The sequence below is a fragment of the Streptomyces sp. NPDC048288 genome (assembly GCF_043201555.1).
In the GTDB taxonomy this organism is placed as follows: Bacteria; Actinomycetota; Actinomycetes; order Streptomycetales; family Streptomycetaceae; genus Streptomyces.
The window spans coordinates 172959-228218 of the sequence record NZ_JBICZD010000010.1 but is presented as its reverse complement, the minus strand read 5'-3'; the positions used below and the strand labels follow the sequence as shown (position 1 = coordinate 228218).

54 protein-coding genes (1 of these 54 cut by a window edge) are annotated in these 55260 nt (G+C 71.6%); 20 read left to right on the top strand and 34 right to left on the bottom strand.

Annotated elements, in window-relative coordinates:
* Window positions 1-167: the 5' portion of a carbohydrate kinase family protein gene (locus tag ACGFZS_RS33275; RefSeq protein WP_393798199.1), read on the bottom strand. The gene continues 763 nt to the left of window position 1, outside the view; only the first 167 of its 930 coding nucleotides appear in the window; its start codon is at window positions 165-167; its stop codon lies off the left edge, out of view.
* The gene (locus ACGFZS_RS33270) at window positions 164-841 is read right to left on the bottom strand and encodes a class II aldolase/adducin family protein (protein ID WP_393798198.1); all 678 of its coding nucleotides are present in this window, start codon (window positions 839-841) and stop codon (window positions 164-166) included. Before ACGFZS_RS33270 ends, ACGFZS_RS33275 begins: the two co-directional genes overlap by 4 nt.
* Before the next feature lie 57 nt (window positions 842-898).
* On the opposite strand from ACGFZS_RS33270, the gene ACGFZS_RS33265 reads away from it, so the two are divergent.
* A complete protein-coding gene (locus tag ACGFZS_RS33265) occupies window positions 899-1552 on the top strand; it encodes a TetR family transcriptional regulator (RefSeq protein ID WP_393798197.1) in 654 nt (217 codons plus the stop codon).
* 294 nt (window positions 1553-1846) lie between these two features.
* On the opposite strand, the gene ACGFZS_RS33260 is transcribed toward ACGFZS_RS33265, so the two are convergent.
* Window positions 1847-2386 carry a hypothetical protein gene (locus tag ACGFZS_RS33260; protein WP_393798196.1) on the bottom strand — a complete coding sequence of 180 codons (540 nt, stop codon included), beginning with the start codon at window positions 2384-2386 and terminating at the stop codon, window positions 1847-1849.
* 274 nt (window positions 2387-2660) lie between these two features.
* Here ACGFZS_RS33260 and ACGFZS_RS33255 point away from each other — a divergent pair, with 274 nt between their 5' ends.
* A complete protein-coding gene (locus ACGFZS_RS33255; protein WP_393798195.1) occupies window positions 2661-9476 on the top strand; it encodes a glycoside hydrolase domain-containing protein in 6816 nt (2271 codons plus the stop codon).
* 54 nt (window positions 9477-9530) lie between these two features.
* Here ACGFZS_RS33255 and ACGFZS_RS33250 read toward each other — a convergent pair whose 3' ends face one another.
* From ACGFZS_RS33250 to ACGFZS_RS33235, 4 genes are all read right to left on the bottom strand, one after another.
* On the bottom strand, window positions 9531-10730 hold the full coding sequence (locus ACGFZS_RS33250) for a hypothetical protein (protein ID WP_393798194.1): 1200 nt from the start codon (window positions 10728-10730) through the stop codon (window positions 9531-9533).
* 133 nt (window positions 10731-10863) lie between these two features.
* Entirely contained in the window at window positions 10864-11118 is a 255-nt protein-coding gene (locus ACGFZS_RS33245) for a Smr/MutS family protein (protein WP_359221968.1), read from the bottom strand.
* Between the two features lie 98 nt (window positions 11119-11216).
* The gene (locus ACGFZS_RS33240) at window positions 11217-11999 is read right to left on the bottom strand and encodes a peptidoglycan-binding protein (RefSeq protein ID WP_393798193.1); all 783 of its coding nucleotides are present in this window, start codon (window positions 11997-11999) and stop codon (window positions 11217-11219) included.
* A gap of 70 nt (window positions 12000-12069) precedes the next feature.
* On the bottom strand, window positions 12070-13059 hold the full coding sequence (locus tag ACGFZS_RS33235) for an AraC family transcriptional regulator (RefSeq protein ID WP_393798360.1): 990 nt from the start codon (window positions 13057-13059) through the stop codon (window positions 12070-12072).
* Window positions 13060-13260: 201 nt separating this feature from the next.
* Here ACGFZS_RS33235 and ACGFZS_RS33230 point away from each other — a divergent pair, with 201 nt between their 5' ends.
* Window positions 13261-14238, top strand: a complete 978-nt coding sequence (locus ACGFZS_RS33230) for an NAD(P)-dependent oxidoreductase (protein WP_393798192.1) — start codon at window positions 13261-13263, stop codon at window positions 14236-14238.
* Window positions 14239-14278: 40 nt separating this feature from the next.
* Here ACGFZS_RS33230 and ACGFZS_RS33225 read toward each other — a convergent pair whose 3' ends face one another.
* The 6 genes from ACGFZS_RS33225 to ACGFZS_RS33200 form a co-directional block, all read right to left on the bottom strand.
* The gene (locus ACGFZS_RS33225; protein ID WP_393798191.1) at window positions 14279-15766 is read right to left on the bottom strand and encodes an SDR family oxidoreductase; all 1488 of its coding nucleotides are present in this window, start codon (window positions 15764-15766) and stop codon (window positions 14279-14281) included.
* Between the two features lie 343 nt (window positions 15767-16109).
* Complete coding sequence (locus ACGFZS_RS33220; protein WP_393798190.1) at window positions 16110-16973, bottom strand: alpha/beta hydrolase fold domain-containing protein; 864 nt, start codon at window positions 16971-16973, stop codon at window positions 16110-16112.
* Window positions 16974-17049: 76 nt separating this feature from the next.
* Complete coding sequence (locus ACGFZS_RS33215) at window positions 17050-17403, bottom strand: DoxX family protein (protein WP_393798189.1); 354 nt, start codon at window positions 17401-17403, stop codon at window positions 17050-17052.
* Window positions 17394-18350, bottom strand: a complete 957-nt coding sequence (locus tag ACGFZS_RS33210) for a fumarylacetoacetate hydrolase family protein (RefSeq protein ID WP_393798188.1) — start codon at window positions 18348-18350, stop codon at window positions 17394-17396. The genes ACGFZS_RS33215 and ACGFZS_RS33210 overlap by 10 nt, the downstream gene beginning before the upstream one ends.
* A 59-nt stretch (window positions 18351-18409) precedes the next feature.
* Complete coding sequence (locus ACGFZS_RS33205; RefSeq protein WP_393798187.1) at window positions 18410-19096, bottom strand: VOC family protein; 687 nt, start codon at window positions 19094-19096, stop codon at window positions 18410-18412.
* 19 nt (window positions 19097-19115) lie between these two features.
* Window positions 19116-19958 (bottom strand): alpha/beta hydrolase, encoded by an 843-nt coding sequence (locus tag ACGFZS_RS33200; protein WP_393798186.1) that lies wholly within the window; start codon window positions 19956-19958, stop codon window positions 19116-19118.
* Window positions 19959-20053: 95 nt separating this feature from the next.
* Here ACGFZS_RS33200 and ACGFZS_RS33195 point away from each other — a divergent pair, with 95 nt between their 5' ends.
* Both ACGFZS_RS33195 and ACGFZS_RS33190 read left to right on the top strand, forming a co-directional pair.
* A complete protein-coding gene (locus ACGFZS_RS33195; RefSeq protein ID WP_393798185.1) occupies window positions 20054-20722 on the top strand; it encodes a TetR/AcrR family transcriptional regulator in 669 nt (222 codons plus the stop codon).
* Window positions 20719-21351 (top strand): polysaccharide deacetylase family protein, encoded by a 633-nt coding sequence (locus ACGFZS_RS33190; protein ID WP_393798184.1) that lies wholly within the window; start codon window positions 20719-20721, stop codon window positions 21349-21351. The genes ACGFZS_RS33195 and ACGFZS_RS33190 overlap by 4 nt, the downstream gene beginning before the upstream one ends.
* Before the next feature lie 322 nt (window positions 21352-21673).
* Here ACGFZS_RS33190 and ACGFZS_RS33185 read toward each other — a convergent pair whose 3' ends face one another.
* Window positions 21674-22000: a hypothetical protein gene (locus ACGFZS_RS33185; RefSeq protein ID WP_393798183.1), complete on the bottom strand. Its 327-nt coding sequence runs from the start codon at window positions 21998-22000 to the stop codon at window positions 21674-21676.
* Between the two features lie 376 nt (window positions 22001-22376).
* Between ACGFZS_RS33185 and ACGFZS_RS33180 the strand changes: the two genes are divergently transcribed.
* The gene (locus ACGFZS_RS33180; protein ID WP_365689279.1) at window positions 22377-22631 is read left to right on the top strand and encodes a hexameric tyrosine-coordinated heme protein; all 255 of its coding nucleotides are present in this window, start codon (window positions 22377-22379) and stop codon (window positions 22629-22631) included.
* 50 nt (window positions 22632-22681) lie between these two features.
* Here ACGFZS_RS33180 and ACGFZS_RS33175 read toward each other — a convergent pair whose 3' ends face one another.
* The 4 genes from ACGFZS_RS33175 to ACGFZS_RS33160 form a co-directional block, all read right to left on the bottom strand.
* Window positions 22682-22933, bottom strand: a complete 252-nt coding sequence (locus ACGFZS_RS33175) for a hypothetical protein (protein WP_393798182.1) — start codon at window positions 22931-22933, stop codon at window positions 22682-22684.
* On the bottom strand, window positions 22930-23355 hold the full coding sequence (locus ACGFZS_RS33170; RefSeq protein WP_393798181.1) for a DUF1622 domain-containing protein: 426 nt from the start codon (window positions 23353-23355) through the stop codon (window positions 22930-22932). The genes ACGFZS_RS33175 and ACGFZS_RS33170 overlap by 4 nt, the downstream gene beginning before the upstream one ends.
* 90 nt (window positions 23356-23445) lie before the next feature.
* Window positions 23446-23850, bottom strand: a complete 405-nt coding sequence (locus tag ACGFZS_RS33165) for a tautomerase family protein (RefSeq protein WP_393798180.1) — start codon at window positions 23848-23850, stop codon at window positions 23446-23448.
* A gap of 29 nt (window positions 23851-23879) precedes the next feature.
* Complete coding sequence (locus ACGFZS_RS33160) at window positions 23880-24032, bottom strand: hypothetical protein (RefSeq protein ID WP_393798179.1); 153 nt, start codon at window positions 24030-24032, stop codon at window positions 23880-23882.
* A gap of 866 nt (window positions 24033-24898) precedes the next feature.
* Between ACGFZS_RS33160 and ACGFZS_RS33155 the strand changes: the two genes are divergently transcribed.
* Entirely contained in the window at window positions 24899-26068 is a 1170-nt protein-coding gene (locus tag ACGFZS_RS33155; RefSeq protein WP_393798178.1) for an MFS transporter, read from the top strand.
* Window positions 26069-26096: 28 nt separating this feature from the next.
* On the opposite strand, the gene ACGFZS_RS33150 is transcribed toward ACGFZS_RS33155, so the two are convergent.
* The gene (locus ACGFZS_RS33150) at window positions 26097-27842 is read right to left on the bottom strand and encodes an alpha/beta hydrolase (protein ID WP_393798177.1); all 1746 of its coding nucleotides are present in this window, start codon (window positions 27840-27842) and stop codon (window positions 26097-26099) included.
* Between the two features lie 148 nt (window positions 27843-27990).
* Here ACGFZS_RS33150 and ACGFZS_RS33145 point away from each other — a divergent pair, with 148 nt between their 5' ends.
* The 4 genes from ACGFZS_RS33145 to ACGFZS_RS33130 are packed head-to-tail and all read left to right on the top strand — an operon-like array spanning window position 27991 to window position 32183.
* Entirely contained in the window at window positions 27991-29421 is a 1431-nt protein-coding gene (locus ACGFZS_RS33145) for a basic amino acid/polyamine antiporter (RefSeq protein ID WP_393798176.1), read from the top strand.
* Window positions 29422-29439: 18 nt separating this feature from the next.
* On the top strand, window positions 29440-30702 hold the full coding sequence (locus ACGFZS_RS33140) for an arginine deiminase (RefSeq protein ID WP_393798175.1): 1263 nt from the start codon (window positions 29440-29442) through the stop codon (window positions 30700-30702).
* A gap of 16 nt (window positions 30703-30718) precedes the next feature.
* Window positions 30719-31423, top strand: coding sequence for a CPBP family intramembrane glutamic endopeptidase (locus ACGFZS_RS33135; RefSeq protein WP_393798174.1), 705 nt, complete (start codon window positions 30719-30721; stop codon window positions 31421-31423).
* A 25-nt stretch (window positions 31424-31448) separates the two neighbouring features.
* Window positions 31449-32183, top strand: a complete 735-nt coding sequence (locus ACGFZS_RS33130) for a maleylpyruvate isomerase family mycothiol-dependent enzyme (RefSeq protein WP_393798173.1) — start codon at window positions 31449-31451, stop codon at window positions 32181-32183.
* Between the two features lie 74 nt (window positions 32184-32257).
* On the opposite strand, the gene ACGFZS_RS33125 is transcribed toward ACGFZS_RS33130, so the two are convergent.
* A complete protein-coding gene (locus ACGFZS_RS33125; protein ID WP_355721596.1) occupies window positions 32258-32659 on the bottom strand; it encodes a MarR family transcriptional regulator in 402 nt (133 codons plus the stop codon).
* Between the two features lie 86 nt (window positions 32660-32745).
* Between ACGFZS_RS33125 and ACGFZS_RS33120 the strand changes: the two genes are divergently transcribed.
* Both ACGFZS_RS33120 and ACGFZS_RS33115 read left to right on the top strand, forming a co-directional pair.
* Entirely contained in the window at window positions 32746-34221 is a 1476-nt protein-coding gene (locus ACGFZS_RS33120) for an MFS transporter (RefSeq protein ID WP_393798172.1), read from the top strand.
* A gap of 73 nt (window positions 34222-34294) precedes the next feature.
* Complete coding sequence (locus tag ACGFZS_RS33115; protein WP_393798171.1) at window positions 34295-34597, top strand: DUF6332 family protein; 303 nt, start codon at window positions 34295-34297, stop codon at window positions 34595-34597.
* Here the strand turns inward: ACGFZS_RS33115 and ACGFZS_RS33110 are convergent.
* From ACGFZS_RS33110 to ACGFZS_RS33100, 3 genes are all read right to left on the bottom strand, one after another.
* Window positions 34558-35223: a response regulator gene (locus tag ACGFZS_RS33110; protein WP_393798170.1), complete on the bottom strand. Its 666-nt coding sequence runs from the start codon at window positions 35221-35223 to the stop codon at window positions 34558-34560. The genes ACGFZS_RS33115 and ACGFZS_RS33110 overlap by 40 nt on opposite strands.
* Entirely contained in the window at window positions 35220-36515 is a 1296-nt protein-coding gene (locus ACGFZS_RS33105) for a sensor histidine kinase (protein ID WP_393798169.1), read from the bottom strand. Before ACGFZS_RS33105 ends, ACGFZS_RS33110 begins: the two co-directional genes overlap by 4 nt.
* 82 nt (window positions 36516-36597) lie before the next feature.
* Window positions 36598-37266 carry a TetR/AcrR family transcriptional regulator gene (locus ACGFZS_RS33100; RefSeq protein ID WP_393798168.1) on the bottom strand — a complete coding sequence of 223 codons (669 nt, stop codon included), beginning with the start codon at window positions 37264-37266 and terminating at the stop codon, window positions 36598-36600.
* Window positions 37267-37457: 191 nt separating this feature from the next.
* Here ACGFZS_RS33100 and ACGFZS_RS33095 point away from each other — a divergent pair, with 191 nt between their 5' ends.
* Window positions 37458-38543 (top strand): medium chain dehydrogenase/reductase family protein, encoded by a 1086-nt coding sequence (locus ACGFZS_RS33095; protein ID WP_393798167.1) that lies wholly within the window; start codon window positions 37458-37460, stop codon window positions 38541-38543.
* 11 nt (window positions 38544-38554) lie between these two features.
* Here the strand turns inward: ACGFZS_RS33095 and ACGFZS_RS33090 are convergent, their stop codons facing one another.
* The gene (locus ACGFZS_RS33090) at window positions 38555-39784 is read right to left on the bottom strand and encodes a GDSL-type esterase/lipase family protein (protein WP_393798166.1); all 1230 of its coding nucleotides are present in this window, start codon (window positions 39782-39784) and stop codon (window positions 38555-38557) included.
* Between the two features lie 64 nt (window positions 39785-39848).
* Window positions 39849-40421: a TetR/AcrR family transcriptional regulator gene (locus tag ACGFZS_RS33085; protein WP_393798165.1), complete on the bottom strand. Its 573-nt coding sequence runs from the start codon at window positions 40419-40421 to the stop codon at window positions 39849-39851.
* 77 nt (window positions 40422-40498) lie between these two features.
* On the opposite strand from ACGFZS_RS33085, the gene ACGFZS_RS33080 reads away from it, so the two are divergent.
* The gene (locus ACGFZS_RS33080; RefSeq protein WP_393798164.1) at window positions 40499-40990 is read left to right on the top strand and encodes an FBP domain-containing protein; all 492 of its coding nucleotides are present in this window, start codon (window positions 40499-40501) and stop codon (window positions 40988-40990) included.
* A gap of 10 nt (window positions 40991-41000) precedes the next feature.
* On the opposite strand, the gene ACGFZS_RS33075 is transcribed toward ACGFZS_RS33080, so the two are convergent.
* Entirely contained in the window at window positions 41001-41693 is a 693-nt protein-coding gene (locus ACGFZS_RS33075; RefSeq protein ID WP_393798163.1) for a TetR/AcrR family transcriptional regulator, read from the bottom strand.
* Window positions 41694-41879: 186 nt separating this feature from the next.
* On the opposite strand from ACGFZS_RS33075, the gene ACGFZS_RS33070 reads away from it, so the two are divergent.
* Window positions 41880-42329: a nitroreductase family deazaflavin-dependent oxidoreductase gene (locus ACGFZS_RS33070; protein WP_393798162.1), complete on the top strand. Its 450-nt coding sequence runs from the start codon at window positions 41880-41882 to the stop codon at window positions 42327-42329.
* Here ACGFZS_RS33070 and ACGFZS_RS33065 read toward each other — a convergent pair.
* Window positions 42319-43611 carry a geranylgeranyl reductase family protein gene (locus ACGFZS_RS33065; protein ID WP_393668392.1) on the bottom strand — a complete coding sequence of 431 codons (1293 nt, stop codon included), beginning with the start codon at window positions 43609-43611 and terminating at the stop codon, window positions 42319-42321. The genes ACGFZS_RS33070 and ACGFZS_RS33065 overlap by 11 nt on opposite strands.
* Window positions 43612-43833: 222 nt before the next feature.
* Between ACGFZS_RS33065 and ACGFZS_RS33060 the strand changes: the two genes are divergently transcribed.
* The 3 genes from ACGFZS_RS33060 to ACGFZS_RS33050 all read left to right on the top strand — a co-directional run bounded on the left by ACGFZS_RS33060 (window position 43834) and on the right by ACGFZS_RS33050 (window position 47040).
* On the top strand, window positions 43834-45189 hold the full coding sequence (locus tag ACGFZS_RS33060) for a dipeptidase (RefSeq protein WP_393798161.1): 1356 nt from the start codon (window positions 43834-43836) through the stop codon (window positions 45187-45189).
* 62 nt (window positions 45190-45251) lie between these two features.
* Entirely contained in the window at window positions 45252-45980 is a 729-nt protein-coding gene (locus tag ACGFZS_RS33055) for an MBL fold metallo-hydrolase (RefSeq protein ID WP_393798160.1), read from the top strand.
* A gap of 4 nt (window positions 45981-45984) precedes the next feature.
* Window positions 45985-47040, top strand: coding sequence for a protein kinase family protein (locus ACGFZS_RS33050; RefSeq protein ID WP_393798159.1), 1056 nt, complete (start codon window positions 45985-45987; stop codon window positions 47038-47040).
* Here the strand turns inward: ACGFZS_RS33050 and ACGFZS_RS33045 are convergent.
* From ACGFZS_RS33045 to ACGFZS_RS33015, 7 genes are all read right to left on the bottom strand, one after another.
* On the bottom strand, window positions 47013-48074 hold the full coding sequence (locus ACGFZS_RS33045; RefSeq protein ID WP_393798158.1) for an ABC transporter ATP-binding protein: 1062 nt from the start codon (window positions 48072-48074) through the stop codon (window positions 47013-47015). The two genes, ACGFZS_RS33050 and ACGFZS_RS33045, sit on opposite strands and share 28 nt — an antisense overlap.
* Window positions 48071-49171: an ABC transporter ATP-binding protein gene (locus ACGFZS_RS33040; RefSeq protein ID WP_393546888.1), complete on the bottom strand. Its 1101-nt coding sequence runs from the start codon at window positions 49169-49171 to the stop codon at window positions 48071-48073. The genes ACGFZS_RS33045 and ACGFZS_RS33040 overlap by 4 nt, the downstream gene beginning before the upstream one ends.
* A 32-nt stretch (window positions 49172-49203) precedes the next feature.
* Window positions 49204-50124, bottom strand: coding sequence for an ABC transporter permease (locus tag ACGFZS_RS33035; protein ID WP_393798157.1), 921 nt, complete (start codon window positions 50122-50124; stop codon window positions 49204-49206).
* On the bottom strand, window positions 50117-51103 hold the full coding sequence (locus ACGFZS_RS33030; protein ID WP_393798156.1) for an ABC transporter permease: 987 nt from the start codon (window positions 51101-51103) through the stop codon (window positions 50117-50119). Before ACGFZS_RS33030 ends, ACGFZS_RS33035 begins: the two co-directional genes overlap by 8 nt.
* 72 nt (window positions 51104-51175) lie before the next feature.
* Window positions 51176-52993 (bottom strand): ABC transporter family substrate-binding protein, encoded by a 1818-nt coding sequence (locus tag ACGFZS_RS33025; RefSeq protein WP_393798155.1) that lies wholly within the window; start codon window positions 52991-52993, stop codon window positions 51176-51178.
* A 257-nt stretch (window positions 52994-53250) separates the two neighbouring features.
* Entirely contained in the window at window positions 53251-54291 is a 1041-nt protein-coding gene (locus ACGFZS_RS33020; RefSeq protein ID WP_393798154.1) for an NUDIX domain-containing protein, read from the bottom strand.
* 145 nt (window positions 54292-54436) lie between these two features.
* Entirely contained in the window at window positions 54437-54628 is a 192-nt protein-coding gene (locus tag ACGFZS_RS33015) for a hypothetical protein (RefSeq protein WP_393546862.1), read from the bottom strand.
* A 153-nt stretch (window positions 54629-54781) separates the two neighbouring features.
* On the opposite strand from ACGFZS_RS33015, the gene ACGFZS_RS33010 reads away from it, so the two are divergent.
* Complete coding sequence (locus ACGFZS_RS33010) at window positions 54782-55135, top strand: hypothetical protein (protein ID WP_390983724.1); 354 nt, start codon at window positions 54782-54784, stop codon at window positions 55133-55135.
* Window positions 55136-55260: the final 125 nt, after the last annotated feature.

The window sequence follows — 55260 nt, the reverse complement described above, 5'->3', positions numbered from 1 at the left end:
AGTACCTCGGCGCCGAGCTTGGCGAGGCTGAGCGCGGTCCCGCCGGCCGTGCCCGCGGCGGTCATCCTGATGTCCTCGACCAGGGTGGCGCCCTGTCCCTCGGGTATCGCGTCCACCGGCCGCACCAGCACGTCCAGCACATGCACGCCCATTGTGACGACTCTCATGACTTGCCCTCCCGCAGGGTTTGGGTGGTGCCGTAGTTCCGGGCGATCGCGGCCTCGATCACCGCGAGTTGCTGTTGCTCGTCGAGGACGCGGGGCTGCCCGAGGGCCGCCGCGTGCTGGTAGACACCGCAGGCCCATTCGAGCAACAGGGCGTTCTCGACGGCCTTGTCGAGGGTCGGGCCGACGGTGACCGAGCCGTGGTTGGCCATCAGGGCGGCGCTGCGGCCGTCGAGCGCGGTGAGCACCGACTCGGCGAGTTCCGGGGTGCCGAAGGTGGCGTACGGCGCGACCCGCACGGCACCGCCGAGTGCGAGCAACTGGTAGTGGATACAGGGGAGTTCGTCGAGCACGCAGGAGAGGGCGGTGGCCATCGGCGCATGGGTGTGCACGACCGCGCCGGCGCCGTAGCGCCGGTAGACCCCGAGATGCAGGTCGAGTTCGGAGGTCGGCTGCAGGGTTCCGGCGCACACCTTGCCGTCCAGGTCGACCACCGTCACCTGTCCGGCGGTCAGTTGGGCGAGCACCGCGCCGGTCGCGGTGACCGCGATCCGGTCCCCCACCCGCACGCTGACGTTTCCCGCCGTGCCGATGAGCAGTCCCGCCGCTCCCAGGCGGCGGCAGACGTCCGCCACCGCGGCCCGCTCCTGAACCAGCGCGGAGCTTGAGTCCGTCATGGCCGCGACGCTAACGTAAACCTGAAACAAAGTCACGTTCAGATTCAGGAGCCGTGCGTGAGCGAGCCGACCGCCGACGAGACCGGGGTCGTACTGCGCCGGACACCCCAACAGGCCCGCAGCAAAGCCCGGTTGGCGCGGGTGCTGAAAGCCGCGGAGCGGGTGCTGGTCGCCGAGGGCGTCCAGGCGCTGACCACGACCCGGGTCGCCGCCGAGGCCAAGGTGTCGGTCGGCTCGCTGTACCAGTACCTGCCCGACCGGGACGCGATCATCGACGCGCTCGCGGCCACCTACTTCTCCCAACTCGAAGCGGTGATGGAGGAGTTCGTACGCAGCGCGGCGACCGAGCGCTGGCCCGACCCGGTCGGCGTGCTGATCGACACCTACGCCGGGCTCTACCGCACCGAGGACGGCTTCCGGGCCCTGTGGTTCGGCAGCGGCCTGACCGACCGGACCCGGGATGCGGACCGCGAGCACAAGCGCCGGATGGCCGACGGGGTGCGCCGGGTGCTGCTCGCGCTCGGCATCGCCGGCGACTCGGAGGGCCTCGGCCGCGCCTGCCACGCCGCGCTCCTCGCCGCCGACGCCCTCGCCCAGGAGGCCTTCCGCCGCGACGCCGGGGGCGACACGGCCCTCCTGGAGGAGGCGAAGGTGATGCTGCGCGGCTACCTCATGGCCATCGCCGGGCGACAGGGACTCGGGGACGCCTGAGCGTGGAGTGGGCCGGGCACGACTCCGCGCCGCGGGCCCGTCCCCGCGCCGACCGGCCGCCCGCGGCGAGCCGCAGGTCGCCGACGCGGCTCTGTTCCCTGCCCGGACCGCGCGGCACCACCCGACCGGCGCGCGCACGCCGAAGCCACGGCGCCGGGAGCTCGCGGGCCCTCCGGTTCACCGCCGGCCTCCGGGGTCCGGCGTCCGGCGTCCGGGCCACGAGCACCCGCCCCGGTACACCGGAACGCGTCCGAACCGGCCTGCACGACATTCCGCCCGCCGCGCGGAAGCGGCTCAGCGAGGGGTTTTGACGTAGGCGTACGGCGCGGAGACATACGCGCAGTGATGGTCCGCGGCGCGGAGCGCGGCGGTGAGGCGCTCGCGTGGTTTCAGGCCGAGGTGGGCGGTGGCGTGCAGCGCGCCCAGAGCCAGGTCGTCCCCGCTGCCGACGGCCGTGTATCCCCCGACGGGCTCGCCGACCTGGTAGTCGTCGTAGATCTCGAAGAGACGGCCGTGGACGCCGACGAGGAAGGTGCCCGCCTGTTCCTGTTCCGAGTCCTTGCGGGCCCAGCCACCCTCCTTGAGGCAGGTCCGGACGGCGTTGATGAAGGTCGTGGCCATGAAACGGGCGAGGTCGCCTTCGGGGTGCGGTGCCTCGAACGCGTGCTGCAGAAGCTGGCCCATGCGGAACGAAGTGGTGAACCCGAGCGCATAAGGGCCGTTGGTGAAGACCTTGGGGTCCCGTCGGATGGTGAGCTGCGAACCGCTGCTGCCCGCGGAGTCCCCGGCGAGGTGGACGCGCTTTCGATGGACCAGACCGACGATGACGGTCAAGTCACCACCTCCGGGGGCTTGTTGAATCCTGGCCGTCCATGGAGCGGTTCCTTCCCCCGCCCCGACGGAGGTGAACCTCGGGCGTACGAACCCCGTTCGCCCGCCGTATGCCTTCTCCGTGTCTGATGGCCGACGGTCGTGGACATGACGGGCGTGATCCCGGGTGTCCGCCGCCGTCTCGCCCCGAAGGTGCGCGCTCCGGGTGTCCGGGATGACAACGTTATCCCCGGCCAGGCCGGACCGTGCGTGTGGACCGCGACGATGGAGAGGTTCCGTGCCTGTCAGACCCGACGTGCCCCAGCCCCGCGTCACCCGTCCGGCAACCGTCCCCCGGCGGGGCCGAGCGCCCCTGCGGTCGGCGGTCGCCGCGCTGCTCGCCGGGGCGCTCGGCCTCGCCCTGCTGTCCGGGGCCGGTACGGCCGCCGCCGTGCCCCTGGCCGCGACGTCCGCGGGGACGTCCGCCGGCACGGACTACACCGAGCTCGTCGATCCGTTCGTGTCGACCGGCGGTGACGACGGCAATGATCTGCCGGGCGCCGAGGCGCCGCACAGTCTGGCCAAGGTCAACCCGCTGACCACGCCGGACCGCAACCACTCGGGGTACGACCACGACGAGGACCACATCGCCGGGTTCACCGCGACGGACCTCGACGGCGTCGGCGGCTCGGGAGGCGGCGGCGACCTGCTCGTCGTACCGACGTCCGTGAAGTACGACAGCCGCCCCGCCGGCGGCAGTTACGCGCACCCGTACAGCCACGACGACGAGAGCGCGACGCCCGGCTCCTACCGGGTCGGGCTCGGTGCCCTGGCCGGAACCGGCTCGGCGGTGACGCAGGGCTCCGGGACGATCGACGCCGAGATGACCGCGACGACGCGTACGGCGCTCGAACGGTACAGCTTCCCGGCCGGTTCGGACCCCGAACTCGTCCTCGACCTCGCGAACAACTTCACCAGCCGCACCCGCGCGACCATGAAGGCGACCACGCTCCCGGACGGCACCACGTCGATCACCGGTCTCGTCGCGGGGTCGTTCAACGGCGCCGCCTACCGGCTGTACTACTACGCCACCACCAACGTCCCCGTGACCTCCCTGCGGAGCTGGGGCGACGACGGCGGGTTGAGCGAGGCGACCACGCGGGACGGCACCGACACCGGCGCGATCCTCGGCTTCGACAAGTCCGCCGGGGACGACATCGAGCTGCGCATCACGCTCTCGCCGATCAGCGCCGAACAGGCCGCGACCGACCAGCGCAACGAGGTGGGCGGCCTCACCTTCGAGCAGGCGCGGGCCCGGACGAAGGCCGCCTGGAACAGCACGCTCGGCGCCGTCGCCGTGAAGTCCTCCGCGACGTCCGACCCCGGCTCGACCCTCACCAAGGAGTTCTACACGCACCTCTACCGCATGTACGCGCTGCCGGTGAACGCCACCAGCACCAGCGGCACGTACCGGGGCGCGGACGGAGCGGTGCACAGGACCAACGGCTGGACGTACTACGACGGTTGGTCCACCTGGGACGACTTCCGCAAGTACTCCGTCGAGGCCTATGTCGACCCGGAGACCTACCGGGACCTGGTGCAGTCGCTGATCGTGCTGTTCGCCGACGCGCACACCTCGGGCAAGAGCCTCGGCAGCCTCACCCACTCGGTGCCGACCGTGCGCTGGGAGCGCTCGGCCGTGGTGATCGCCGACGCCCTGTCGAAGGGCTACCGGAACTTCGACCGGCTCGACGAGGCGTACCCGGCGCTCAGGTCGTACACCGGCTACTACACGGGGACGCAGCTGCGGCAGGGCTACATCGCGGGCGATCCCGGTACGACCGTCCAGCGCGGCTACGACCAGTGGGCGCTCTCCGTCGTCGCGGACGCGCTCGGCAGGGACGCGGACGCGAGGAAGCTGCGCACCCAGTCGACCATGGCGATCGACCACCTGGTGAAGTCCGGTGCCTGGACCGCGGCCGACGGCACCGAGGTCGGCCTGCTCACCCCGCGCGCCGCGGGCGGCGACTGGCAGGGCGCCGACTACGAGAAGTTCGAGGCGGCGGGCCTCTACCAGGGCACACTCTGGCAGTACCACTGGTACGACGCCTACGACATGGGCGGCCTGATCCAGGCGATGGGCGGCGCGAAGGCCGGCCGGGCCGCCGTGGAGCACATGTTCGGCGAGGACTCCACCGCCGACGACGGCTCGACCATGCTGCACTCCAACGCCAACGAGATCGACCTCCAGGCCCCCTACCTCTTCAACTACGTGGGCGAGCCGAGCCTGACGCAGAAGTGGGTGCGGTCCATCTACACCGGCACGACCTGGAACCGCTACATCGCGACCGGCTCCACGAACGAAGCCCCCAGCTCCGGCGGCGAGTTCACCCCGCCGGTCCGCACCCGGGTCTACCAGCTCTCCCCGCACGGCTTCCTGCCGACGATGGACAACGACGCCGGCACCATGTCGACCATGTTCGTCGCCGCCGCCCTGGGGCTGTTCCCGGTGACCGCCGGTTCCAGCCAGTTCCAGATCGGCAGCCCGTTCTTCGACTCCACGACGATCACCTACGCCAACGGCAGCACGTTCACGGTGAAGGCCGACGGGGTGTCCCCCAGCAACTACTACGTACAGAGCGCGACCCTCAACGGCGCCCGGTTCAAGAACACTTGGCTGGACTACTCGCAGATCGTCGCGGGCGGGACCCTGGACTTCACGATGGGTTCCAAGCCCTCCGCCTGGGGCACCCGCACCGAGCCCGCGTACTCGCTGAACACCGACTCGGGCGACACGGGCACCGGCGGCCCGGGAACCGGCACGACCGTTGTCTCCGCCCGTCCGGACACCGTCGCCACCGCCGCGGACGGCACCGTGGACGGGAGCGTGCGGCTCACCCTGTCGTCCGGACCGGCGGCGTTCGCCGCGAAGAAGGGGACCAGCCTGACCGCGACCGGGGCGGCGACCGTGACCGGCCTGCCGGACGGTGTCACGGCGGACCTCCGCGTCACCGGCGCGCGCACGGCGACACTGTCGCTCACCGGTACCACGGACGTCGACGCGCGCTTCGGCCTCACGTTCCGCGACGCGGCCTTCGCCCATGGAGTGCCGGCCGCGACGGTGCGCGGCACCGGGATCTCCCCGACCGACCCGCTGCGCGTCTCCGCCGCCGCGGTGCAGCGCAAGGCCCTCACCGCCCTCGTCGACCAGGCGTCCCTGGTACGCGACGGCCACTACTCCGACGGCTCCCTCGGCGTGTTCCGCTCGGCCCTCGAACGCGCGCGGACCGTCCTCGCGGACACCGCCTCCGCGACGGCCACGCTGATGGCCGCCCGGGACGCGCTCCGGTCCGCCGCCGACGCGCTCACCATCGACGAGGGCGGCTACGCCGTCCTGCAGGCCGAGGACCCCGACCAGAAGGAGGGCCCCAGCCTCAAGAGCGAGGCGTACTACTCGGACGGCGACCTCGGCGGTGTGACCGAGGGTTCCTGGGAGCGCTTCACCAAGCTCGACTTCGGCGGGGTCGCCCCGCGCAGCGTCTCGGTGCGCTACGCCAACGCGCAGGCGACGACGGCGCAGCCGAGCAGCGTCGACATCCACGCAGGCGCCGCCGACGGCCCCGTCGTCGCCACCGTCCCGCTCCCCGGAACCGGCGGCTGGCAGTACTACACCACCGTGCAGGCGACCGTCACCGACCCGGACGCCCTGCTGGCGGCCGCCGGCGCGACCTTCGTGTTCCACGCCCCGTCCGGGCAGCAGTGGGTGTCGAACTTCGACTGGTACCGGTTCTCGCCCTACGAGGCCGCCTCGTCCTCCTCGACCACGCTCGCCACCCTGACCGCCGCGAACACCACGACGACCGGCCGCGGTTCGCTCCCGCTCAACCTCGCGAACGGCATCTTCGAGAACACCACGAACGGCGCCTGGGCCGAATGGCGGGGCACCGGCCTCGGGGCCGGCGCGGACACCGTCACGGTCAGCTACGACAAGCCGCAGTCGCGCGCGGCCTCCGACTCGCACATCGAACTGCACCTCGGATCGAAGGACGGCGCGCAGAGCGTCGACATCCCGCTCGCCTACACCGGTTCGGGCTGGGGCACCCTCGCCACCACGACCGTGCGGCTCGACCCCGGCGTCTTCACCGGCGTCCAGGACGTGTACGCCGACTTCGTCTCCTCCACCCAGTCCACCTCCCAGCCCTACGTGGCCAACGTCTACTCGCTGACCCTGACGCGGGACGCCGACGCCCCGGTGGCCTTCGACGCCACGGCGTTCACCTCGAACAGCGGCGGCGGCCTCAAGAGCGAGACGGCAGGCTGGAGCGGCGCGGGCTCCGCCACCGACCTCGGCGGCACCTACGACGGAGCCTGGCTGGACTACGGGGACATCGCCTTCGGCAGCTCGCCCAAGAACACCGTCACGCTCACCTACGTCAACAACTCCGCGCGCTGCGGCACCGGTTCGGCCGTCCAGCTCTACCTCGACTCCTTCGACGCGGCGAACCCGGGCACGCCGTACGCGACCGTCCCGCTGCCGGTCACCGGATCCGCGTGGTCCTCGGGCGGGACGACCAGCCTGACCCTGCCGAAGGCGATCACCGGCACCCACGCCGTCCACCTGCGCCTGACGACGACGCCCGACTCCTCGCATCCGTACGTCGCGAACCTGGGCCGCATCACCTTCAGCCACGTCGACACCCCCGCCGGCACCGACACGACCGCCCTGCGGAAGGCGATCGACCGCTACGCGGCACTCGCCGACGACCCGGACCGGTACGACACCATCGACTTCGCGGTCTACCTGCGCGAACTCGCCGCCGCACGCGCCCTGGTCGGCGCGGACACCGCGACCCAGCTCGAAATCGACACCGGGACCCGCAGTCTCACCCTCGCCGCCGGCCAGTTGGTCCCGCTGCCCAGGCTGAAGCTGGAGAACCTGGTCACGACCGCGTCAGCCCTCACCAAGTCGCGCTACACGGACGCGTCGTGGCAGTCGTTCACCGACGCGCTCGCCGAGGCGAGGACCGCGCTCGCGGACGACTCGGCGACGGACGAGACCCTCACCACCCGGTACGACACCCTCGACCACGCCCGGTCCGCGCTCGTCACGAAGCCGAAGACGGTACCGGCCGCGCCCGACGCCGTGTCGGCGACCTCGTCCGGCACCAGCGTGACGGTCGCCTGGTCCGCGCCCGAGGACGACGGCGGCTCGCCGGTCACCGGCTACGAGATCGCCCTCGGCGACGGCCACCGGGTCGAGGTCCACGACCCGGACAGCCGGACCACGACGTTCACCCGGCTGCCGTCGGGCCGGTCGTACTCGGCCCGCGTCCGCGCGGTGAACGCCGTCGGCAGGTCGGCCCCGAGCGCCGCCACCGCCCCCGTGGTCACCGGCGGCAGCACTCCGCAGGCGCCGACCGTGACGGGGGTGACCACCGACGGCGGGCAGGTCCGGGTGACCTGGCAGGCGGCCGGCGACGGCGGATTCCCGCTCATCGGCTACACCGTGGCCCTCGACGACGGCACCACCACGCACCTGTCCGCCACCGCGGACACCGCGCTCGTCGTCACCAGGAGCCGGGCGAAGGCCCACACGGCCACCGTCACCGCCCTCACCCTGGCCGGATCCTCGGCCGCCCCCACCACCTCGTCCGCGGCCACACCCACGGACCCGGCGACGTACGACCCGTCCCCCTTCCCGGACGGCACCCTCGACGCGGCCTACGCGTCGGACAAGTGGCCGGCGACCACCGACGGAACCGACTACTTCAACGATCTCCTCAGCGGGATCGACGACCTCGGCTCCGGCATCCTCGGCGCCGGCACCAAGATCGCCGAGGGTGCTGCGCCGACCGCCGAGAACGACGAGATCGCCGTGGCCATCAACAACGCGGCGACGCAGAAGGAGGTCGACCGGGCCGAGGTGGACGCCACGAACAGCGCCACGCTCACGCTGGCCGACGGCCTCGGCTCCCGGCTCGGCCAGATCTACCTGGACGCCCTGAACAGCGGCCGGCTCCCCAAGACCAGCGCGCTGTTCTCCCGGGTCACACGGGGCCTCGACACCCACGACGCGGCGAAGGACCACTACGGCTATCCGCGCCCGTACGTGCGGCTCGGATTCGTCGGCGACGGCGGTGCCGTCTACGAGTCGCAGGACGGCTCCTACACCGGCCTCGCCACCAGCGGCTCGTACCCGAGCGGCCACACCTACGGCGGCTACGAGGCCGGGACGATCCTCGCCACGCTGCTGCCGGAGCTGGCGCCGTCGATCCTCGCGCGCACCTCGGAGTACGGGAACAACCGCATCGTGCTCGGCTTCCACTACCCGCTCGACGTGATGGGCGGCCGCATCACCGGTCAGGCCACCGTGGCGCACCGGTGGGCGGACCCCGACTTCGCGGCCCTGCTGACGCAGGCCCACACCGAGATCGAGAACGTGCTGCTCGCCCGGTGCGAGACGGAGGGGTACGGCGACACGCTCACGGCCTGCGCGGGCACCCCCTACGACGCCCTGAGCACGGCGCAGGACGTCGACCTCTACACCCGGCGCCTGACCTACGGATTCTCCCAGGTCGGCAAGGCCGGACAGGCCCTGCGGGCACCGTCCGACGCGGCGGCGCTCCTGATCACGGCCTTCCCGGACCTCAGCGCCGAGCAGCGCACGGAGATCCTGGAGCAGACCGCGACGGACTCCGGGTACCCGCTCGACCTCACCGCGGACGGCGGGGCGAGCTGGCAGCGGATCAACCTGGCGGCGGCGATGGCGGCGGACGTGGTCGTGGGCGCCGACGGGTCGGTCACGGTGACGAACCACGCGGACGCCACCAGGGCGAGCATCGCCGACGCCGAGGCGATCACGGTCGGGGGTGTCGCGATCGACGGCTTCGATCCGGACGTGACCACCTACGTCGTCGACTGGCCGAGGAACGCGCGGATCCCGGCGGTCACCGCCGTACCGGCCCGCCCCGGCGCGCGGGTGAAGGTCACCGACGGCGGTTCCGTCCTCTCCGCGGCCGGCTCCCGCCTCACCACCCGCACCATCAGGGTGACCTCACCCAACGGTTCGGTCACCCGCACCTACACGGTGGGCTTCCAGCACGCGGGCCGCTGACGTCACCGCCGTGGCCTGTCCGGAGTGGGACACGACGGACAGGCCACGGGCGCCCTACCCGACGGTGTGCGGCACCCAGACGGTGGCATGGAACGGGCCGTTGGCGGAGACCGGGTCGGCGGGCGGGAGTGCGGCGCTGCCTGCGACGACGCCGTGGCGGTCGACCTGCGTCGCGGCGGAGTTGAGGCCGCCGAGGGAGGCCAGGTAGGTGAAGTCGCCGTTGTCGGCGCGGGCGACGAAGGCGAACGAGTTGGGGGCGAAGTTGTCGCCGACCATGACGTTCCCGGCGATCTGCCTGACCTCGGTGACGCCGCGCCCGGAGCCGACCACGGCACTCGTGTGCGTGACGAGGTCGTACGTCGTGGAGAGCAGGCTGTCGCCGCCGACAACCGTGTTCCCGCTGACCAACTGCGCGATCAGGAAGTGGGACCCCAGGTCCGTGCGGACGCCGGTACGGAGGTCGTAGGCGTACCCGCTGAGTCCGTTGCCGGCCGTCCGGGACTGACCGACCACCACGGGACCGCTGATGTCGTTGGCGGTGCTGGAGCTTCCGCCGAGGGTGCCGAGGTCGGTCATCGTCCGGGTGCGCAGGTCGTAGGCGAACCCGTGCGTGGTGCCGGCCGGCGTGCCCGGCAGGGAGGAACTCCCCACGACGACCGCGCCGCTGACGGCCGCCGCTGTGCTGTCGCCCGACGGACCGGCGAGGCTGCCGAGATCGGTCATGGTCCGGGTGCGCAGGCTGTACGCGAACGCGTGGGTGACCGCGTCACCGGAGAGCGCCGACGTCCCCACCACGGTGTCGCCGTGGAGTCCGGTGACGTGGGTGCTGCTGCCGCCGAGCGTGCCGATGTCGGCGAGCCGCCGGGTCCGGAGGTCGTACACGAATCCATGGGTCGGGCCGTCGGCCGAGAGGTCCGACTCCCCGACGACGTACTTCCCCGCCACACCGGTCGCCCGGCTGGAGTCCCCCAGCGTGCCCAGATCGGTCATGACGTGTCCGCGCAGGTCGTACGCGAAGGCGTGTTCGGCGTCGTCACCGCTCGTCTGTGAACTCCCGACGACCGTGTCGCCGTCGATCGCGGTCGCCTCGCTGCGGGTACCGCCCAGGGTGCCGAGGTCCCGCACCGTGTACTCCCTGGCCCCCGCCACGGACCCGGCCGACGCCGCACCGGCCCCGTACGCCGGACCGGCCCCCGCGGCGAGCAGGCCCGCGCCGACCAGAATCCAGGCACGTAAATGCATACGTATGCGCATGATCCCCCCTGAAACCATCGATCGAAGCCATCGGCCTCCACATGTACATCAGTTCCGATCGGCCACACAGGGGACGTTCAGCCACGAACAAGACGCCCGGCACACGGGGCCTCGCACGGCTCCGGGAGAGGGTTCAGGGGCGTGGTGCGAAGTGGACCAGGATCCGGCCCGTGTTCGCCGTGTCGATCTCCACGCGGTCGTACAGCTTCCTGATGTGCTTCTGACCGAGGAACGCGAGGACGCGCCCCTTGAGCTGCCCGGTGCCCTTCCCGTGAATGATCTGCACGACGGGCTCGCCCGTGCTCTTCGCCTGGAACACGATCTGCCGCAGCGAGAGTTCGATGTCGCGGTTGTTCCGGAAGATCGGGTGCAGGTCCAATGTCAGCAAGGTGCCACCTCCCGCTGCCGCCACCTGTGACGACGCCGTCCGAGTGTAGTCGCCCGCGCCCGGGTGCCGGGCTCCGTGGACGGGATGGGCCCGGCTACTCAGAAGCGGCCCGCGTTGAGCGACCTCTGCAGTCCTTCGGTGGTCAGTTTCCCCCACTGCCCGTCCTGGGTGACGCCGACGTGCGCCTGGAGGGCCTTGATCGTCTGGGGGCCGATCTGGCCGTCGACGGATACATGGAGGTGGCTCTGGAGAGCCTTCTTGGTGTTCGGCCCGAACTCGCCGTCGGGGGTCACGCCCAGCACCCACTGGAGCGCCTTGGTGGTCAGCGGCCCGAACCCGCCGTCCACGGTGAGCGGGCAGTAGGGGTTGCGGTTCGAGGACGGCGGGGTCGGCGTGCCGGTGCCGCCGCCGGGCAGGCGGAGGTAGGTGAGGGGCTTGTCGTGCGAGTTCGCCTCGTCCTGCACCGTGGTCCGCAGCGGCCCCTTCTCCTGACCGTGGGAGACACACAGCGCGCCCAGCCCCTTGGCCGCGCTCTCGATGAGGATCACCACGTGCTCACCCCCGCCGGGGCCGAAGACCACGAAGTCGCCGGGCTGGGTCTCGGCCGCGGTGATGTGCTCGCAGTGGTCGAGCATCGTGCCGGTGTAGCCCTGCCCGTCGAACCCCGAGCCGTTGGGGTCCCCGGCCCCGCTCCACTTCGCCATGAGCGTGGCGAAGCCGGAGCAGTCGGTCGTGAAGGGGAGGTGGTGCACGGCTGTACCGATGGGCATGGGCCGGGTCTGCGAGTAGTGGATGTCGGGCTCGTGCTGGACCCCCCAGAGACAGTTGCTCACCATCGCCTGACGGATCTGTGCCGTGGTTGCCTGAGCGGTTGTACTCATCCTGCACTCCTGTTCGTGAACCTGTTGGACACGGTGTCAGTGCGCAGGGGGTGACGTCATTGGCGCAGGGTCACCTGTTCGTTGACGCTGCGTCCACTGCCGTGCCGAGGGACTGGCGGCGGTAGTCGCCCGGGGGCATGCCGTACGCGGCACGGAAGGCGCGGTTGAAGTCGGCGGGGTGGGGGAAGCCCCAGCGCGCGCCGAGGGCGTGCACCGGGTGGTGGCGCAGCCGCGGGTCGGCGAGGTCGGCCCGGGCGCGCTCGATGCGCAGATGCCGTATCCAGGCGGCGACGGTCCGTTCGCGGGGCTGGAAGAGCCGGTGCAGATAGCCGAGGGATATGTGGTGGTGGGCGGCGATCACCGCGGGGGTCAACTCCGGGTCGGGGAGGTTGAGTTCGACGAACGTCTCGATCCGCGCGAGCAGCGCCTGCCGACGGGTCTCCGGGGTCAGCCGGTCCTCGGCCTCGATGTACGAGGCCAGGGTCGCGGCGGCCAGGTCGAGAGCCACCTCGCCCAGCCGCGCGGCCTCGCGGTCGCCGATCTCGCCGCGCCCGACGGCCCCGGCGACGCCGACGATGTAGCGGGCGAAGACGGCACTCATCCCGGCGCCGCCGGATATCCCCTGCGCGAGTAACGGGTTCAGCCGCTCCGGGCGCAACGGCAGTGTGGACTTGGGAAGTTGCAGCATCACCATCTCGCCGCGACCGGTCCCGGGCAGGGCGCGGGTGTCCATGGGCTGGGAGGTGTCGTGGAGCAGCAGGTTCCCCGGGCACAGCCGGGACTCGTTGTCCCGCTGGGCGATGTACAGGTCGTTCGCCAGCAGGAGGCTGAGCCCGTACCGCTCGGGGTCCGAGCGGCGCACCAGGACCGAGGAGCGCACGGATCTCAGCTCGGGGTAGTCGATCGTCGTCAGCAGGACCGGGCCCAGCTCCGCGACCGTCACCTCGGACCGGAAGTCGTCGGCGTGCGGGCTGCTGACCGTCGACGGCACGATGTCCTGGGCCATCTGCTCGCACCACCACGGAAACCGGTCGGCGGCCGGCAGGTCCTCACTGCGCATGGTCACGATCACGTGCTGTCCTCCCCCGGAAAGTCAACGAAATCAGGACAGCACAGCAGATTCAACGCACCGTCATGGAAGCCCCAAACGGTTCCTTCGCGCTCGCAACCACCGGGTCAACTTGCCGTCGCCCTACGTCCCGAGGGCCACCCGGATCACTCACCTGAGCAGGATGACGCGGGCGCCGGAGCAGACCTTAGGATGCCCGCAGTGATCCTCGGGGTGGTCCCGAGCAACTCCACGCGGCTGGACAGGACGGACGCGACGACTGCCATGGCGGTGATTTCTGTGCCCTCGCGCGTAGCCCTCGTCGGCGTCGGCCGTATGGGGACGCCTCTGTGCGGACGCCTCGTCTCGGCGGGCCACACGGTGACCGCCTTCGATGTACGTCCCGAACGGGAAGCACCGGTGCGCTCCTCGGGCGCCGACTGGGCGCCGTCCGCCGCGACGGCCGCGGCCGGGGCGGAGGTGCTGGTCACCGTGGTACCCGGGCCCGGCGAGGCCGAGGCTGCGCTTCCGGACGCCGTGTTCTCCGCCCTGGCCCCCGGGGCGGTGTGGATAGACATGACGAGCAACGCCCCGGCGGTTGCTGCGGTGTTGCGGGCGCGCGCGGCCGCCCACGGCGTCGATGTCCTCGAAGCGCCGCTCGGCGGAAGCCCGGACGATGCCGAACACGGGCGCCTCAGGCTGTTCGTGGGCGGTTCTCCCGAGGTCCTCGACCGGTGCGGGCCGCTGCTGGAGGCCGTGACGACTTCGGACCGGATCAGTCACATGGGCGGCCCGGGAACCGGCTACACGACGAAACTCCTCATCAACCTGCTCTGGTTCGGGCAGGCCGCGGCGACCGCCGAGGCCCTTCTGCTGGGGCGCCGAGCGGGCATCGACCTCGCGGTCCTGCGCGACACGCTGGCCGGCAGCGCGGCCGGGAGCGACTTCATCCGCAGGGACCTGTCCGCCCTGTTCGCCGGGGACTACCTCCCCTCGTACGGACTCGACCGCATCCACGACCAGTTGGAGGTCATCACGGGCGAGGCCCGCGACCACGGCACCCCGCACGAGCTGGCCGACACGCTGCTGCATCTCCACCGGCGGGCCCTGGAGCGCTTCGGACCCGTGAACGGTGAACTCCTCGCCGTGGCCCTCCTGGAGGAGATCGCCGGAACCCTGCTGCGCCCCTGAGCGGCCGCGAGCACAGCCGCGGACGAGGGGCGCGTCGGTTTCAGCTCGGCCGAGGACCGGTGCCCCGCTTCCGCGTGCGTTCGGCGGCGCGGACGATGTTGCGCGCCATGCCGCCGAAGACGACCGCGTGAAACGGCGACACGCTCCACCAGTAGAGCTGGCCGAGCAGTCCGTGCGGGTGGAACAGGGCCCGCTGCCGGTAGCGGGCGCCGCCGGCCTTCTCCTCGTCGACCCGCATCTCCAGCCAGGCCAGGCCGGGCAGCCGCATCTCGGCGCGCAGCCGCAGCAGCCGCCCTCGTTCGATCTCCTCCACCCGCCAGAAGTCCAGCGAGTCACCGACCCGCAGCCGCCGCGCGTCACGTCGTCCCCGGCGCAGGCCCACCCCGCCGACCAGGCGGTCGAGCCAGCCGCGTACCGCCCAGGCCAGCGGGAAGGAGTACCAGCCGTTCTCGCCGCCGATGCTCTCGACCACCTCCCACAGCGCGTCGGGAGCCACGTCGGCATGGCGTTCGCGCACGTCGGTGTAGAGGCTGCCGCCGGCCCACTCCGGGTCGGTGGGCAGCGGGCCGCTCGGAGCGCCCGGCACGGAGGCGGAGGACCAGCGGGTGTCGACCTGGGCGTCCCGCACGCGCTGCAACGCGAGGGCGACGGCACGGTCGAAGCCGACCGGGTGGCCCGGCGGGCTGGGCACGTACCGCTCGATGTCCCGTTCCCGGCAGACCACCTCGTGGCGCAGCGACTCGGTCAGCGGGCGGGCGATGGAGGCGGGTACGGGCGTCACCAGGCCGACCCACTGGCTGGACAGGCCGGGGGTGAGCACCGGCACGGGCATGATGAGCCGCCGGGGCAGCCCCGCGACGGCGGCGTACCGGTGCATCATGTCGAGGTAGGTGAGCACCTCGGGGCCGCCGATGTCGAAGGTGCGGCTGACGTCGGGCGGCAGGCCGGCGCACCCCACCAGGACGCGCAGCACGTCCCGTACGGCGATCGGCTGGATGCGGGTGCGCACCCAGCGCGGCGTGACCATCACCGGCAGCCGCTCGGTCAGGTAGCGCAGCATCTCGAAGCTGGCCGAGCCGGAACCGATGATGACGGCGGCCCGCAGCACGGCCGTCGGTACGCCCGAGCCGAGGAGGATACGGCCGACCTCGGCGCGGGAGCGCAGGTGCGGCGACAGTTCCCGTTCGGGCACGTCGGCCGGGGTCAGCCCGCCCAGGTAGATCAGCCGGCCGACGCCGGCGCCGCGGGCCTGCTCGCCGAAGACCTGGGCCGCCTGCCGGTCGGTGCGTTCGAAGCCGCGACCGGCGCCGAGCGCGTGGACCAGGTAGTAGGCGACATCGACGCCCGCCATCGCCGCCGCCACCGAGCCCGCGTCGGTGACATCGCCCTGGACGACCTCCACCCGCCCGGCCCACGGATGGTCACGCAGCTTCTGGGGCGTGCGCACCAGGCAGCGCACCCGGTACCCGGCATCCAGCAGCTCCGGCACCAGCCGCCCGCCGATGTAGCCACTGGCGCCGGTCACCAAGCAGGTCCTCGGACGCCCGGCAGGGGTCGCGCTCCCGTTCGTCGCCGTCCCGCCCGTCTCGTCCGCCACGCGAACCGCCTCAGTCGTCGTCCCTGAACCCTGGTGCCCCCGACACCCCCACGGTGCCGCCCACCCGGCCGGGTACGCCGGGCGACTGCGGCATCCGGGTGACACGGGCTCGGCCCTGCCGCCGTGCCGGGAAGCACTTCGCACGGCTCGCCCTGCCCGCCCCGGTCACCGCGCCAGGACCCGATCCGGCCGTCCCGACCAGGCCGTCACCGCCCATTCGATTCCGGACAGGACAAGGGATCGGGCGATGAGCCGGTCTAGGGTGACGGCGGTCTCAGGAAGCCAACGATCGGACGATGGCACGGGCGGCGGCGCGGCCCTCCGGCGCGGGGACCAGCGGATAGACGTGCACCGCGCCCTCGCACACGGTGACGTTCACGTTGGCCTTCGTCTCCGCGGCAAGCTCTTGCAGGCGCCGGACATCGGGAAAGAACAGATCCCGTGTTCCGATGTAGACGTCGATGGGCGGCAGGGGCGCGAGCGGGCCATTGATGGGGCTGAGGCGCGGCTGGGCGGGATCATCGCCACCGGCCCAGCCACGGCCGGCTTCGAGCAGCCTGCTGCTGGTGAGCCAGGGGTCCCTGGCCTCGGTGGCAGGGATGCCGGGGTTCGACAGGGTCAGGTCCAACCAGGGGGCGATCAGCACGAGCCGGCCCGGCTGCGGCACGCCCGCGGCGGCAAGGCTCTGTGCCACACCGAGGGCGAGCCCACCGCCGGCGGAGTCCCCCATGATCGTCACCTGGCCGGGATTCACCTCGCGGAGCAACTGGTCGTAGACGGTGGTGACGAAGGGATACGCGTCGCGGTAGGTGTACCGGGACGCGAGGCCGTAGTGCGGCACTTCGACGCGTAGACCGGCGTCGGTCAGCTGCGAGATCAGCTGCCAGTGCTGCGGCGAGACGTGGCTGATGTAGGCCCCGCCGTGAAGGTAGACCACAGCGCGCTCGGCCTTGCGGTCGCGTGGAGCGACGGTGTGGCAGGTGAATCCGCCGACGGTACGTGTGCTCACCGCGTGCCGTTGTGCGAGTTTCGCCGGTGGACGCGGCGGCTCCGCCGAGGCGGCGGGATCCGGGGCTGCTCCGCGCTTGCGCGTGAGTCTCAGGAACCCGGCGATGGCGTGCATCTGGAGGCTGCTCATGTCTTCTCTCGGGGCTCTGGTGTGCCGGACTGGGCGATCGAGGTCGGGGAAGCACGCGTGTCGTGACCCGCTTCGGTCAGGAGGCCGCCAGGCGCAGCAGGAGGACCGCGAGGGCCACCGCGCCGAAGAGCGCCGCGGGGACGACGGCCTTGAGGGCGTCCTTGACGCGGAGATGCGCACGGACGGCGCCGGCGAGCAGTACGAGCAGCGCGGTCACGGCTGTCACGCCGAGCGGCCGGAGCCACAGGCCGAGGACTGCACCAGCCGCGCCGGCCAGCTCCAGCACGCCGAGGACGCGGAAGGTGGCCACCGAATGACCGAGGTGGTGCGCCTCGGCCTTCGCGGACGGACGGGCCAGGGCCTTGGGGAGGCCCGCCGCGATGAATCCGAGGGCCAGCAGGACGGACAGGACAGCGGTGGCTAGGAACATCGGGGCACCTCGGCGGAAAGGGGTCGGGCGCCGCTGCCGGGCGGCGGCTGGAGTGCGGGAACGGCGGGGAGGCCGAGAGCGGAGGGTTCCGCTCGGACGCAGGTGTTGGTGAGGGTGCCCAGTCCCTCGATCGTGGAGCGCAGGACGTTGCCCGGGTTCAGGTAGCGGGCGGGGCTGCGGGAGAACCCGACGCCGGCCGGGGTTCCGGTGAAGAGCAGGTCGCCGGGGCGCAGTTCCACCACGCCGGACACATGGCTGATCAGAGCGGGAACGTCGAAGACGAGGTCCCGGGTACGGCCGCTCTGGACGATCTCCTTGTCCAGTGCGCAGGTCAGGACCAGGTCGGCAGGGTCGTCGAGTTCGTCGAGGGTGGTGACCCATGGGCCGATCGGGCTGAAGGCCCGGTGGCTCTTGGCGAGGCTGAACTGCGGCGGGGTTCCGGCCATCTGACCGGTGCGCTCGGAGATGTCCTGGCCCACGCAGAAGCCGGCGACGTGGTCGAGGGCCTGGTGAGCGGGAATGTCGCGGCCGCCCCGGGCGAGCACGACCACGAGTTCGATCTCCCAGTCGCAGGTGGCGGTGGGCAGGGGGATGTCCTCGGCCGGTCCCGCGACAGAGGAGGGGAACTTGGCGAACACCAGCGGGGCGTCGGGGACACCCAGGCCGGTTTCCGCCCCGTGTGCCCGGTAGTTGAGGCCGACGGCGAGGATCTGGCCGGGCCTGGTGACGGGAGGACCGAGGCGGGTCGGGTCGGCCTCCAGATCGGCGAGCGTGAGGGAGGCGTCCGGGGTGGGGCGGGCAGCGGCGAGCCAGTCGCGGATCTCCGGGATCCGTGTCAGGGCGGCGTCAGGGTGCGCGGGAAAGCGTCTGTGCGAGGCGGTTTCGAGGTCGACCACGCCGCCGGCGGTGACGATCACGGTTCGCCCGTCCAGGTTGGCGAGCTTCATGAGGGGCCTTTCTGGGAGGGGTCCGGGCTGCGGGCGCGGGCCCCGGGTGGTGACGGCGGTCAGTCCTCCACCTTGACCGGGGGCTCGGTGTCGCTGAGCAGCTCCCGCAGTTGCTCGTCCGTCGCGGTGGCGAGGAACGCGTATATCTCGTCAGGAAAGTTGAGATGGGGCTTGGTGCGGTCCAGTGCGGGCTGCGGCAGCGCCTCCGCGGGGCACTGGTAGTCGGCCGGCTGCCGGTAGCGGGCGAGTTCCGCCTCGTCGATACCGGCCAGGGCGACGACCTCCGGATCGATCCAGGCCCGGTCGTCGATTGCTTCGCCCGAGGTGATCTCCAGTACCAGGCCCTCGGGTCCGCCGAAGTAGACGGACTGGCAGAAGCCGTGGTCGACGGGGCCGATCGCCATGATGCCGCGGCTTCGGATGCGGTCGCGCAGGGTCAGCAGTTCCTCGACGCTGTCCAGGTCGAAGGCGACGTGCTGCATGGCGCCCGCGGTGACCGGGCCGGTGGGGGTGGCGGCGTGGGTGAGGCCCCACTCGGTCCTGCCGGGGTTGTCGGGGTGGTGGACGAAGGCGATGTACGAGGTGGGGTTGAGCTCCATGAACGCGTGCATGGCGCCCTCGGCACCGTGCATCCAGTACAGGGCCTTGAGCTCGCAGCCGAGCACGTCCGTGAAGAACTCGATCTGGGCCTTGATGTCCCGGGTGGCGATGGCGAGGTGGTTGACGCCACGGGGGTGGACGGTCATGTCGATCACTCCTTTGTGATCAGGCGCCGACGGCGGAGGCCGCACGGAGGGTCTTGTGGCACCAGTCGCTGACCACGCGCGCGTAGTCGGCCGTGTGAAAGAGCATCAGCTGGTGAACGCCGTCCGGATGGACGTGCAGCTCCACCGGGCCTCCGGTGGCGGCTACGACGGCTCGCGCGAGGTCCGGGGTGAACACCGGATCCTTCTCCCCGACCGTGAACAGGATCGGCTTGGTGTTCTTCGCCAGCGGGACCTCGGGCTCGTACCGCATCACCGATCCCCACGACGCCAGGTCGTAGGACCAGGTATTGAGCGGGTCCTGTCGCTTCTGACGGTCCGCGCCCGGGTAGCCGTAGTCCTCGTCGAAGTTGTAGAAGCGGCCGATGTCGAACTGCAGGGCGTGCCCGAAGCGCGCGATGAGCTGCTCGTAGGCCTCCGTACGGAACGGGTTGTCGGCCGGGATCATCGGCGAGGAGGGGATGGCGTACCCCATGAGCACGGCCCCGGCGAACACGTCGGACGCGGCGTGGGCGCAGTAAGCGGCGGCGGCTCCCAGGGACGAGCCCTTCACGAACACCGGGAGCCCGGTCTCGGCGGCGATGTGCTCGCCCAGTTCGACGGCCGCGGTCACCCACTCGTCCAGGGTGAAGCGCCCGGCCGGCCGGATCGTCCGGGAACGGCCGTGGCTCGGTGCGTCCATGGACCACACCTCGGCGCCGAGCCCCGCGTAGTGCGCGGCGAAGTTGTCGTAGATCCCCCCGTGCCCGCCGATGCCGTGCTGGACGAGCAGCACGTGGTCGGCCCGCGGATGGGGATAGCGGTAGGCGAAGGTCTCGCCGACCACGTGGTCTTCACGTTTCATACCGGCCTCCAGGTGGCGGACGTCCCTCCGCCAGATGTTGATGAGTATCAACTTTAAATTGATGGGGGTCAACATCCGGGGTTAACATTGCGGCCATGAGCGCTGCCACCTCGCGAACCGGACGACCGCCGGCCGAACTGTCCCCCGCGACCCTCGACGAGATCTTCGGCGCGGCGCTGAGGATGTTCGCGGACAAGGGCTACGAAGGAGCGTCCGTCGCGGCGCTCAACCGCGAGCTCGGGGTCAGCCACAACCTGATCCACCAGCGCTTCGGATCCAAGGAGAAGCTCTGGTACGCCACCGTCGACTGGGCCTTCGCCGGCATCGCGGCCGAGCTCCTGCCGGAACTGGAGAACACTGAGGGCGGGCCGCTGGAGCAGGCGCGCCGGATCATCCGCCGCTTCGTCCTCGTTCACGCTCGCCGCCCCGAGGTGCTCCGCCTCGTCAACATCGAGGGTGTCGCCGAGACGCCCCGGCTCTTCCATCTGTACGAACACCACATCGAGCCGGTGCTCACCCCGCTCACCGCGCCCCTGCGCGCCCTGATGGACAGCGGTGAGATCGCCCCGGTGCCTGTCCGCACCCTGCACTTCCTCATCGCGCACGGCGCCAGCGCCCCGTTCAGCCTGCTGGGCCTCGCCCGCCGCATCGGCCCGGGCGACCCGCTCGAAGAGGAGGCCGTCGCGGAACATGCCGACCTCGTGGCCGACCTGGTCATCGGAGGACTGCGGTACCGCACGGAGCACGCCGGGGAGCAGCCGTGAAAGTCACGCTGACCTTCGACAACGGCCCTACGGCGCCGGTCACCTCACAGGTCCTCGACACACTGGCCGGGCACGGCGTGAAGTCCACGTTCTTCCTCGTCGGCGAGAACCTGACCGCCCCGGCCAACCGAGCCGTCGCCGAACGCGCCGCCGCGGAAGGCCACTGGATCGGCAACCACACTCTCACTCACACCGTGCGACTCGGTGACAGCCCCGACCCCGCCACGGCCGAGCGTGAGATCGGCGAAGCGCAGCGTCTCATCAGGGGGCTGGCCACCCCCGGACAGCTGTTCCGCCCCTACGGACGGGGTGGGGTCCTCGACCGCCGCCTGCTCAGCCGGGCAGCCCTCGCCTATCTCCAACGGCACGGCTTCACCTGCGTGCTGTGGCCCCATGACTGGGACGACCCCGACGGATGGGTCGACACCTGCCTGGCCGACCTCCGGACCCGCGAATGGAGTCTGGTCGTCCTCCACGACCTGCCCACCGGGGCGATGTCACATCTCCCGCGCTTCCTCGAAGCCCTGGAGAGTCTGGGAGCCGACATTCTCCAGGACTTCCCCCCGGACTGCGTCCCGATCCGGGACGGCGACGTCCGAGTACCGCTCGATCACCTCCTGACCGACTGACCCACGAGCCGACCGACCGACTGACCGACGAACCGGGCCGCGCTCGAAGGCGCGGCCCGGCGGCATCGACGGAGCCGGGCCCGGTCCGCGAGCGCCCCGAGAAGGCGCCGGCAGTCCACCGACGGCACGGACCAGGCCGGCCCCACACGCCACACCGGCATCCGCGACTTGGGCTTCGCCGCATCCCGGAGCGCCGACCACACCTCCGTCTCCTGCGGATCCGGGGTGGCCTCCGCCCCGGCGGCGCCGTCGTCCGAAGGCCGGTACCGCCCGATCGCCGCCGACAACGCCTCGCTTGCCCTGCGGCACACGGGCGCCCGTCTCACCTCCCGTGTGTCTGCTGCTCCTCGAGTTCCCGCCGGGCGGCAAACGCCTTCGCCAGCACCTTGGTCCGGTAGGGATGCGCGGCGTCCAGGGCCGACGCCACCGCAACCGCCTCCTCCAACAGCGCCAGCCGCTGCTCGGGCAGCTCCCGAACCTGTGCCGACATGCTCGCCTCCACCAGGACGTACGCCAGCTTCGACCCGTACACCTCCGGTGCGACCCGCGTCAGCAGGCGGTAGATCCGCAACCCCTCGGTGCCGCGCACCACCCGCCGGTTGGCACTGAGCAACTCAACCCTCGCCCGCATGACCATGTCCTCATCCATCGATCCCCCTCCGTTCCCCACCCCCACCCGCGCCCGCCCCGCGACGAGACAGCACGACGAACGCGCCGGCACCCGAGAACGGATGCCGACACGGACGTCGGAGAGTGGATGACGACGAGTCTGCGGCCCGGCCACCACCCCGGACAAGCCTGAACAGACGTGTGCTCCGTCCTACCAAAAACCACATCCGAACAGGCATGATGGACCTGACACTCACTCAAACCCCTGCCGCGGAGGCACGGCACGATGACCGGCCCCCTGGCGGAGACAACGCGGGCTCCAAGCGCGCCAAGGCCGAACAGCATCGCTCACCCCTTCGGCCCTGTGGCGCGTGTCAGGGGTTAACCGGACCCTGTCCAAGGGCCACATTGGCGCCATGAACCGCGTACCCGACGAAGGCCTTGTCCTGGTCCCCGGAAACTCCCTGATCACGAGTTCACCGGAAGAAGGGCGTGCCCTGGCCCTGACGCTGGCCCGCCACACGATCCACAACATCCAGCCCGACCTCGATGTGCTCAAAGGCGGTCGGCCGAACTACTCCACCACCCCGGACAGCCTCATCGACGCGTCCCGGGTCGTGGCGATCGAGTTCCAGACCATCGCAGCCGCCAACAACTACTGGCGGCCCTGAACAGCGTCTCGTGAGGACGGACATCGCCGGCGCCATGTGCCAAGAGACGATCAGCGCGTTGGCTCCGGCCTCGGTCGGAGGCCGGAGCCGACCACGAGCCGCACCCCGACGGCGGCGGAGGCGGTTGCGAGCGTCGTCCAGGAGGAGCCTCCCGCGAGGCAGATGATGCCGGCGGCCACGAGGAAGTCCGTGAGCTCCGCCAGGCCGGGCCGCACCTGGCGGAGCCGAAGGCCGGCGCACACAGCGCTGATCAGCCCGAACACGGTGATCAGAAGGGCGGCTTGGGTCATCTTCCCGGTCACCGGCCGGTTCCCTGAGGCGTGGCACCGGTTGAAGGGGAGAGGCGCTCGATCTCCCGGCGTTCCTGCTCGATCTCCCGACCGAGGATGTAGTTCAGCGCGGTCCGGATCGTGGCGATCGCCGCCAGCTGACCGATCTGCGTGAACGTGGGCGCGATGGCTGTACGAAGGATGTCCCCGGCGAGCTGGAATTCAAGACCGAGGGCCAGGAACCGGCCGAGGGCCAGCCGGATCCCGTTGAAGCCGAAGGCGGCACCCGCAGAGCCTTTCCGGTCGCGCAGCCGCACCGCGCCGTACCCCATGAACTGGACGAACGCCCAGGCGGCGCCCACGAAGATGATCAGGGCGCCGGCGAACTCGACCAGACGCACGGTCAGGTCGACGGCGCCACGCAGCGTAGATTCCGGCAGCAGGTCCGCGTGCATGGGGGCATTGTCGGCTCACACGGGCACTGCTTCGTGCCCGCCACCCCCGTGACCGGAGGAAATGTGCCACGCGGGGCGTGGGCCGGGAGGTCAGCGTCCGGGGACGGGGAGGTCGCCCTCGACGTACTGGGCGCGGCCGTCCGCGAAGGACCAGTCGTCGGGTCCGTTCTCGAAGTAGCTGACGAACAGGTCCTTGCCGTCGACGTCGGCTTCGTCGAGTCGGGCGGCGAGCGTCCGGTACAGATGCTGCTTCTCTTCGGTGGCCCGGCCGCGCTGGGTGAAGATGTGGATGATGACGGTGCCGGGTGTCCGCTGGAAGCCGAGGCCCGCGTCGAGCGCGACGATCTCGTCCGGGTCGTGCTGAGTGACGATCTGGAACCTGTCCCGCTCGGGGATCTTCAGGACGTCGATGAGGGACTGCTGGACGGCGTCGGCGATGGCCCTGATGTTCTCCGGACTACGGCCGCGGATCAGGTCGATGCGCACGAGGGGCATGGTCGGACTCCTTCGGAGGGACAGCGGGATCAGGGCTTCGGGGAGAGCCAGGTGCCGTGGTCGGCGACGGCGAGGACGCGGGCGTCGATACCTGGTGTGCGGAGGTCAAGGACGGCCGTGGGACCGCCCACCACCATGGCGAAGCCGTCGTGACGGAGGATGAGGGCCGGGAGCGATCCCATGCCTGGTGGTGCCGGGCCCCTTGGTCTTGACATGAAGAGGGCCGACCTGGGGTGCCGGTCCGGGCCCCTCCGTCCTCGACCATAGGCACTCGGCGGCAGCGAGCGGAAATGCCTCTCCGGTGACCCGCAGGCCTCACCTGCATGGATGCACGCGGCCGACGAGCACGACAAGCAGCAGGATGTCGGCCGTCGTGCGGTCGTCGTCCCGCTCGGCATGCCGAAGGTGAGACGGCCCCTGCCGGGTCTCCGCCCCTGGGCGGACCGCATGACCTCCAGCATGATCGAAGGCAGGCGAGCCGACTCCGCACGGCGCCGCGATCGTGTGATCCAGGCCCCGGATGCGGCCCCTGGCCACCGGCGTCGATGTCGAACCATCGAGATCGAGCCCGGCCCGCCCGGCCTAGGCCTAGGAGACGGGGATGAAAGTCCCACTCATCTGGGCCTGGCCAGGGCCGGTGCTCCAGGAGGTGACCGCGGCGGGCTGCACGGGCGCGGCGGCTCGATCGGGCGCCGCCCGAGTACGAAGCGGCCCGTTGCGCACGGCGGCAGCGCCTTCGGGCGGTCGCAGCCGTGGCGTCGCGCAGCACTGAGATATCAGGGACTCGGACAGGTTCCGTCTTCACGGGCACGGACCGCGTCGTGGCACACGTCGGCCGGCACACCGCGGAAACCCAGCTGCCCCCGCCCGATCACCGCTGACGGGGCCTCGACCATGCATGACCGCTGGCACCCGTCATCGAATCGCGGGGCACGGACGGCTCCCGCCCACGCGGATCCGGCTCCTCCGCGACACCTTGCCCCGCTCAGTGACCCTCACCTAGCCTGAGTTTGTGCCGCTCATAAACAAATCCCGTTCGCACACCGTCGTGCCGGGAAGCCCCCTCGCCCTCACCCGCCTCCGCATCGCGATCACCGCTCTCTTCGCCATGGACGGCTTCGTCTTCGCGGGCTGGGTGGTCCGCATCCCCGACATCAAGCACCAGACCCACGCCTCGGTCGGCGCGCTCGGGCTGGCCCTGCTCGGCGTCTCCGCCGGTGCGGTGATCACCATGACACTCACGGGCCGGCTCTGCCGCCGTTACGGAAACCACCGCGTGACAGTGGCCTGCGCGGCCCTGCTCGCCCTGAGCGTCGCGCTGCCGCCCCTCACCCACTCGGTACTCGCACTCGGCGCGGTCCTGCTCGTCTTCGGCGCCGCGTACGGCAGCCTGAACGTCGCCTTCAACAGCGCCGCCGTCGACCTGGTCGCCGCCCTCCGCCGCCCGATCATGCCGAGCTTCCACGCGGCCTTCAGCCTCGGCGGCATGATCGGCGCCGGGCTGGGAGGCCTGGTCGCCGGTTCCCTCTCCCCCACCCGGCACCTGCTCGCCCTCACCGTGATCGGCCTGCTGGTCACGGCCGTCGCCGGCCGCACCCTGCTCCGGTACGACACCCCGGTCCCGCACACCGAGGAGCGCCCCGGCGCCGCGCCGCGCCGGCTGGACGCGCGGACCCGCCGGCTGGTTCTCGTCTTCGGCCTGATCGCCCTGTGCACGGCGTACGGCGAGGGGGCGATGGCCGACTGGGGCGCGCTCCATCTCCGCCAGGACCTGGGCGCGTCCGCGGGTCTCGCCGCGGCCGGTTACACGTGTTTCGCACTGGCCATGACCGTGGGCCGGGCGAGCGGCACCAGGCTGCTGGAGCGGCTCGGGCGGTCCCGCACGGTGATCTTCGGCGGCGGTACGGCGGCGGCCGGCATGCTGCTCGGCTCCCTCGCGCCGTGGGTGTGGGCGACCCTGCTCGGCTTCGCGATCACGGGGCTGGGCCTGGCCAACCTGTTTCCGGTGGCCGTGGAACGGGCGGGAGCGCTGGCCGGTCCTTCGGGGGTGGCGACCGCCTCCACCCTGGGCTACGGCGGCATGCTGCTGGGGCCGCCCGCCATCGGTTTCCTGGCGGACTGGACATCCCTGCCGACGGCGCTGACGAGCGTCGCGGTGCTGGCGGCGCTGGCCACCCTGATCGGCGTGGCCACCCGGATGGGCACAACCGCCGGGTGACTGGGGAACCCGCCAGGTGACAGGCGGATCAGTCCAGCAGCCCCGGTTCCCGCACCGACTCCAGCAGCGTGGCCAGCCGTGCCGTGTCGGCTCCGGTCCACCCCGGCGGCCGGGTGATCTCCGCCCAGGCGCTGGTGGGCATGGTCCCGTACCGGTGCCCGAAGCCGTCCGGCACGCTGTCCGCGCCGGCGAGGTCGCAGGCCACCTGCCAGGACGTCAGCAGCGGATACCAGCGCATCGCGGGTGAGACGTCCCGGGCGCGGGGCCGGTCGAGCCAGTCCGGCCGGTGCAGGGCGAGGGCGGGCGACCACCAGACCACCGGGTCGGACCCGTTCTGGAGGTAGACCGCCCTCGGCTCGCCCCAGGGCGCGTCCGGAATGCCGTAGTCGGCCGGCACCTGGGCGAACCGCACGTGTGCGCCGTCCGCGACCACCGGCCGCCATTCGGGGCTGCCCGGCTGCCGCTGCGCGGTGACCGTCCGCCACAGCGGGTTGTCGTAGGTCGGCCCGACGAACAGCGCGCCGCCGGTCTCCGAGGTGAGCCGGGACGGCGAGCCGCCGAGGGCGGACTCCATCGAGAAGGAGCCGAGGCTCTCGCCGTAGACGAGGAGCCGGGGGCGGGAGTCTGCGGGGAGGGTCCGCCATTTCGCGTAGACGGCGTCGAAGAGGGCCCGGCCGGTGGCGGCGGCCTCGTCCTCGGTGAGCGCGGAGACCCAGCTGGGCAGGTAGGAGTACTGCATGGCGACCTCGGCGGTGTCGCCGCCCCACATGTACTCCAGGGGTTTGCTGCCCTGGTCGTTGATCCAGCCGGTGCCGGTGGTGCCCATGACGGCGAGGATCCGGCGGGAGAAGCCGCCGGTGCGTTCGAGTTCGCGTACGGCGAGGGCGGCGCGTTCGTCGAGGGTGTCGGCGGTGCGCAGGCCGACGTAGACCCGTACCGGATCCACCGCCGGTTTGCCGGTGAAGGCGGTGATGTCGGCGCGGGTGGTGGCCGTACCGACGAAGTCGCGGCCCTTGGCGCCCAGGGTGTCCCAGTGCGCGTCGGATTCGGGGCTGCCGGAGAGGGAGGGCAGGGCGGGCTGGTGGACGCCCTCGGTGGTGCCCTGGTCGGCGAGGGACGCGGCGCTCTCGATGGCGTCGAGCGCTCCGCGCAGCAGGAAGCCCTGGACCACTCCGACGATCACGAAGACGGCGAGGGCCACCCCGGTGGCGTAGGCGACGGGGCGCGGGACGAGGGCGTCGAAGGCGTGGGCGAGGACGCGGGTGCCGAGCCGTACCGTACGGGCGGCCAGGAGCAGCAGCGTGGCGACGAGGGCGGCCACGACCGGGACGAGGGCCCACTGCCACCAGACCAGGTGCGGCGGCAGGGTGACCACCCGGCGGACCTCGTCCTCCCAGCGGACGCTCCAGGCGGTGACGGTGACGACCGCGGCGGCGCCGAGGCCGCCCAGGGCGGCCCACAGGGTCCGGCGCAGGCGCGGGCGGATCCGGAAGCCGGCCCAGCGGAGCAGCAGCCGGACCACCGTCTCCCCCACCGCGCCGACGCCGTAGCCGACGGCCGCCGACACGCCGGCCGCGAGCCCCTGGAGCCACCAGGCGCGGGGCAGGAGGGACGGGGTGAGGGACAGGCAGTAGCAGAGGACGGCCACCGCGATCCCGCCCCAGCACGGCCGCCGCCGGACCACCCGGTCGGGGCCCGCGTGCCGGCGCAGCCGGGCCGTCAGCCGCCGGGTCCGGTCCTTCGTACGATTCAGAGCCCTGCCCGCACCACTCACTTGGCCACCTCGGGACCACGATCGGCCACCGCACCGGCCGCCGCATCCGGACGGCCCCTCAGGAACACGCGTCCGGACGGCCCCTCAGGGGCACTCTCCCACCCGGCAAAAGGTGCAGAGCGGTACCGGGTATCCCATCGTGGTGGGCATGGCCCAGGCCCAGACGACCGAGAGTCCGCGCTCCTCGCCGCCTGCGGCCAAGCTGACGCTGCCCACGCTGACCGCGATGGTGGTCGGCTCGATGGTCGGCGCCGGGGTGTTCTCGCTGCCGCGCCGGTTCGCGGAGGAGACCGGGGTCGCGGGCGCGCTGATCGCCTGGCTGATCGCGGGTGCGGGGATGCTGATGCTGGCCCTGGTCTTCCAGACGCTGGCGCTGCGCAGGCCGGATCTGGACGCCGGGGTGTACGCCTACGCGAAGGCGGGGTTCGGCGAGTACCTGGGTTTCTTCTCGGCGTTCGGGTACTGGGCGAGCGCCTGCGTCGGGAACGTCACCTACTGGGTGCTGATCATGTCCACGGTGGGCGCGGTGTGGCCGGCGCTCGGCGAGGGCGACACCGTGCCGGCGGCGGCCCTGTCGACGATCGGGCTGTGGGCCTTCTTCCTGCTGATCCGGCGGGGCGTGAAGGAGGCCGCGGCGGTCAACCGGATCGTCACGGTCGCGAAGGTCGTCCCGATCCTGGTCTTCGTGATCCTGGCCCTGTGCTACTTCAAGGCGGACGTGTTCGCCGCCAACTTCCACGGCGCCTCCTACGCGGGCTCCCTCTTCGACCAGGTCCGCGGGACCATGCTGGCCACGGTGTTCGTCTTCCTCGGCGTGGAGGGCGCCAGCGTCTACTCCCGGCACGCCAAGCGGCGCGCGGACGTGGGCCGGGCCACCCTGCTCGGTTTCCTCAGCGTCTTCTGCGTCTTCGCGTCCGTGACGATCGTGTCGTACGGCATCATGCCGATGGCCGAGATCGCCCAGCTGCGCCAGCCCTCCATGGCCGGGGTGCTGGAGCACGCGGTCGGCACCTGGGGGCAGGTCTTCGTCAGTGTGGGGCTGATCGTCTCGGTGCTCGGGGCGTATCTGGCGTGGACGCTGATGGCCGCCGAGGTGCTGTTCGTGGCGGCCAAGGACGACGACATGCCGCGGTTCCTGCGCCGGGCGACCGCCTCGGACGTGCCCGAACCGGCGCTGCTGATGACGACGCTGCTGTCCCAGGTGGTGCTGATCGTCACGCTGTTCTCGGACGACGCCTTCGACTTCGCGCTGGATCTGACCAGTGCGCTGTCGCTGATCCCGTATCTGCTGGCGGCGGCCTTCGCCGCGCGGATCGCCGGGCCCGCGCGGCGCCGGGGGGAGCTGGTGGTGGGCCTGCTCGCCACGGTGTACACGGCGTTCCTGGTCTACGCGGCGGGCCCGAAGTACCTCCTGGTCTCGTTCATCGTCTACGCCCCGGCGACCGTGCTGTTCGTGATGGCCCGCCGGGAGCAGGGCCGGCGGCTGTTCTCGCCGCGTGAACTCGTCGTCCTGGCCGTGTCGGTCGCGGGGGCGGTGGTCGGGATCCTCGCCCTGGCGCTCGGCTGGATCAGCCTCTGAGTCCCCGGAAGGTGCACCGTGAGCAGTGAAGTCCCCACGAACCAGGCGGCGTTCGGCGTCCACTCCGAGGTCGGCAGGCTGCGCAGGGTGCTGGTCTGCGCGCCGGGGCTCGCGCACCGCAGGCTCACCCCGACCAACTCCGACGATCTGCTCTTCGACGACGTGATGTGGGTGGAGAACGCCCAGCGCGACCACGCCGACTTCGTGAACAGGCTGCGCGAACGGGACGTGGACGTGGTCGAGTTGCACGATCTGCTGGCGCAGACCATGACGATCCCGGCGGCCCGGGACTGGCTGCTCGACCGGAAGATCGTCGCCAACCAGGTGGGTCTTGGGCTGATCGACTCCACGCGTGCCTTCCTGGAGACCCTGGAACCGGCCCGGTTGGCCCGGTACCTGATCGGCGGCCTGGCCACCATCGACCTGCCCGACGAGTACCGCACCGGTTATCTCGCCCTCGCCCGGGAGTCCACCGGCGTCCGCGAGTACCTGATGCCGCCGCTGCCCAACACCCTCTACACCCGGGACACCACGTGCTGGCTCTACGGCGGGCTCACCCTCAACCCGCTGTACTGGCCGGCCCGGCACGACGAGACCCTCCTGATGAAGGCGGTGTACACCTTCCATCCCGGCTACAAGGACGCCACGGTGTGGTGGGGCGACCCCGAACTCGACTGGGGACAGGCGACGTTCGAGGGCGGCGACATCATGCCCGTCGGGGGCGGTGTCGTCCTGATGGGCATGAGCGAGCGCACCTCGCGGCAGGCGATCACCCAGGTGGCCAAGGCCCTGTTCGACCAGGGTGCGGCCGAGCATGTCGTCGTCGCCGGGATGCCGAAGCTGCGGTCCGCGATGCACCTCGACACGGTGTTCACCTTCGCCGACCGCGACCTGGTCACCCTCTATCCGGCCATCATGGACGCGGTGCACGCCTTCTCGCTGCGGCCCGGCGACAAGGAGCCCGGTGTCGAGCTGACCGACGAGGGCTCGACCCCGTTCGTGGACGTGGTCGCCAAGGCGCTGGGGCTGCCGAGGCTGCGGGTCGTGGAGACCGGCGGTGACGTCTACGCCTCCGAGCGGCAGCAGTGGGACAGCGGCAACAACGCGGTGGCGCTGGAGCCGGGCGTGGTCTTCACCTACGACCGCAACACCCAGACCAACACCCTGCTGCGCAAGGCGGGCGTGGAGGTCATCACCATCGTCGGCGCCGAACTGGGCCGGGGGCGCGGCGGCGGGCACTGCATGACCTGCCCGCTGCTGCGCGACCCGGTCGAGTTCTGACCCCCGGGGCCCGGAGATGCCGGTCCCCCGGCTGCCGACCCGGACGGCCCTGGCGGCGGCGGTCGCCGTGCTGGTACTGGCGAACCTGCTCGACAACCGCTGGGCCGGGTCCTGGATCCTGCTCACCGCGGTCGTCGGCTCGGCGGTCCTGGTGGCGTTGCTGTTCTGGGCCGGGGGCAGCTGGGCCGAGCTGGGGCTGGGCCGGAACTCCCTCGGGAAAGGGGTGCGCTGGGGCGGTGCCCTGATCGGGATCGTCGCGGCCGTCTATCTCTGCGGGGCGCTGCTGCCGGTCACCCGCGAGCTGTTCACCGACCGGCGGACGGACGCGCTGAGCGGCTCGGAGATCGCCTTCAAGGCGCTGGTCGCGGTGCCCGTGGGGACCGTACTGCTGGAGGAGATCGCCTTCCGCGGCGTCCTGTTCGCGCTGCTGTGCCGGCTGCGTACGGCGACGACGGCCGCCGTCCTGTCGTCCCTGCTGTTCGGGCTCTGGCACATCCTGCCCTCGCTGAACCTCGGCAAGGAGAAGCCGACGCTGGGTTCGCTCTTCGGGCACTCGGCCGCCGGCGCGGTCCTGGTGGACGTCGGCGCGGTGCTGTTCACGGCCGTGGCGGGCTGTCTGCTGTGCTGGCTGCGCGATCGCAGCGGCTCGCTGCTGGCGCCGATGGCCCTGCACTGGGCGGTGAACGGACTGGGCTACGCGGTGGGCTTCCTGCTCCGCTAGGCCGTGCGTCCGGCAGACTCGCGGCATGGAGACTGCCGATTTTCTTCAGATCCTGGACCGGGAGGGGCGGGCGCTGGGCGCCGCCGCCCTGGAGGCGGGGCTCGACGCCGAGGTGCCGACCTGCCCGGACTGGCGGGTGCGCGACCTGCTGCGGCACACGGGCACCGTCCACCGGTGGGCCACCGGGATCGTCGCCGACGCCACGACCGCGCCCCACCCGTTCCCGGACCCGCCCGCCCTCGACGGCACCGACCTGACCACCTGGTACCTGGACGGCCATCGCCGGCTCGTCGACACCCTGGGCAGCGCACCGCGGAACCTGACCTGCTGGACCTTCCACCCCGCCCCCGTCCCCTCGCCCCTGGCCTTCTGGCTGCGCCGGCAGGCCCATGAGACGACCGTCCACCGGTACGACGCCGAAGCCGCCCGGGGCGGTCCGGCGTCCCCGATCAGCACGGACTTCGCGGTGGACGGCATCGACGAACTGCTGCGCGGCTTCCACGCCCGCTCCCGCAGCCGACTGCGCACCGAGGAGCCGAAGGTGGTGCGGGTGCGGGCCCTGGACGCGGACGCGGCATGGACCGTACGGCTGTCACCGCAGCCGCCCGTGACCGAGCCCGGCGCTCCCGCCGAGGCGACCGCCGAACTGGCGGGCCCCGCCGACGAGTTGTACCTGGCGCTGTGGAACCGGGTGCCGGTGCCGATGGCGACCGGCGATCTGGAGCTCATCCACCTGTGGCGCACGAACTCCGGGATCTGACCAACTCTGTTGTCAGGCGACCGTCAGGCGACCCGGTTCGGTCCGCCCAGCCGTCAAAAGACCGGCTGTCGGGGTCAGTTCGACTCGGCGGCCAGCATCCGGTTCAGTACCGCGCGCTGCACCGGCAGCACCTCGCCGTGCAGCGCGCGCCCCTTCCCGGTGAGCGCCACCCGCACGCCCCGCCGGTCCTCCGGGCACATGGCCCGCTCGACCAGGCCGTCCTTCTCCAGCCGGGCGATCAGCCGGGACAGCGCGCTCTGACTGAGGTGCACCCGCTCGGCGATCTCCTGGACGCGGTAGCTGCAGCCGCCGTCCGTCGGCACGGCGACGGAGAGCAGGTCGAGGACCTCGAAGTCACTGCCGCACAGGCCGTGGCCGTGCAGGGCGCGGTCGAGCTCGCACTGGGTACGGGCGTGAAGAGCCAGAATGTCCCGCCACTGCTCCACGAGCGCCTGCTCGGGCTTCTTCGCCGCCATCCCCGCACCGTAGCAGAGAATCGGGATTGTTGCATCGTAATTAAATGCGTTTGCATTCGATGCATGTGCATGTAGTGTCTGGGTCCATGACCTCTCCGCTCACCGCCCCCGCTCCAGAGGGGCGCTGGACTCCCCGCCTCTGGGGCACCCTGCTGGTGCTCTGCGCCGCGATGTTCCTGGACGCCCTCGATGTGTCGATGGTCGGCGTCGCCCTGCCGTCGATCGGCTCCGACCTGCACCTTTCCACGTCGACCCTGCAGTGGATCGTCAGCGGCTACATCCTCGGATACGGCGGCCTGCTGCTGCTCGGCGGCCGCACCGCCGACCTGCTCGGCCGGCGCCAGGTGTTCCTCGTGGCCCTCGGCGTCTTCGCGGTCGCCTCGCTGCTCGGCGGCCTGGTCGACTCCGGCCCGCTGCTGATCGCCAGCCGCTTCATCAAGGGCCTGAGCGCGGCCTTCACCGCCCCCGCCGGCCTGTCGATCATCACGACCACGTTCCCGGAGGGCCCGCTGCGCAACCGCGCCCTCTCCATCTACACCACCTGCGCGGCCACCGGCTTCTCCATGGGCCTGGTGCTGTCCGGCCTGCTCACCGAGGCCAGTTGGCGCTTCACCATGCTGCTGCCCGCCCCGATCGCGCTGATCGCGCTCCTCGCCGGCCTCCGGCTGCTGCCCCGCAGCTCCCGCGAACGCGACCACAACGGCTACGACATTCCCGGCGCGATCCTCGGCACCGCCTCCATGCTGCTCCTGGTGTTCACCGTCGTGGAGGCCCCGCAGGTCGGCTGGGCCTCGGCCCGCACCCTGCTGTCCTTCCTCGCGGTCGCCGTCCTGCTGACCGCCTTCGTCCAGGTCGAACGCCGCTCCCCCGGCCCGCTCATCCGGCTCGGCGTGCTGCGCTCGGGCAGCCAGATCCGCGCCCAGCTCGGCGCGGTCGCCTTCTTCGGCTCGTACGTCGGCTTCCAGTTCCTGACCACCCTGTACATGCAGTCCGTGCTCGGCTGGTCGGCGCTGCACACCGCGCTGGCCTTCCTGCCGGCGGGCGCGCTGGTCGCGGTGTCGTCGACCAAGGTCGGCGCGATCGTGGACCGCTTCGGCACCCCTCGGCTGATCGCCGCCGGCTTCGCGTTCATGGCGCTGGGCTACGCCCTGTTCCTCCGCATCGACCTGGACCCGGTCTACGCGGCGGTGATCCTGCCGTCGATGCTGCTGATCGGCGCCGCCTGCGCCCTGGTCTTCCCCTCCCTGAACATCCAGGCCACCAACGGCGTCGACGACCACGAGCAGGGCATGGTCTCCGGACTGCTCAACACCTCGGTGCAGGTGGGCGGTGCGATCTTCCTGGCGATCGTGACCGCCGTGGTCACCGCCGGCGCCCCCGACCGGGCGACTCCGCAGGCCGTGCTCGACAGCTACCGTCCCGGCTTCGTGGTCGTCACGATCGTCGCCCTCGCCGGTCTGCTGATCACCCTCACCGGGCTGCGCACCCGGACTCCGCGGCAGAGCGTCGTGATCGCCAAGTCCACCTCCCTGGAGGCGGAGCGCGTGTCCGTGCGCGACTGAACGGGGACGCCTCCGACAGTGCGCCCGGCGGGGCCCGTTGCCCCGCCGGGCGCACTGCTGTGACACTGCCGGGATGACGAGTCACGGGGGACGGCGCGGCCAGGCGGAGCGGGACGCGATCACCGTCGAGATCGGATACGCGCTGTGCAGCGCGGTGTTCGCGGCGGCGGTCGCCTTCGGCGTGGTGGCCGGTCCGGCGCTGCTGTTCGATCTGCCCGCCGTGCTCGAACGCGCCCTGCCGCCGGTGGGCGCGGTGCTCGCCGCCCTGCTGTTCTGCGCCCGGGTGGTCAGCGTGCTCGTCCGCTTCCGGCGGTCCCCTCAGCCCAGCCGGCCCGGTCAGCCCAGCCAGCCGGGCCGGACCAGCCCCGACTCATAGGCAAGCACGACCAGTTGGGCCCGGTCGCGGGCGCCCAGCTTGACCATCGTGCGGCTCACATGGGTCTTGGCGGTGAGGGGGCTGACGACCAGCCGGCGGGCGATCTCCTCGTTGGACAGGCCGATCCCCACCAGGGCCATCACCTCCCTCTCCCGTTCGGTGAGCCGGCCGAGGGCGTCGGCGGCGGCCGGTTCCTTGGAGCGGGCCGCGAACTCCGCGATCAGCCGGCGCGTCACCCCGGGCGACAGCAGCGCGTCCCCGCCCACCACCGCCCGGACGGCGCGCACGAGTTCCTCCGGTTCGGTGTCCTTGACCAGAAAGCCGGACGCTCCGGACCGGATCGCCTCGAAGACGTACTCGTCGAGCTCGAACGTCGTCAGCATGACCACCTTGACGTCCTTGAGCCCCTCCGCCCCGGTGATGCGCCGGGTCGCGGCCAGGCCGTCCAGACCGGGCATCCGGATGTCCATCAGGACGACGTCGGGGCGCAGTTCACGCACCGCGCGCACCGCCTCCTCGCCGTCCGCCGCCTCCCCGGCCACCTCGATGTCCGGCTGGGCGTCGAGCAACGCCCGGAACCCGGCCCGCACCAGCGACTGGTCGTCGGCGAGCAGCACCCGGATCATCGGTCCTCCCTGTCACGCCTGTCATCACTGCCGTCGTTGCCGTCGTTGCCGTCGTTGCCGTCGTTGCCGTCCAGGGGCAGTACGGCGAGCACCCGGAAGCCGCCGTCGGCGCGCGGTCCCGCCTCGATCGTGCCGCCCAGCGCGGCCGCCCGCTCCCGCATCCCGGCCAGCCCGTTGCCGCTGCCGCCCGCGTCCGCGCCGGTCGCCGGACCGTCGTCGTCGATCCGCAACCGCAGCTCCCCGCCCCCGTGTTCGAGCCGCACGCGCGCGTGCCGTGAACCGGAGTGCCGTACGACATTGGTCAGCGCCTCCTGCACGACACGGAAGGCGGCCAGGTCGGCGCCGGGCGGCAGGCGTGGCGGCTCCCCCTCGACCGCCACGGTGAGACCGGCGCTCGCCGCCTGTTCGACGAGTTCCGGCAGCCGTCCGAGGCCGGGGGCGGGCGCGCGCGGCGCGTCTCCCGGGGCGCGCAGGGTGTCGAGCACCTGGCGGACCTCGCCGAGCGCCTCCTTGCTGGCGGCCTTGATGGTGGTGAGCGCGGACCGGGCCTGCTCGGGGTCGGAGTCGAGCAGCGCCAGGCCCATGCCCGCCTGGACGTTGATGACCGAGATGCTGTGGGCGAGGACGTCGTGCAACTCGCGGGCGATCCGCAGCCGTTCCTCGTCCGCCCGCCGCCGGGCGGCCTGGGCGCGGTCGGCCCGCTCCCGGGCCCACTGCTCGCGCCGCAGCCGGACCAGCTCGGCCACCGAGACGATGATCAGCACCCAGGTGGCGACGATCATTTCCTTGCCGAGATTCGCTCCGGTGTCGCCGGGCGGTGGCAGCCACCGGTACAGCCAGAGCGAGATCAGCAGGTGGCCGGCCCACAGCATCCCGAGGGCCGCCCAGGCGGCCCGGCGGTGCCCGGCGACGACGGCGCTGAAGCAGGCCACCGCCACGGCCGCGAAGATCGGGCCGTACGGATACCCGGCCCCGACGTACACCAGGGCGAGCCCGGCCGTGCCGAACGCCACGGGCACCGGGTGCCTCAGGCGCCAGAGCAGCAGGGCGCAGGTGGCGAGGATCAGCAGCCGCGCGTAACCGTCGAGGGGGACGCGGTGCGGCTGCTCGTGGGCGGCGAAGTTGGAGGCCGCCAGCACCAGGACGGTGAGCGGCACGGTGGTGCGCCACGGCAGACGGCCGCGCGGCGATCCGCCCTCGCCGCCGTCGTCGCGCTGCCACCACGGGGGTCCGTAGTGCCACGGCTGCGCGGGGCCGCGCTCCCGTACGCCCTGCTCGTCCATGACCGCCACGCTAGACGGCGCCGGCCCGCGCGGGCGTCAGCCCGGCGAGGTGATCACGCGTACTCCCGGGGAAGTAGGCCGCCGGGTGCGGTCAGAGCCCGGCGGCCAGCTCCGCCACCTCGGCGTCGAAGAGCCGGTCGGCGGCGAATCCCATCCCCGTGAAGTGCCCGGCGAGTTCGAGGGAGAGCACGCCGTGCATCCGGGTCCAGAACCCCAGCGCCCGGCGCAGCACCCCCGGCGGGGCGGGATGACCGCCGGCCCACTCGCGGTGCTGGGAGAGGTGGGCGGTGAAACCGGCGGAGACCGGCGCAGGCGCCTGGGGCTCGGCCGCCGCGCAGACGTCGAGCAGGGCCGCCATGATCTCCTGGGCGATGCCGGTGACGTCCTCGGGCGCGTGATAGCCGGGCACCGGCGTGCCGTAGACGAGGAAGTACCGCTGCGGGTCGTCGAGCGCCCAGCGGCGCAGGGCCTGGGCGAGGCCCTGGAGGCCGGCACCGGAGTCGGCGGCGGTCCGGAAGGTGTCGGCGAGGCTGCGGTAGGCGTCCCGGATCAGCTCGGTGATCAGCTCGTCGCGGCTGCCGAAGTAGCGGTAGAGGGCGGGGCCGCTCATGCCGAGTTCCTTGGCGATCGCGTTCAGGGACATGCCCGACGCGCCGGCCTTGGCGATCTGCTCCCAGGCGCGCGCCTTGATGTCCGCCCGCACCTGGGCCCGGTACCGCTCGCGGGGGCTCATCGCGTCCGCGTCCGCGCCTGCCGCCATGACCCTCACGCTCCAGTTCTCGGACTTGAGTGTTTCAACCTATCACTTTCGAGAGTACCTCTAACTCCCGCGACGGAAACCCCCACCGCGAGAGCTTGACACCTTCGCGAGCACCAGTCATGTTTGTTATAGCTTCTAACTCAAGCGAGAACCTCTCCCGCTTGCGAACGGCTCTACTCACGGAGGTCGTCATGGGAACTGCGGAAACCGTCGAAAACACCCGGCTCGTCGAGGTCGTCCTGCCGGGCGTCGTGGAACCGGAAGGGCTCCGGATCCAGCAGCGGGAGATCCCCGCCCCGGGCCCCGGCCAGATCGTCGTCCGCATGGAGGCCACCGGCGTCTCCTTCGCGGAGCAGCAGATGCGCCGCGGCCGCTACTACGACCAGCCGCCCTTCCCCTTCGTCCCCGGCTACGACCTGGTCGGGACGGTGCTCACGGCCGGCGCGGGGGTCACGCCCGGACTGGTGGGAAGGCGGGTGGCGGCGCTGGTCAAGGTCGGCGGCTGGGCCAGCCATGTCGTGCTCGACGCGGCCGACGCGGTGGAGGTGCCCGCGGGTGTCGGCGCGGCGGAGGCGGAGACGCTGGTGGTCAACGGGATCACGGCCTGGCAGATGCTGCACCGCAAGGCCCGGGTGCGCAGTGGCGGGACGGTCCTGGTGCACGGCGCCAACGGCGGGGTCGGCACGGTCCTCGTCCAGCTCGCGCGTGCGGCGGGTCTGAAGGTGATCGGCACGGCCTCCACCCGGCACCACGAGGCGCTGCGCGAGCTGGGCGTGACCCCGGTCGACTACCGCGCCGAGGACGTCCCGGCCCGGGTCCGCGAACTCGCCCCCGGCGGTGTCGACGCCGTCTTCGACCACCTCGGCGGCCGCAGTGTCGTCGACTCCTGGAGGCTGCTCGCCCCGGGCGGCACCCTCGTCTCCTACGGCAGCGCCACCACCCGGGACGACTCGGGCTCCAAGCAGCTGCCGGTGCTGAAGATCCTCGGCCGGGTGTGGCTGTGGAACGCGCTGCCCAATGGCCGGCACGCGTACTTCTTCAACATCTGGGAGGGCCGGGCCCTGCGCAAGGACCGGTTCCGGGCCCGGCTCAGCACCGACCTCACCCAGGTGTTCCAGGCCCTCCAGAGCGGCGAGGTCGCCGCCCGCGTCGCCGCCCGGCTGCCGCTGACCCGGGCCGCGGAGGCCCTGCGGCTCGCCGAGTCGGGGACGGTCGCGGGGAAGGTCGTCCTGGTCCCGGACAGCGGCGACGGGGAGTCGGCCTCCCCCGCGCTGTGAGGGGCGTCGACTCAGCGGGCGTCGCCCGAGGCCGGGTCACCGCCCGCGACCGTACCTCCGCCCGCGAACGCGCCGTCCCCCGCGAAGGCCAGCGTGGCGAAGCGTTCGCCGATGCGGCGGTGGGTGACCGCGTCCGGGTGGAGCCGGTCGGGCAACGGCAGTTCGGCGGAGTCGGCCTCGCCGTAGAGGGCACGGCCGTCGAGGTGGTGGAGGTGCGGGTCGTCGGCCGAGCGCTCGGCCACGATCCGGGCCAGCTCGTCCCGGATGACGGACAGGGTGAGCTTGCCGCTCGCGCGCTCGGCCGGATCGCCGGTGGCGGTGAAGAGGAGCCGGCCCTCGCCGAAGGCGCTGAGGTCCATGGCGGTGGGGCCGGGGGTGTCCTCGTGGATGGGACACAGGATCGGCGACACGACCAGCAGCGGGGTGGTGGGGTGTCCCTCGCGGACGGTGTCGAGGAAGCCGTGGACGGCGGGACCGAAGGCCCGCAGCCGCATCAGGTCGGCGTTCACCACGTTGATGCCGATTTTCAGGCTGATCAGGTCGGCGGGGGTGTCCCGGACCGCGCGGGCGGTGAACGGGTCGAGCAGCGCGCTGCCGCCCAGCCCCAGGTTGACCAGGTCGACCCCGGCGAGCGCGGCGGCGAGCGCGGGCCAGACGGCGGTCGGGCTCGCCGCGTCGGAGCCGTGGCTGATGGAACTCCCGTGGTGCAGCCAGACCTTGCGGCCCCGGTCGGACACGGCGGTGACCGGGGCGTCGGTGCGCAGCGCGACCAGTTCGGTGGTCTCGTTGTGCGGCAGCCAGATCTCGACGTCCTTCTCGCGCTCGGGCAGGCCGGTGAAACGGAGGGTGCCGACGGGGCCGGGGCGCAGTTCCGTCGTCCCGGCGCCCAGGTCGACGACCTGGACCCTGCCGCCGCTCACCACTCCCTGATCGGCCAGGACGCCGTCGACGAGCAGGTCGTAGACACCGTCGGGCCGGGGCGGCGCGCCGACGTAGAGCCGCTTGGTGGGCAGGGTGTCCAGTTCCACGGCGGTGGCGCGGGTGCGGAACACCAGGCGTACGCCGGAGGGCTGGGCCTCGACCATGGCGAGCTGCGGGTCGGCGCACTGGGCGCGGGCCCGGGCCGGGAGCCGGTGCGGCAGGATGCCGTGCGCCGTCCGTTCCAGGTCGAGGGCGCCGCGCAGGAGGTCGGCGGTGATCGGGGTGGTGGTCCAGTGGTGACCGTCGTCGGTGATCTGCATCGTCTCTGCCTGCCGTAGGAATGCCGTCGGAATGCCGTAGGGATGCCGTGGGGGGGCGGGTGGGTCAGGCCGGTGTGGGCCAGTTGCGGAGCAGGGCGTCGAGGGCGTCGAGGATGCGGGCCCAGGACTGGGCGCTGTCGGGGGCGCTGTGGCTGAAGCCGCCGCTGAGCTCCAGGTCGACGTAGCCGTGGAAGACGCTGCCGAGCATCCGGACGGCGTGGGTCTCGTCCGGTTCGGTCAGGTCGTAGCCGCGCAGGATGGCCCGGGTCATCTGGGAGTGCCGGACGCCGGCACTGGTCGCGGCCGTCTCCGGGTCGAGGCGCAGCCGGGCCGCCGCGTAGCGGCCGGGGTGGGCGCGGGCGTAGTCGCGGTAGACGTCGGCGAAGGCGACGAGGGCGTCCTTGCCGGCCCGGCCGGCGAGCGCGTCGGCGGCCCGGTCGGCGAGTTCCTCCAGCGCCAGCAGCGCGATCCTCGTCCGCAGGTCCTGGGAGCTCTTGACGTGCGAGTACAGGCTCGCGACCTTCACGTCGAACCGTCGGGCCAGTGCCGAGACGGTCACCTGGTCGAAGCCCACCTCGTCGGCCAGCTCCGCTCCGGCCCGGACCAGTCGTTCCGTGGTCAGTCCCGCTCGCGCCACATCGCTCCTCCGCTTCACCTGCGCCTGAAGCGATTATGAAGTTGCCTAAAGCTTTTAGGCAAATTAGCGTGCGCTGTATGAGGCAGCTGAGTGAGCAAGAGATCCGTGCCGCGTTCGTGAACTGCACCAAGGGCGCGGCGAAGCGGCTGAACATCCCGCACGACCTGGACGAACGGCCGTGGGCCGACCTGGACTACTTCGGGTGGCGGGACCCGCAGGCGCCCGACCGCGCCTGTCTGGTGACCGAGGCGGACGGCGGCGCGCGGGCCCTGGTGCTGCGCTGCCCGAGCCCTTCCTCCTGGCAGACCCGGCGCAGCATGTGCTCGATCTGCCTGACGACGCACACCGGGGGCGTCTCGCTGATGGTCGCCGCAAAGGCGGGCAGGGCCGGACAGCAGGGCAACTCGGTGGGCGCCTACCTCTGCAGCGACCTCGCCTGTTCGCTGTACGTGCGGGGCAAGCGGGACGCGGGCGTGGGCGGGCGCATGCCGGAGTCGCTCACGCTGGAGGAGAGGATAGAGCGGACGGTGACGAACCTCGCCGCGTTCCTGGACAAGGTCTCCGGATGAGCGGAGCCGCTCAGGGGAAGACCAGCCCGACCCCGTGGGCTAGCTGGGCGGCGGCATGCCGGAAGAACTGCTCCCGGTCCTCCACGACCCCCTTGAACTGACCGAACAGCTCGAACCCCACCAGTCCGAACAGCTGCGCCCACGCCGCGGCCATCGCCACGGCGACCTCCGGCGGCAGCCCGGGCACCAGCTCGTCGGCCATCCGGCGGGCCTCGGGGGCGAGCCCGGCGGGCACGGGGGTACGGGCCAGACCGCGCCGCTCGAACGCCTCGCGCAGGATGCCGATGAGGACGAGGGCGACCCGGGCGGCCGGCGGAATGGTGGTGTCCGGCGCCGCGTAGCCGGGCACCGGCGAACCGTAGATCAGCGCGTACTCGTGCGGATGCGCCAGCGCCCAGCGGCGTACCGCCTCGCACACGGCGACCCAGCGCTCCGCCGAGGGGAGGCCGGCGGCAGCGGCGTGCGCGGTCTCGGCGGCCTCACCGAGGGAGTCGTAGGCGTCGATGATCAGTGCGGTGAGCAGGTCGTCGCGGCTGGGGAAGTAGCGGTAGAGCGCCGAGGAGACCATCCCGAGCTCGCGCGCGACCGCCCGCAGCGACAGCTTGGCCGCGCCCTCGGCCGCGAGCTGTCTGCGGGCCTCGTCCTTGATGGCCGTGGTGACTTCCATCCTGGCTCGCGCGCGGGCGCCCTGGGGGGTGGTCATGGGAAGCAGTTTGCCAGGTTCGCAGAGCGGTGCACACAGTTTGGAGCGGTGCACTCGTTGTGAAGCGGCGCTCACAATCACGAGCACCGCTCAGAAACGAGAGCACCGCTCTTGCTATGGATCACCGATCTCCCCCACACTGTTCCTCAAGCGAGAGCACTGCTCTCCCAAACTGTGGGGGTCACCGTGTCGACACACGTCCAGAAGCCCGGCTGGTTCACCGTCAACGTCTTCAACCGTGCGGTGGCCTGGCTCACCCGGCGCGGTCTCAGCATCTGGGGCTCCCGCGTCCTCGCGGTCCGGGGACGCAAGAGCGGGGAATGGCGCACCACGCCCGTGAACCTGCTGACAGTCGACGGACAGCAGTATCTGGTCGCGCCGCGCGGCCACGTCCAGTGGACCCGCAACATGCGCGCCGCCGGCGGCGGCGAACTGCGGCTCGGCAAGAACGTGGACGCCTTCACCGCCACCGAGGTCGCCGACGACGACAAGGTCGAGCTGCTGCGGGCCTACCTGAAGCGCTGGAAGGCCGAGGTCGGCGTCTTCTTCAACGGGGTCGGCCCCGACTCCCCCGACGCCGACCTGCGCCGCATCGCCCCCGACCACCCGGTCTTCCGGATCGCCGTCACGAGGTGACCGAGCCCTCGCTGTCCATGTCGTCCGCGTCCGCCTCGGCGGCAGTCCCCGCGGCGACCGGCTGCGGAGCGAGTGTGGTGAGTGCGCGCTGGGCCAGCGGATGGGAGCGGATGAGCTCGCCGAGGGAGGTCCGGCCCTGGGTGATCTCCTTGAACGCCCGCCAGGCGGGCCGGAAGCCGGTCAGGGCCGCGTGGAACAGGCCGGGCCGGCGCTCGAACACCGCGAGCATCCGCTTGCCGACGCTCATCTCGACGCCGAGGCCGGCCTTGATGGCGAAGGCGTAGTTCAGCGCCTGGCGGCGGGTGTCCACCGCGTCGTGGGCCTCGGCGATCCGGACCGCCCACTCCCCCGCGAGCCGCCCCGAGCGCAGCGCGAAGGAGATGCCTTCGCGGGTCCACGGTTCGAGGAGGCCGGCCGCGTCGCCGCAGACCAGGACCCGGCCCCGGGACAGCGGCGAGTCGTCGGCTCGGCAGCGGGTCAGATGGCCGGAGGAGATGCTCGGCTCGAAGCCGGCCAGGCCGAGCCGGGCGATGAAGTCCTCCAAGTACCGCTTGGTGGCGGCGCCTTCGCCGCGCGCCGAGATCACGCCGACGGTGAGGGTGTCGCCCTTGGGGAAGACCCAGCCGTAACTGCCGGGCATCGGGCCCCAGTCGATGAGGACCCGGCCCTTCCAGTCCTCGGCGACCGTCTCCGGCACCGGGATCTCCGCCTCCAGGCCGAGGTCCACCTGGTCGAGCTTCACCCCGACGTGCGCGCCTATCCGGCTGGCGCTGCCGTCGGCACCGACCACCGCGCGGGCCAGGAGCGTCTCACCGCCCTGCAGGACGACGGCGACCGTGCGCCGGTCCGGGACCGCCGAGCCGTGCTGCTCGACGCGCTGCACCGCGGCGCCCGTACGCAGCTCGGCGCCCGCCTTCTGGGCGTGCTCGACCAGCTGCTGGTCGAACTCGGGCCGGTTGATCAGCCCGAACATCATCTGCTTGGAGCGGCGGGTGCGGGTGAACCGTCCGTTGTGGGAGAAGGTGACCGCGTGCACCCGGTCCTTGAAGGGCAGCTCGAAGCCGGGCGGCAGCGCGTCGCGCGAGGGGCCGATGATGCCGCCGCCGCAGGTCTTGTAACGGGGCAGCTCGGCCTTCTCCAGCAACAGCACGCGCCGTCCCGCGACCGCCGCCGCGTACGCGGCCGAGGCCCCCGCGGGTCCCGCGCCCACCACGACGACGTCCCACACCCGCTGCCCGCCGTCCGCCTGCACGTCGTCCGCCGAAGAATTCTCGCCGCTCACGATGGTCCGCTGCTCCGATCAAGCCGTAGATGCCGTATCAAGCCGAATCAAGCCGTATACAAGATCAAGCCATGTCAAGCCGTAGGTCGTCAGGCCCTGTCCGTCCGTAGGCCGACACCTGTCACCTGTTCCCCCGCATCCTACGGCGGAGATCGCCGCAGGCCGCTGTGGGAGGATCGGTGTACTCACCAGTTGAACGTCGCACCCACGAGGAGCGTGCCCATGTCGTCCAATCCAGTCGCCGAGACCGTCGCCGCCCTGCTGCCCAGGGCCAAGGCGGAGCTCGCCGAGCTGGTGGCCTTCAAGTCGGTGGCGGACTTCGCCCAGTTCCCGAAGAGCGAGAGCGAGGGCGCCGCGACGTGGGTGGCCGACGCGCTGCGCGCCGAGGACTTCGTGGACGTCGCCGTGCTGGACACCCCGGACGGCACGCAGTCGGTGTACGGCTACCTGCCGGGCCCGGAAGGTGCCAAAACGGTCCTGCTGTACGCGCACTACGATGTGCAGCCGCCGCTGGACGAGGCCGCCTGGACCCCCCCGCCGTTCGAGCTGACCGAGCGGGACGGCCGCTGGTACGGGCGCGGTTCCGCCGACTGCAAGGGCGGCGTGATCATGCACCTGCTGGCGCTGCGCGCGCTCAGGGCGAACGGCGGCGTCCCGGTCCACGTCAAGTTCATCGCCGAGGGCTCGGAGGAGATGGGCACCGGCGGTCTGGAGCGGTACGCCGAGCAGCACCCGGACCTGCTGGCCGCGGACACGATCGTCATCGGGGACGCGGGCAACTTCCGGGTCGGGCTGCCGACCGTGACCACGACCCTGCGCGGGATGACCATGGTCCGCGTCCAGATCGACACACTCCAGGGCAATCTGCACTCGGGCCAGTTCGGCGGTGCCGCGCCGGACGCGCTGGCCGCGCTGATCCGGGTACTGGACTCGCTGCGGGCAAAGGACGGTTCCACGACGGTCGACGGGCTCGCGCCCGGGTCGCGCTGGGACGGGCTTGAGTACGACGAGGAGCAGTTCCGCAAGGACGCCCGGGTGCTGGACGGTGTCGGGCTGATCGGCGAGGGCTCGGTCGCGGACCGCATCTGGGCGCGTCCGGCGGTCACGGTGCTCGGGATCGACTGCCCGCCGGTGGTCGGCGCCACCCCGTCGGTGCAGGCCTCTGCCCGCGCGCTGGTCAGCCTCCGGGTGCCGCCGGGTGTGGACGCGGCCGAGGCGACGAAGCTGCTCCAGGCCCATCTGGAGGCGCACACGCCGTGGGGTGCGCGGGTGCGGTCGGAGATGGTGGGCCAGGGCCAGCCGTTCCGGGCCGACACCACCAGCCCCGCGTACCAGGCGATGTCCGACGCGATGGCGGTCGCCTACCCGGGCGAGACCATGCAGTACGCCGGCCAGGGCGGCTCCATCCCGCTGTGCAACACCCTCGCGAGCCTGTACCCGGAGGCGGAGCTGCTGCTGATCGGCCTGAGCGAGCCGGAGGCACAGATCCACGCGGTCAACGAGAGCGTGTCCCCGCAGGAGCTGGAGCGCCTGTCGGTGACGGAGGCGCTCTTCCTGCGCAACTACGCGGCCGGCTGAACCGCTCTGCCGACAGCGGAGGGCCCTCGTCCGCGGACGGGGGCCCTCCGTACGTTCGGGGCATGGACGTCATCGAGCTGCTCCCCCGGCTGCACCTGCTGCGTTTCCCGGTCGGCCAGGCCTGCCTCTGGTACGACCCGGACTCCGGCTCCTCGACGCTGATCGACGCGGGCCCGCTCGGTGCGGGCCGCCCGATCGCCGACGCGCTCACCGCGCTCGGGCGGTCCCCTTCGTCGGTACGACGGATCGTCCTCACCCATTTCCACGAGGACCATGTCGGCGGGGCGGCCGAGTTCGCCGCCCTGAGCGGTGCCGAGGTGCTGGCCCACCGGCTCGACGCACCGGTGATCCGGGGTGAACTCCCGGGCCCGCCACCGGTGTTCGAGGAGTGGGAACGGCCGATCCACGCCGAGGCGGCACGGCGGCTGCCCGCCGGTGAGCCGGTCCGCCCGGACCGGGTCACGGAGGTGGACGACGGTGATGTGCTGGACTTCGGGGGCGGTGCCCGGGTCGTCCACGCGCCGGGCCACACCGAGGGCAGCGTCGCGCTCCATCTGCCCTCGTACGGAGTGCTGTTCACCGGGGACGCGGTGGCGGCCTCGCCGGTCGACGGTTCGGTGCTGCTCGGGGTGTTCAACCTCGACCGGACGCGGGCGGTCGCGTCCTTCCGGCGGCTGGCCGCGCTGGACGCCGACGTGGCGTGCTTCGGCCACGGAGACCCGGTGACCGCGCACGCGTCCCGTCTCCTGAGGGAATCCGCGGACAGCTACGGGCCGCCGCCCACAGCATGAGGGGATGACCGACACCGCGCGCCGCATCGCCGCCCACGCCGACATCGCGACCTCCCTGGCCCTGCTCAGCGACGTCGAACTGGCCGAGCTGGTCGCGGCGGGCGAGTCGCTGGGCACGGGGGTCGGCGGCAGAGCCGTGCGGATCACGGTGGACGGCAGCGCGGTGTTCGTGAAGCGGATCCCCCTGACCGACCGGGAGCGGACCCGGCCGCACGTCCGCTCCACCGCGAACCTCTTCGGCCTGCCGGCGTACTGCCACTACGGCATGGGTGCCGTGTGCGGCCCGGGATTCACCGCCTGGCGGGAGCTGGCCGCGCACAGCGCGACGACGAACTGGGTACTGGCCGGCCGCTTCCCCGGCTTCCCGCTGCTCCACCACTGGCGGGTCCTGCCGGACACGGCCCACCCGCTGCCCGAGGAACTCGCGGACGTCGAGAAGGTGGTCGCCTACTGGGGCGGTTCGACGGGCCTGCGGGAACGCGTCGAGGGTCTTCGCGACGCCTCCGCGAGCCTGACCCTGTTCCTGGAGCACTTCCCGTCCACCCTGCACGACTGGCTGGACGCCGAACTGCGCACGGACCGGGCGGATGCCGCCTGTCGTCAAGTGGCTCGGCAATTGGAGGAGTTGACGTCCTTCCTCGACACACGGCAGCTCCTGCATCTGGATGCCCACTTCCGCAACATCCTCACCGACGGCCGGGAGCTGTACCTCACCGACTTCGGGCTCTCGCTCAGCTCCCGTTTCCGGCTCACGCCCGACGAGCGGGACTTCTTCGACCGGCATCGGCACTACGACCGCGCGTACACCTCCTACCACCTGGTGGTCTGGCTCGTCACCGCGCTGTACGGGTACCGGGGTGAGGAACGGGCGGAGTTCGTGCGCGCCTGCGCCGACGGGCGGCGGCCCGAGGGGATTCCCCGGGGCGCCGCCGAGTCGGTGGTCCGGCACGCCCCGCTCGCGGTGGGCATGGAGGGCTTCTTCCGGCGGCTGGGCCGGGAGAGCCGGCTGACGCCGTTCCCGTACCCGGACGGCTACAGCAATTCCACGCTCTCCGCGTAGTGGCAGGCGACCGGGTTGCCGCCGCCCCGGTCGACCAGCTCCGGCACCTCTTCGACGCAGGTGGTGCGTTCGGTGTCGGTGAGCCGGTTGGCGAAGGTGGGGCAGCGGGTGCGGAAGCGGCAGCCGCTGGGCGGGCGGACCGGGCTCGGGACCTCGCCCTGGACGGTGATGCGGGTGCGGGCGCGTTCCTTGCGCGGGTCGGGCAGCGGGATGGCGGAGACCAGGGCCTGGGTGTAGGGGTGCGCGGGCCGGGCGAAGAGCTGCCGGGCGGGGGCGATCTCGACCAGGCGGCCCAGGTACATCACCGCCACCCGGCCGGCGACATGCCGCATCACGGAGAGGTCATGGGCCACGAACAGGAAGGACAGGCCCAGTTCGCTCTGCAGGTCCATGAGCAGGTTGAGGACGCCGGCCTGGATCGACACGTCCAGCGCGGAGACCGGCTCGTCCAGGACGATCACCTTGGGGCGCAGCGCCAACGCCCGTGCGATGCCGATGCGTTGGCGCTGGCCGCCCGAGAACTCGTGCGCGAAGCGGTTGCCGTGCTCGGGGTTGAGGCCGACCAGGCGCAGCAGTTCGCGTACCTCGTCGCTCGCGCCGGGGCCGTACCGGCCGTGGATGCGCAGGGGTTCGGCGACGATCTCGTGGACGGAGATCCGGGGGTCGAGGGAGGCGTAGGGGTCCTGGAAGACGATCTGCAACTCGCGGCGCAGCGGCCGCATCTGACGTCGGCTCAGGTCGGTCAGTGAGCGGCCCCGGTAGTGCACGGTGCCCGAGGTGGCGGTCTCCAGGTTGAGCAGGGTGCGGGAGACGGTCGTCTTGCCGGAGCCGGACTCGCCGACCAGGCCGAGCGTCTCGTTCTCGTACAGGTCGAAGGAGACCCCGCAGACGGCGTGCACATCGCCGACCCGGCGGCGGACGACGCCCCGGGACATCACCGGGAAGTGCTTGACGAGGTCGCGGACCTGGAGGACGGGGGTGCCGGTGCCGCCGTGGTCCGGAAGCGGGGGCAGCAGGGGCAGGGGGGCGGTCATCGGGCATCGTCCTCCAGGTCGGCGAACCGGGCCAGGGCCTCGGTGTCGGCGCCGACGGCGTCGAAGACCTCGCCGGCCGCCGTGTCGACCAGTTCGTCGGCGAAGTGGCAGGCGCTGCGGTGGGCGGCGGAGCCGACCGGGCGCAGGGCGGGTTCGGTGGTGTCGCAGGGCTCCCGGCGCATCGGGCAGCGGGGGGCGAAGGGGCAGCCCGGGGGCAGGTTGAGCAGCGAGGGCGGGGAGCCGGTGATGGGGGTCAGGCGCTCCTCCTCGCGGTCGAGGCGGGGCAGCGAGCCGAGCAGGCCGAGGGTGTAGGGCATGCGCGGGGTGTAGAAGATGTCCTCGACCGAGCCGGTCTCCACGATCCGGCCGGCGTACATGACGGCGACCCGGTCGGTGTGGCCGGCGACCACGCCGAGGTCGTGGGTGATCAGGACGAGTGCGGCGCCGGTCTCGGCGCGGGCGGTCTCCAGGGCCTCCAGGATCTGGGCCTGGACGGTCACGTCGAGGGCGGTGGTGGGCTCGTCGGCGATGATCACGTCCGGGTCGTTGGCGATCGCGATGGCGATGACGACGCGCTGGCGCATGCCGCCGGAGAGTTCGTGCGGGTAGCTGTCGACGCGCCGTTCGGGGCTCGGGATGCCGACCGTGCCGAGGAGTTCCACGGCGCGGGCGCGGGCGGGGCGTTTCCCGAGCCGGGGGTTGTGTCTGAGCAGGGTCTCGGCGATCTGGTAGCCGACCGTGTAGACGGGGTTGAGGGAGGTCATCGGGTCCTGGAAGACCATGGCGATGCCGCTGCCCCGGACGTCGGAGAGGCGGGCGTCGGACATCCCGAGCAGTTCCGTGCCCTCGAACCGTACCGAGCCGCGTACCCGTGCCGAGCCCGGCAGCAGCCCCATCACGGCCAGCGCGGTGACGGACTTTCCCGAGCCCGACTCGCCGACGATGCCCAGGGACTCGCCGCGCTCCAGCCGGTAGCCGACGCCGCGTACCGCCCGTACGACACCGTCCTCGGTCGGGAACTCCACGCTCAGGTCCTCGACCTCGAGCACGGCGCCGGACTCCTCGCCCTTGGCGACGACCCGGCCCGCCCCGCTGATCGCGCTGTTTCCGCTGCCGTTGTCGGTGGCCGTCACTGTCGCACCCTTTGCTGCCGGGGGTCGAAGGCGTCGCGCAGCCCGTCGCCGATGAAGTTGATGGTGAGGGCGATGGCGATGATGAAGGCGCCGGGGATGTAGAAGAGCCAGGGCCGGGTGTCCACCGCGGTCTGGGCCTGGGCGACCAGCAGTCCGAGGGAGGTGTCGGGCGGCTGGACGCCGAATCCGAGGAAGGACAGGGCGGTCTCGGTGAGGATGCCGGTGGCGACCAGGATCGTGGCGTTGACGATGATCGGTCCGAGCGCGTTGGGCAGCAGGTGCCGGAAGATGATCCGGGTGTCGGAGGCGCCGAGCGCCCGGGCGGCCTCCACGAACTCCTTCTCGCGCAGCGACAGTACGGTCGAGCGCACCACCCGGGACACGTAGGCCCAGGTCAGTCCGGCGATCACGACGGCGATCCAGTACCAGGAGCCGCCGCTGCGGGAGGAGATGACCAGGGCGATCGCGAACAGCGGGAGGGTGAGGACGAGATCGGCGATGCGCATCATCAACGCGTCGACGAAGCCCCGGTAGAAGCCGGCCACGGCACCCCACACGGCGCCGACCAGGGTGGAGCCGAGGGCGATCAGGATGGCGATCTTCAGGGAGGTCTGGGTGCCCCGCATCACCTGGGCGTAGGCGTCGTACCCGGAGGAGTCGGTGCCGAACGGGTGCTTCCAGGACGGGGGTTGGGAGTTGTCCGGGGTGAACTTGGTGTACGAGTAGTGCCAGAAGTGCGGTCCGACGAACGCCCAGAGCACGATCAGCACGAACACGACGAGGCTGATCATCGCGGCCCGGTGGCGCAGGAAGCGGCGCAGCACGAGCCGGGTCTGGCTGCGCTGCGCGACGGTGAACTCGTGGTCGTCGCCCGGCGCCCGGGTACCGGTCGGCCCGACTGCCCCGATGTCAGTCATAGCGGATCCTCGGGTCGAGTACGGCGTAGAGGAGGTCGGCGAAGAGGTTGAAGGCGATGACGACGACGGCGGAGAGCAGCAGCCAGGCCATGGTCCGGTAGACGTCGAGGGTGGTGGCGGCCTGGACGAGCATCTCGCCCATGCCGTGCCACTGGAAGATCGTCTCGGTGATGACGGCGCCGCCGAGGATGATCGCGATGTCGAGGGCGGTGACGGTGGCGAGCGGGATGAGCGCGGTGCGCAGGGCGTGCCGGGTGAGCACCTTTCCGCGTCGCAGCCCCTTGGCGCGGGCGAGCCGTACGTAGTCGCTGTCCAGGACCTCCAGCATGGCGGCGCGGGTGTAGCGGGTCCAGGAGGCGAAGGAGACCAGGGCGAGGGTGATGGTGGGCAGGATGAGGTGGCCGAGGCGGTCGGTGAACTCGTTCCAGGTGGTGTCCACTTCGAGGTACGGCGACTTCTCGCCGATGGTGCCGAGGAACTGGCTGCCGGTCTGCTGGTTGAACCAGATGCCGGCCTGTTTGAGCAGCACCGCGAACCAGAACACGGGCATGGCCAGGAAGAGGAAGCCGAGGAAGGTGATGGTGTAGTCGGCGACGCTGTACTGGCGGATCGCGCTGAACACCCCGAACACGATGGACATCACCAGGGCGAGCAGCATGGCGGCGGCGACCAGGGTGACGGTGACCCGGAAGCGGGTGAACAGGTCGTGCCCGATGTCCAGGTTGGTCTGGACGGAGGGGCCCCAGTCGCCGTGCAGGACCCCGGTGATCCAGTTCCAGTAGCGTTCCACGGCGGGCTGGTCGGCGTGGATGTGCCGGGCGAACGCGGTCACCGCGGCCTTGCTGGGCGGCGGTTGCCGGGAGGTGGCGAAGTTGGCCACCGGGTCGCCGGAGTTGATGACGACCAGGAAGACGATGAACGTCGAGACGATCAGGACGGGGATGGAGACGAGGATGCGGCGCACGGTGTAGGCGAGCATGCGGTCTTCTCTCGCGGAGGCCCGGCCCCGGGGTCGCCGGGGCCGGGATTCGAATCCGACGGGGCGGCGGGGTTACTTCTTGAGGCCCCACTCGCCGACGTTGTACGGCGGTCCGACGTTGGTGGAGTTGTTCCGCATGTTGACGAACCGGGTCTGCACCGCGAGGAAGGTGGGCTTCTGGTAGAGCGGCAGTACGTAGGCGTCGTTGACCATGATCTGGTCGGCCTGGTTGAGCAGGGCGGCGGCCTTGGTCTGGTCGGTCTCGCCGATGGCCGTGCTGATCAGGGAGTCGACCTGCTTGTTGCTGTAGCCGCCGTAGTTGCCGCCGGCTCCGGTCGTCCACAGCTGCTGGGCGCCGCTGATCGCGAACGGCGAGGCGACCCAGGCGAAGACGATGATGTCGTACTGGTGGCCGGCCAGGACCGTGCCGAGGTCGGCGGCGCCGATCGGCTTGATCGTGACCTTGATCCCCAGGTTGGCGAGGTCGCTCTGGAGGATCTGGCACTCGCTCTGCCGGATCTGGTTGCCGGTGGTGTACCGGCAGTTGAAGGGGCCGACGGCCTTGCCGTCCGGGGTCTTCAGGGTGGTGCCGACTCCGGTGAACTTGGCGTCGGTCAGGTACTTCTTGGCCTTGGTGAGGTCACCCGAGCCCTGGCCGCTGGCGCTGACCACGTCCTTGTAACCGGCGGTCCCCGGGACGAAGTTGTGGTTGTAGAGCTGCTTCACGCCGGGATCGAACTGGGCGACCGTCTTGGCCATGATGTCCTTGACGCTGATGGCCGTGAACATCGCCTGCCTGAGGGCCAGGTACTTGCCGATCACCGGGTTGTGCAGGTTGAGGTCGAAGTGCTCCCAGGTCAGCCCGCTGCCGATGGTGTAGGTGACGTCGGGGATGGCCTTGACCTGGTTGACGAGGTCGACCTCGGGCTGCGGGTAGATGCCCTGGACCTCGTTGTTGCGCAGCGCGATCGGCTCCTGGGTGGCGTCCGAGATGACCTTGAAGATCAGCCGTTGCAGGGTGGCCTTCGTGCCCGTCCACTTCGGGTCGGGCTCATAGGTGGCGTGGTCGTTGTCGACCCACTCGGTCATCTTGTAGGGGCCCGCGGTCGCGTACTTGGTGGGCGGGTTCTTCTGGAAGTACTGCCAGCCCTGGGTCAGCTGGGCGGCCGTCATGTGGGCCGCGTCGCCCGCCTTGGCGCCGGAGACCTTCTCGGCGACGTGTGCCGGGTAGAACGGGTAGCCCGCGCCGAACAGGGACTTCCAGTCGGCGTAGGGCTTGGCCATCACGACGGTGACGGTCTTGCCGTTGTCGGAACCGGTGACCGACTTGATCCGGTCGTAGCCGGCGGTGCTCTCCGGCAGGCAGCCCTTGGTCTGGGTGGAGTCGCTGGCGGGCGGCGGCGGGCAGTCCTTGCCGTCGTTGGTGCGCCAGTAGTAGACGAAGTCGTCGGCGGTGATGGCGGTGCCGTCGTTCCAGGACGCCTTGGGGTTGATCTTGTAGACGAGCGTCTGCGGGCTTGCGCCGGTCTGGGTCGCCGAGGTCACCAGATCGGTGTTGAGCTTGACGCTGAAGTCCGGCTGCGGGACGTACACCTGGGGCAGTACCGGGCTCAGCGCCTCGGCGTTCTCGAAGGTGTTGCCGTTGGTGTCCTGCACGTTCCACTGCTGGATGTTCTTCTCGATGACGTAGGTGAAGGTGCCGCCGGCCTTGTTGGTACCGGAGTTGCAGGTGTCGGCCTTGCCCTCGGTGGAGCAGTCGGTGAGACCGGCCGAGGTGGCCTTGCCGCCACTGCCCCCGCCGCCTCCCCCGCTGCTGCAGGCGGCGAGCGCCAGGACGAGCCCGGCGGTCAGTGCGAGTCCCCTTGTGAGGGCCGAAGTATGCGCGCGCATGTCCCTCCTTCAGCCGGTGGATGTCCGGCCTGTGCACGGCGGCCAGCGGCCGCGAGGAAGTTGAGCTGCGCACCGACGGTAGAACGTTTGTGTACCTCCTTCACGTTCTTGTTCATACCGGGACGGCTTCAATTCACCCTCGTTTTCCCCTAGGAACCTTCCACCCCGGGCAAAGTGCTCTCCGTACCCCCGGGAAATGCCAAAGTCCCCGCCAACCAGACCAAGGATGCGGAGACTTGACGGTGCGTCAGGCAATGTCAACCGACCGGGACGCCGGCCTCCAGATAGAGCGCGGCACCGCGCTCGCGGGCCCGCAGCGCCCAGCGCAGCCGTTCGTAGCGCACCGGCGGCAGCAGCTCGGCGGCCTGCTGTTCGGTGACGAAGCGCCAGCCCCGCAGTTCGGGCCCCGGCAGCACCAGCCGGCCGGCCTCGGCGGAGTCGAGCCGGCCGCCGTCGAAGAGCAGCCGCAGGCCGCCGTAGCGGGGCGGTGCGGGCTGTTCCCAGTCGATGACCAGCAGCCGCGGCACCTCCTCCAGCCGTATCCCGGTCTCCTCCTCGACCTCGCGGATCCCCGCCCGGGCGGGCGCCTCGCCGGGCTCGACGACACCGCCGGGGAACTCCCAGCCGGCCTTGTAGGTGGGGTCCACGAGGAGGAAGCGGTTGTGCTCGTCGAAGAGGAGGACGCCTGCGGCGATGGTTTCGGCGGTGGGTTCGGGGGTTTGTACTATGTCACATACCACGGCTTCGCCACTCCCCACCGCCTCCGCGATCCGCACCGCCGCCTCGTACGGCCCGAGTTCGCTGGTGTCGACGAGATGGGCGTCGGCGGCGATCCAGGAGGCGAGGGCCGCGCGGTAGGGCTCGATCTGGTCGTACGACCACTGCCGGACGCGTATCTCGCCGTCGGGCAGGTCGGGTGGGATCTCGCGGCCCGCTATTCGCTCGCGCAGGATCGTTTCGGCCGGGGTGAGACACAGATGCCGGACGGCGATCCGGCGGGCGGCGAGGCCGCCGAAGATCTCGTCGCGGTACTCCTGGCGCAGCAGCGTCATGGGGACCACCAGGGTCCCGCCCAGCTCGGCGAGGATCGCGGCCGCCGTGTCGATCACCAGTCGTCGCCAGATCGGCAGATCCTGGAAGTCGCCGACCTCGGCGAGGTGCTTGGCCGGCAGCAGGTGCGTCAGTGCCCCGCCGATGACCTCGGGGTCGAAGAGCGTGCTGTTCGGGATCAGTTCGATCAGTTCACGTGCGGTGGTGGTCTTACCCGCACCGAACGCGCCGTTGACCCAGACGATCACGGACTCCCCCTCTTCTGTTGGCCCCCTGTGGCTTGCCCGCTCCACACTGCCACGGAAACCAGTTCCCGTTGAGGGCGCGCAGAGCGGGGTGCCGGTGCCCCGCCCACGGGACCCCGGCACCACCGGTCACCGACGCCCGGCCGGGCTACTCCTGGCCCAGCAGGTTCTGGTCGGCCTGGAAGCTGTCCTGGCTCACGACGTGGTCCACGTGCTCCAGGGTGCCCGAGACGTTCAGGTCGCCGAGGGGACCTTCGTCGGCGGCGTGCGACGGGGTGATGGCGGCCACGACGAATCCGGTGGCCAGGCTGGCGATGGCGAGCATGCTGCGCTTCTTCATGCCCGTTTCAACTACGCGGACGGCCGGGGGTCACGGCCGTACCCGCGAGGGGAGCAACGCGCCCGGCCGGAGCGGAAACCCGGTGGCCGCACGAGCCCCGGCGCCGATAACGTCGGGCTTCCGCCCCGCAGCCCGCACAGGAAGTCGTACGCCATGACCAGCCCCCGCCCGACCACGACCCTCTGGCGCCCCACCGGCCCCGTGGAACTCGACCTGGTCCGGGAGCTGGAGTGGCGCGCCTGGCCGCCCCGGCTGCCCGAGCAGCCGATCTTCTACCCGGTGCTGAACGAGGACTACGCGATCAGGATCGCCCGGGACTGGAACGTCAAGCACGACGGCGCCGGCTATGTGACCCGCTTCGAGGTCGACACGGAGTTCGTCCGGCGCTACCCGGTCCAGCAGGCGGGCGGCAGCACGATCCTGGAGCTCTGGGTGCCGGCCGAGGAGCTGGACGAGTTCAACGCGCACATCGTCGGCGCGATCGCGGTGGTCCACGAGTTCCGGTGAGGACCCCGTGCGGTGGGGGGGGGGGGGGGGGGGGGGGGGGCCCGCCCCCCCCCGCCCGGGCGGGGGGGGGGGGGGTTACAGACAGCCAGACGCGCGGCGCCGGAAAACACAAAACACCGCGCCCG

Coding starts and splice junctions, on each gene's coding strand:
- ACGFZS_RS33270 (WP_393798198.1), bottom strand. CDS start 841: ATGACGGACTCAAGCTCCGCGCTGGTTCAGGAGCGGGCCGCGGTGGCG.
- ACGFZS_RS33250 (WP_393798194.1), bottom strand. CDS start 10,730: ATGCGCATACGTATGCATTTACGTGCCTGGATTCTGGTCGGCGCGGGC.
- ACGFZS_RS33240 (WP_393798193.1), bottom strand. CDS start 11,999: ATGAGTACAACCGCTCAGGCAACCACGGCACAGATCCGTCAGGCGATG.
- ACGFZS_RS33235 (WP_393798360.1), bottom strand. CDS start 13,059: ATGCGCAGTGAGGACCTGCCGGCCGCCGACCGGTTTCCGTGGTGGTGC.
- ACGFZS_RS33230 (WP_393798192.1), top strand. CDS start 13,261: ATGCCCGCAGTGATCCTCGGGGTGGTCCCGAGCAACTCCACGCGGCTG.
- ACGFZS_RS33220 (WP_393798190.1), bottom strand. CDS start 16,973: ATGAGCAGCCTCCAGATGCACGCCATCGCCGGGTTCCTGAGACTCACG.
- ACGFZS_RS33215 (WP_393798189.1), bottom strand. CDS start 17,403: ATGTTCCTAGCCACCGCTGTCCTGTCCGTCCTGCTGGCCCTCGGATTC.
- ACGFZS_RS33210 (WP_393798188.1), bottom strand. CDS start 18,350: ATGAAGCTCGCCAACCTGGACGGGCGAACCGTGATCGTCACCGCCGGC.
- ACGFZS_RS33205 (WP_393798187.1), bottom strand. CDS start 19,096: ATGACCGTCCACCCCCGTGGCGTCAACCACCTCGCCATCGCCACCCGG.
- ACGFZS_RS33200 (WP_393798186.1), bottom strand. CDS start 19,958: ATGAAACGTGAAGACCACGTGGTCGGCGAGACCTTCGCCTACCGCTAT.
- ACGFZS_RS33195 (WP_393798185.1), top strand. CDS start 20,054: ATGAGCGCTGCCACCTCGCGAACCGGACGACCGCCGGCCGAACTGTCC.
- ACGFZS_RS33185 (WP_393798183.1), bottom strand. CDS start 22,000: ATGGATGAGGACATGGTCATGCGGGCGAGGGTTGAGTTGCTCAGTGCC.
- ACGFZS_RS33180 (WP_365689279.1), top strand. CDS start 22,377: ATGAACCGCGTACCCGACGAAGGCCTTGTCCTGGTCCCCGGAAACTCC.
- ACGFZS_RS33170 (WP_393798181.1), bottom strand. CDS start 23,355: ATGCACGCGGACCTGCTGCCGGAATCTACGCTGCGTGGCGCCGTCGAC.
- ACGFZS_RS33165 (WP_393798180.1), bottom strand. CDS start 23,850: ATGCCCCTCGTGCGCATCGACCTGATCCGCGGCCGTAGTCCGGAGAAC.
- ACGFZS_RS33160 (WP_393798179.1), bottom strand. CDS start 24,032: ATGGGATCGCTCCCGGCCCTCATCCTCCGTCACGACGGCTTCGCCATG.
- ACGFZS_RS33145 (WP_393798176.1), top strand. CDS start 27,991: ATGGCCCAGGCCCAGACGACCGAGAGTCCGCGCTCCTCGCCGCCTGCG.
- ACGFZS_RS33135 (WP_393798174.1), top strand. CDS start 30,719: ATGCCGGTCCCCCGGCTGCCGACCCGGACGGCCCTGGCGGCGGCGGTC.
- ACGFZS_RS33130 (WP_393798173.1), top strand. CDS start 31,449: ATGGAGACTGCCGATTTTCTTCAGATCCTGGACCGGGAGGGGCGGGCG.
- ACGFZS_RS33125 (WP_355721596.1), bottom strand. CDS start 32,659: ATGGCGGCGAAGAAGCCCGAGCAGGCGCTCGTGGAGCAGTGGCGGGAC.
- ACGFZS_RS33120 (WP_393798172.1), top strand. CDS start 32,746: ATGACCTCTCCGCTCACCGCCCCCGCTCCAGAGGGGCGCTGGACTCCC.
- ACGFZS_RS33115 (WP_393798171.1), top strand. CDS start 34,295: ATGACGAGTCACGGGGGACGGCGCGGCCAGGCGGAGCGGGACGCGATC.
- ACGFZS_RS33110 (WP_393798170.1), bottom strand. CDS start 35,223: ATGATCCGGGTGCTGCTCGCCGACGACCAGTCGCTGGTGCGGGCCGGG.
- ACGFZS_RS33100 (WP_393798168.1), bottom strand. CDS start 37,266: ATGGCGGCAGGCGCGGACGCGGACGCGATGAGCCCCCGCGAGCGGTAC.
- ACGFZS_RS33095 (WP_393798167.1), top strand. CDS start 37,458: ATGGGAACTGCGGAAACCGTCGAAAACACCCGGCTCGTCGAGGTCGTC.
- ACGFZS_RS33090 (WP_393798166.1), bottom strand. CDS start 39,784: ATGCAGATCACCGACGACGGTCACCACTGGACCACCACCCCGATCACC.
- ACGFZS_RS33080 (WP_393798164.1), top strand. CDS start 40,499: ATGAGGCAGCTGAGTGAGCAAGAGATCCGTGCCGCGTTCGTGAACTGC.
- ACGFZS_RS33075 (WP_393798163.1), bottom strand. CDS start 41,693: ATGACCACCCCCCAGGGCGCCCGCGCGCGAGCCAGGATGGAAGTCACC.
- ACGFZS_RS33060 (WP_393798161.1), top strand. CDS start 43,834: ATGTCGTCCAATCCAGTCGCCGAGACCGTCGCCGCCCTGCTGCCCAGG.
- ACGFZS_RS33055 (WP_393798160.1), top strand. CDS start 45,252: ATGGACGTCATCGAGCTGCTCCCCCGGCTGCACCTGCTGCGTTTCCCG.
- ACGFZS_RS33050 (WP_393798159.1), top strand. CDS start 45,985: ATGACCGACACCGCGCGCCGCATCGCCGCCCACGCCGACATCGCGACC.
- ACGFZS_RS33045 (WP_393798158.1), bottom strand. CDS start 48,074: ATGACCGCCCCCCTGCCCCTGCTGCCCCCGCTTCCGGACCACGGCGGC.
- ACGFZS_RS33035 (WP_393798157.1), bottom strand. CDS start 50,124: ATGACTGACATCGGGGCAGTCGGGCCGACCGGTACCCGGGCGCCGGGC.
- ACGFZS_RS33030 (WP_393798156.1), bottom strand. CDS start 51,103: ATGCTCGCCTACACCGTGCGCCGCATCCTCGTCTCCATCCCCGTCCTG.
- ACGFZS_RS33025 (WP_393798155.1), bottom strand. CDS start 52,993: ATGCGCGCGCATACTTCGGCCCTCACAAGGGGACTCGCACTGACCGCC.
- ACGFZS_RS33015 (WP_393546862.1), bottom strand. CDS start 54,628: ATGAAGAAGCGCAGCATGCTCGCCATCGCCAGCCTGGCCACCGGATTC.
- ACGFZS_RS33010 (WP_390983724.1), top strand. CDS start 54,782: ATGACCAGCCCCCGCCCGACCACGACCCTCTGGCGCCCCACCGGCCCC.